Origin of the sequence: Haloarcula salina, from assembly GCF_010119195.1 — an archaeon.
Lineage (GTDB): Archaea > Halobacteriota > Halobacteria > Halobacteriales > Haloarculaceae > Haloarcula > Haloarcula salina.
Genome location: NZ_WRXL01000006.1, coordinates 113,836 through 167,759, shown reverse-complemented (window position 1 = coordinate 167,759; position 53,924 = coordinate 113,836). Strand labels below are relative to the sequence as shown.

The window sequence follows — 53,924 nt, the reverse complement described above, 5'->3', positions numbered from 1 at the left end:
GGAGCGCGAGGAGACGTTCGTCGTCGAAACCGACGGCCAGCGCCCGATCACCGAGGGCGAGCACGTCTACGTCGAAATCCCCGACGAAGACGTGCACCTGTTCGACGCCGAGACCGGCGAGACCATCCACCAGCGCCAGCTGGACGAGCAGGCCGAGGTCGCCCTCGAAGAGCGGCTCCACGCCGTCAACAGCGAGTAACCCACCGCGTCTCCCGCGCCCGTCGCGCGGTCGCGTTTGGCCGGTTCCGGGTCTGTCAGTCGGTCTCCCGCCGCCGTTCTCGAGCCGTGTGTGCGGAACGCTAATCGCGTTGTATTGCCCCAGTGAGTGCTTAGGCGGCCGTTTTCGCCCGCTCCCGGCCCGCCCCATCGAAGCAAATTTATAGCACGCTAGTGACAGTCATCGTGTGTCCGAAACAGAGCTATCCCACTACGACACGCGCAGCGCCATCTGCGAGTACGGCCGCAGCCTGCTCGACGACGACCTGACGACGGGGACCGGCGGGAACCTGAGCGCGCGACTCGACGAGGAGCACGTCGCGATCAGTCCCTCCGGCGTCCCGTACGAGGACATCACGCCCGCGGACGTGCCCGTGGTCCGCACCGACGGCACGGTCGTCGAGGGCGACGTCGAGCCGTCGACCGAGCTACCGATGCACCTCGCAGTGTACGAGAACCGGCCCGACGTGGGCGGCGTCGTCCACACGCACTCGCCGTACGCGACGACGTTCGCGTCGCTCGGCGAGGCAATCCCGGCCTCGCACTACCTCCTCTCCTTTACCGGCTCGGAGGTCCCGGTCGCCGAGTACGAGACCCACGCGACCCAGGAACTCGGCGAGGCCGCGGTCGACGCCCTCGGCGGCGAGTACAACGCGACGCTGCTCCGGAACCACGGCGTCCTCACCGCCGACGAGGACCTCGACAGCGCCTACACGGTCGCGCTGATGGTGGAGTACTGCGCGCGCATCCACTACCAGGCCCGCGCCATCGGCGAGCCGGAGATCCTCCCGGACGACGAGATCGACCGTCTGAGCGAGAAGCTCGACAGCTATGGCCAGTGAGCGGCCCGCGCGAGTGACACTATGAACCACGTCGCCATCGACATCGGCGCGAGCGGCGGCACCGTCTACCGAGGCGAGGTGACGGCCGACGACTTCGCCGTCGAGGAGGTCCACCGCTTCGACAACCGCCCGGTCGAGCGGGACGGACGCTACGTCTGGGACCTCGACGCGCTCCGGGAAGGGATGGTCGCCGGCATCGAGGCGGCCGACGACGGGGCCGCCCTCGACACGGTCGGCGTCGACACGTGGGGACTCGACTTCGGCCTCCTGTCCGACGGCGAGGTGCTCCGGGACCCCATCTCGTACCGCGACCCCGACTCGACGGCGACGCGCGAGGCGGTGTTCGACGCCGTCGGGAAGCGCCGCCTGTTCGAGATGTCGGGCATCACGAACTGGAACACGCCGAACACGCTCTGGCAGCTCCACACCCTCGCCAGCGAGGAGCCCGAAGTGCTGGAGCGGGCCGACGCCCTGCTGATGATGCCCCAGTTGCTCTCGCACCTGCTCGGGGCGCGGGCGGCCGGGGAAGTGACCATCGCCTCGTCGACGCAGATGGTCGACCCCGAGCGCCGGGCGTGGGCGACGGACCTCCTCGACGACCTCGACCTGCCGACGGACCTGCTCCCGGACCTCGCCGAACCGGGGCAGTATCTCGGCCCGGTCGCCGACGACGTGGCCGCGTCGCTGTCGTCGACGCCCGAAATCGTCACGCCGGCGAGCCACGACACCGCGTCGGCGGTCGCCGGCCTCCCGCTCGACGCCGACAGCGCCTTTCTCAACACCGGGTCGTGGTTCATCCTCGGCGTCGAGCGCGACGACCCAGTCCTCTCGGACGCCGCCTTCGAACAGGCGTTCTCCAACGAACTGGGTGCCGAGGAGACCGTCCGGTTCCTGCGGAACATCAACGGCTTCTTCCTGTTCGAGGAGTGCCGCGAGGCCTGGCGCGAGGCCGGCGAGCCGGTGGACTACGGGACGCTGCTCTCGGCCGCGCGCGAGGCCGAGCCGCGGGCCGCGCTCGTCGACACCGACGCCGAGGACTTCGGCATCGACGAGCCGATGCCCGACCAGATCCGGGCGTACTGCCGGCGCACCGACCAGCCGGTCCCCGAGGACCGTGGCGCGGTCGTCCGCTGCCTGCTCGACAGCCTCGCCGCGAAGGTCGCGCTCGCCCTCGACGGCCTCTCGGCGGTCGTCGACGAGCCGCCGGAGAACATCGTCCTCGGCGGCGGCGGCGTCCGGAACGAACTGTTCTGTCAACTGCTCGCCGACGCGACCGGTCGGCCGGTCTCGACCGGGCCGGTGGAGGCGACGGCCGTCGGCAACGTGCTCACGCAGGCCGTCGCCGCGGGGACGCTCCCCGACCTGGCGGCGGGCCGGCGGCTGGTCGAATCGGCCTTCGAGACGACGACCTACGAGCCGCGCGCGACCGCCGAGTGGCGGCGGGCAAAAGAGCGACTGTCCGCGCTGTCGGAGTGACGTTCCGGGGCGACCGTCTCACCGCGAGGTGTAACCGCCGTCCATCACGACGGTCGACCCGGTCATGTACGAGGACGCGTCGGACGCGAGGTAGACGACGAGTTCCTTCAGTTCCTCCGGGCGGCCGAGCCGCCCCATCGGCGTGTTCTCCAGCCACGTCTCCTCCATTTCGGGGTTCTCCGCCAGCACCTCGTCGACGAGGTCGGTCCGCATGTAGCCCGGCGCGATGGCGTTGACCCGGACGCCGCGGTCGCCCCACTCCACGGCGAGCGACTGGGTCAGCATCCTGACGCCCGCCTTCGTCGTGTTGTAACTGGCCTGTTTCTGCGGGACGTTCACGTCGAAGCCCGACATCGAGGAGATGTTGACTATTCGGCCCTCGCCGCGCTCTAACATCTGCTGGCCGACGTGCTTGGCACAGAGGAAGACCCCGTCTAAGTTGACCGAGACCACGCGCCGCCAGGACTCGACATCCGTCTCCTCGGCCGCCGAGTTCTCGACGATGCCCGCGTTGTTGACGAGCACGTCGACGGGGCCGAGGCGGTCGGTCACCGCGTCGACCATCCCCTCGACCGAGGACTCGTCGGTCACGTCGACTTCCGTCGCGATGACCTCCGTCTCGCCGTCGAGTTCCTCGGCCGCCCGCTCTGCCTTCTCGAGGTTCACGTCGGCGATGGCCACGTCCGCCCCAACCTCCGTGAGGGCGGTCGCCATCTGCTTGCCGAGGCCCTGTGCCGCTCCGGTGACGATAGCCGTCTCTCCGTCGAGGGAGAAACTCTCCAGTACACTCATGCGTACGTTCGGTTCTGGGGTGGCCTCGGTGTTAAATCTACGCCTCGGCGGGTCGTGTTCCGTGTAGCGAATACGGGCTCGAACAGCCAGAAATTCCGTTCCGAGACACCGCCCCCTTCGACGCCCCGTCATTACAAGTGCGCGCTCCCAGATACACCTAGCCATGAAAATCGTCGACTTCGAACTGTTCGCCGTGCCCCCGCGGTGGCTGCTCCTGAAACTGGAGACCGACGAGGGGGTCGTCGGGTGGGGCGAGCCCATCATCCAGGGGCGACTGGAGACCGTCCGGGCGGCCGTCACCGAGCTCGTCGAGGGGTACCTGCTCGGGTCGGACCCGCTCCGGACGGAGTACCACTGGCGGAAGCTCTATCAGAGCGGCTACTTCCGGGGCGGCCCGGCGCTCATGAGCGCGCTCGCGGGCATCGACCACGCGCTCTGGGACATCAAGGGCAGACACTACGGCGCGCCGGTCCACGAACTGCTCGGGGGCCACGTCCGCGACCGACTGCTCGTCTACCAGTGGCTCGGCGGCGAGAACCCCGAGGACATCGCCGCCTCCGCGAGACAGGACTACGACCGCGGCTACCGGGCGTTCAAGCTCAATTTCGTCCGGGAGTTTCGCCCCATCGAGACGACCGCGGCCGTCGACCGCGCCGTCGAGCGGGTGGCGGCGGTCCGCGACGCCGTGGACGACGACGCCTTCGTCGGGGTCGACTTCCACGGCCGCGTCTCGAAGCCGATGGCCGCCGAACTCGTCCGGCGGCTCGAACCGCTGGACCTGATGTTCGTCGACCAGCCGCTGCTCCCGGAGCACGCCGACTCCTTTGCGGGCATCGCCGACCGGACGACCGTCCCCATCGCCACCGGCGAGCGCTTTTACTCCCGCTACGATTTCAAGCGGCTGTTCACCGACGAAGCGGTGTCGGTCATCCAGCCCGACGTGACCCACGTCGGCGGCATCAGTGAGATGCGCAAGGTCGTCTCGATGGCCGAGGCCTTCGACGTGGCCGTCGTCCCGCACTGCCCGCTGGGACCCGTGGCGTTCGCCGCGAGCCTGCAGGTGGGCTTTTGCTCGCAGAACGTCGTCATGCAGGAACAGGACCTCGACCTGCACGACCCGGGGTCGAGCCAGCGGCTCAAACTGCTCGAAGACCCGGCGACGTTCACCTTCGACGACGGCTACGTCGAGCGGCCGACCGGGTCCGGGCTGGGCATCGAAGTCGACGAGGAGTACGTCCGCGAGCAGGCCCAGGCGCAGGTCAACTGGTACAACCCCGTCTGGCACCACGAGGACGGGAGCGTCGCCGAGTGGTGAGCGGCCGGCCGCGACGAGCGCGGCCCCTTCTCCCGTATATTTTTGGTGGTCCGACGCGTGGTCTCGGGTATGCGAACCGCTGTGTTAGTCGAACCGACCGAGTTCGAACTGGAGGATCGTCCCAGACCGACGCCCGGGCCCGACGACGTGCTCGTCGCGGTCCGTGACGTGGGCATCTGCGGCTCGGACGTGCACTACTACGAACACGGACGTATCGGCGACTACGTCGTCGAGGACCCGCTCGTTCTCGGCCACGAGAGCGCCGGCGAGGTGGTCGCGATCGGCGAGAACGTCACCGGTCTCGCGCCCGGCGACCGCGTCGCGCTCGAACCCGGCGTCCCCTGTCGTCGCTGTGCCCACTGCAAGCGCGGCGACTACCACCTCTGTGAAGACGTTCGGTTCATGGCGACGCCGCCCCACGACGGCGCGTTCACCGAGTACGTCTCTTGGCCGGCCGACTTCGCCTATCGCCTGCCCGACTCGGTCTCGACCGCCGAGGGGGCGCTCTGCGAACCGCTCTCGGTCGGCATCCACGCCTGCCGTCGGGGGAACGTCGGCACGGGCGACACCGTCCTCGTCACCGGCGCGGGCCCCATCGGCCTGATGGTCCTCGAAGCCGCCCGCGCGGCCGGCGCGACGGACGTGATCGTCACCGACGTGGTCGCGGAGAAACTCGACTTCGCCGCCGAACGCGGCGCTGACCTGACTGTCGACGTCACCGAGACCGACCTCGAAGCGGCCGTCGGGGAGTACACCGACGGCGTCGGCGCGGACGTGGTCGTCGAGGCCTCCGGCGCGGAGCCGTCGATCCGATCGACAATCGACGCGGTCCGCCGGGGCGGCACCGTCGTGCTGGTCGGCCTCGCCAGCGAGGCCGAGGTCCCGTTCGACGTGCTGGAGGTCATCGACAACGAGATCGACGTGCACGGCTCGTTCCGGTACAAGAACACCTACGACGCGGCCGTCGACCTGCTCGCCGACGACGAGGTGGACGTCGAGGGGATCGTCGACTTCGAGTCGTCGCTCGAAGACATCGACGACGCCTTCCGGCGGGCGATGGAACCGACCGTCGTCAAGGGGATGATCTCGCTCGATGACTGAGCGCCGTATATTCACTGAAATCTGACTATTTGGAAAAAAGATAATTTATTTGTTAGTAAATCGCTCTGTGACGGAACTTCGACACATATTGGCCGTATCTATGGGAATATGTGCCTCAAATCCCGGACGACGAATTTCTGTTGAACGTTTCATCGATCCGACTGCAACTAGCAAAGCAACGATATGGTGTCTGAAACGCGCTTTCACACACGTGGGAACTACCCGGTCTCGAATATATATTCGAAATTCAGATATTATAAATATATGATGTGTGTTTAATTCACCTCTCTCTCTCGCCGTGCGCTATCACTCGTCTCTCACGGACTATCGTCGGTATTCCGGCCCCGTGGGAACGTCACCGGCCCGTTTTACTTGGGGGACACTTCCCTCCGGATATGCCACGAGTGGTCGCGAGCGACGATCCGATGATCGACACCGAGAGACTGCGGGCGGCGCTCGACGCCGAGGTCGTCGCCGCGGAGACGGACGGCGAAGCCGACCTCCGGGCGGCGGCCGCGGGCGCGCAGGGCCTCGTCGTCGACGTGAACACGCCGGTCACGGCCGCGGTCCTCGACGCGCTCGACGACCTCCAAATCGTCGCCAGGGCGGGCGTCGGCGTCGACAACGTCGACGTGCGGGCGGCGGCGGACAACGGGGTCGTCGTCACGAACGTCCCCGACTACTGCACCGACGAGGTGGCGACCCACACGGTGACGCTGCTGCTCGACTGCGTCCGCGCCGTCGCCGCCTACGACCGCGACGTCCGCGACGGCGGGTGGGGCTGGGAGCGGACCCGAGCGGTCCGCCGCGTCAGGGGGCGAACCCTGGGCCTCGTCTCCTTCGGCCCGCTCGCCCGCCGGACGCGCGAACTGGTGCGCGGGTTCGACCTCGAGGTAATCGCATACGACCCGTACGTCGACGCCGACGAGATGGCCGCCGCGGACGTGGAGAAGGTCGCGCTGGACGACCTCTACGAGCGGGCCGACTACGTCTCCCTGCACGCGCCGCTGACCGACGACACCCGGGGCATGGTCGACGCCGACGCGCTCGCGGCGATGCGCGACCACGCCGTCCTCGTCAACACCGGACGCGGCGGCCTCGTCGACGAGGCGGCGCTCCGGGCGGCCCTGGCGGACGGGACCATCGCCGCCGCCGGCCTCGACGTGCTGACCGAGGAACCGCCGGCCGCCGACCACCCGTTGCTCGGCCTCGACAACTGCGTCGTCACTCCCCACGCCGCGTGGTACTCCGAGGAGGCCCGCGCGGACCTGAACGACGCCGTCGCGGCGAACGTCCGCGCCGCCCTCGCCGGCGAGACGCCGCCGGATCGCATCGACCCGGACACCGACTGGCTGTGAGCGTGCAGGTGCGCTGACACTCGTCGAATCCGCCATTGCGGCGAGGGATACCGTCGCACGGTCGCTCTCGGTTCGGTTCCGAGTCCGACCGTTGCTGTCCGACCGTTGTCGTATCAATCGTACTAGCTTATCTCGTTCGGCGGCGTCAGTGAGAGCATGAGATCACGGATGCTCACGGTGCTGGTCGTGTCGCTGCTCGTCGTCGCCGGCTGTCTCGGCGGGGGCGGACCGGCGACGGACGGAGAGAGCGCCGACGGGTCGTCTGCGGGAGACGGTAACTCGGCGGGCGACGGCGGCGTCGCCGACGGCGACGAGTTCGACGTGGGCGAGACGGAGCGACTCCTGCGCGAGGCGGGCAGCTTCACCGCGACGTGGTCGTACTCGACCACCGAGAGCGGCGAGACGGCCACGATCACCGACACGTACCGGGTCGACCTCCGCGAGAACCGCTCGCTGGAGACGTTCGCCATGACCGGGGCGGAGTCACAGACGGACTTCGAGACGTTCGTCGCCGACGGGTCGGCCTACACGCGGTACGCGACGGACGGCGAGGCGTTCTACCAGATCAGGCCCCAGGACGACACCGCGTTCCAGTCCGCCGTCGACCGCGGCGCGATCAGCTACGAGACCGTCGACGACGCCCGCTTCGTCGGGACCGAGACGTTCGACGGCGTCACCGTGGACCGCTACGAGTACTCGGACCTCGGCGCCTGGCGGCAGTTCGGGGCCGGCACCATCGGGTCGAGCGACAACGTGACGGTGACGGACTTCACCGTCGCGGTGCTGGTCGACGAGGACGGCCTGGCGCGCCAGACGGCGTGGACGCTGACCGGCGAGACCGACGAGGGCGAGACGGTCTCGGTCGAGTGGCGCTACGAGGTGACCGACGTGGGCGCGACGAGCGTCCCCGACCCGGACTGGCTGGAGGAGGCTCGCGCTCAGGGGTCCGGCACGGGCTCGTGAGCGGCGTCGGCCGACGGTAGCACCGTCAGCAGCGCGTGAACTCCCGGCGCTCGTCGCCGAGCGCTCGCCGGCCGGCGAGCGCCGTCGCGAGGTCGGTCGCCAGGTTCGCGAGGTAGGCCCGGACGCCGGGCTCACACGTCCCGAACTGCCTGGCCTGACGGTAGTCACAGCACAGCGCGACGGGCAACAGCGGGGCCGCGAACAGGCCGGAGAGGGCCACGCCCAACTGGAACGGGTGGCCGGCGGGAACGGCGATCCACGCGCCGATCACGACCGCCCAGAACACGAGGCCGTAGACCACCGTGTGTCGCCAGTTGTGTGTCGGGAGTCGACCGCCGCGCTCGCGCGAGCGGGTGTCCTCGGCGTCGGCCGACGCGTCTCCCGGCGGCGCTCCGGCGTCGAGTGAGCAGGGGCAGGACATATTCCATAGATGGCCGTCTCCCAGTATGACCGCTCGGTTGGCATGCGCCGAACGAACCGTATGGCTAAAGCGGCTGGCCTCCCTCTGGGAGCCTATGCGGGAGTTCATCTTCACCATCGACTACGAACGGGGCGTCGACCCCGTGATGGACGTGTTCATCGACCATCCGTCGGCGCACTCGCGGACCATCGCGTGCAACGTCACCGAGGACGGGATGTGGCGACTGGAGCGGGTCGCCGGCCCCGAGACGGCGCTCGAACGGCTCGACGAGGTGTACGACGACCCGGTCCAGTGCACGGAGTGCATCGGGACCCGCGACTGCAAGACCGACTGGACGTACGAGGTCATCGGCTCCGAGCCCGGCGTGCGGACGGTGTACAGTTACCGCTCGGAGGCCGGCGACTGCCACTCCATCCCGCGGCTGGCCATCGAGCACGTCGGTCCGGGCGTCCTCTGTGAGACCGAGCGCCGCCAGAGCCGCTGTGAGTGGCGGCTCCTGCTGTGCGACGACGCCGGCGTCGACGGCCTGTTCGAGGCGATGGAGGCCGAACTCCGGCCCGGGCTCACCGTCGAGTTCCGCCAGCTCGGCTCGCCGTCGTACTGGGTGGACGAGGCCGTGACGCTCGCGGAACTGCCGCCCGAGCAACAGGCCGCCGTCGAGGCCGCCGTCGAACACGGCTACTACCGGACGCCCCGCGACATCTCGCTCACCGACCTCGCCGAGCGCCTCGACGTGTCCCGGTCGACGCTCCAGTACCGCCTCCAGCGGGCCGAGGCGTGGATCGTCCGCTCCTTCGTCACCCGTTCGATGGGGCCGGTCCAGGCCGACGAGGACGTCGCCGAAGGGGGTCGCCTCCGCATTGGCCGCTCCGGCGTGTAGCGTCCGCGCTCCCGCTCTCTCGGCGTCGCTTCTCCCGCGCCTCGAAACCACTGGTCCAGTCGAACGACACTGCTCGACGGGACCGACGCGTCTCGACTCGCGACGGCGAAACCACGGGACTTCGGCCTACCGAACCGCCACGCCCAACTCGAATAAACTGACACGCAGTTCACGGTTCGGCATATGCCAACCGAGTAATGATGCCCGATGCACCCCATTATATCGGTACGAGCGCGAGCGACGGTCCCGGCGCTCGCACCCACACACAATGACGACACGCAGCATCTACTCACCCGACGAACGCGGCGACAGCGTGGACGAACAGGCCGAGCGCGAGGCGAGCACCAGCCACGCCTGCCCCGACTGCGGCGGCACGCTCGCGACCGACGAGAGCCGCGGCGAGACCGTCTGTGAGTCCTGCGGACTCGTCGTCGACGAGGGCGAGATCGACCACGGGCCGGAGTGGCGCGCCTTCGACAGCCAGGAGCGCGACGCCAAGCGGCGCGTCGGCGCGCCGACGACCGAACTGAAACACGACAAGGGCCTCTCGACCAACATCGGCTGGCAGGACAAGGACGCCTACGGCAACTCCCTGTCGACGCGCCAGCGCGAGAAGATGCAGCGCCTCCGGACGTGGGACGAGCGCTTCCGCACGCGCGACCACGCCGAGCGCAACCTCAAGCAGGCCCTCGGCGAGATCGACCGGATGGGCAGCGCCCTCGGCGTCCCCGAGAGCGCCCGCGAGACGGCCAGCGTCATCTACCGCCGCGCGCTGGACGAGGGCCTGCTGCCGGGCCGCTCCATCGAGGGGATGGCGACGGCGTCGCTGTACGCCGCCATCCGGCAGGCGAACCTCCCGCAGACGCTCGACGACATGGCCGTCGTCAGCCGCGTCGACGAGATGGAGTTCACCCGCGCCTACCGCTACATCAACCGAGAACTCGCGCTGCAGGTCGGGCCGCCGGACCCCGCGACCTACGTCAGCAAGTTCGTCTCCGAACTCGACGCCGACGACGAACTGGAGCGCAAGGCCCGCACCCTCATCGAGGCCGGCAAGGAGGCCAACGTCCACAGCGGCAAGAGCCCCGTCGGCCTCGCCGCCGCGGCCATCTACGCCGCCGGCCTGCTGCTCGGCGAGGAGATGACCCAGGAGACGGTCAGCGAGGCGACCGACATCAGCACCGTCACCATCCGCGAGCGCTACCGCGAACTGCTCGAAGCCGAGGCGGACCTCGACGACGGCGCGGTCGACGCCGCGGCCTGCTCCGAGTCCGGCGCGAGCGCCTGATCGGCGCTTCGAGCCGCGTCATCTCGTTCTCGTTGTTACTCCTGCGCCCGAACTCGTTCTACTCCCGCGCCCCCTCGAAGCCGTCGAGCCACCCGCTGACCGCGTTCTGGAGCGCGCCCGTCGTGCTCCCCACGTGGAGTATCTGGTAGCCGTTTTCGGCCTTCTCGTTCACGTCGTCCATCCCGAAGCCCAGTCCGCCGACGGTGACGCCCGCCGCCACCGCCGCCGAGCGGACCGTCTCGACGGCTTCCCGGACTTCGGGATGGTCGATCTCGCCCGGGTGACCGAGCGATACGGAGAGGTCGAACGGCCCCAGGAACACGAAGCCCAGTTCCGGCACGTCCAGTATCGCGTCGATGTTCTCGACGGCGGCCGCCGTCTCGATGGTCGTCCCGACGAGCGTCTCCCGGTCCGACGCCTCGACGTAGTTCTCGCCCAGGCCCCAGCGTCGCGCTCTCGGCGCGGCCAGTCCCCGGTCGCCGGCCGCGCCGTCGTACCGGAACCGCGCGGACTTGACCGCCTCGCGCACCTCCGCGGCGGACTCGACCCGCGGCAGAAAGAGGTTCCTGACCCCCAGGTCGAGCGCCTTGCGGACCAGCGTCGGCGACGAGTCCGGGAGCCTGACCAGCAGTTCGGTCCCCGTGCCGTCGGCCGCGCGCAGGAGGTTCTCGACGGTGGCGGCGTCCCACGGGTCCGGCCCGCCGTGCTCGAAGTCGAGCCACACGAAGTCGACGCCGAGGTCGCCGTAGAACTCCACCAGCGTCGGACTGTACGTGTTGTCGAGGACGCCCAGCGCGACGCCCCCGTCCTCGATCTGTGCGCGGAGCCCGTTCGTCGGGAGTGGTCGGGCCATACCGGCCCGTGGGCCGTGGTGGCAATAAGCGTGGTGCGGGGGCGTCGCGGTCCCCCGGTAGCGCCCGGTTCCGTCGCGCTACTGCCCCGGGAGCGGGCAGAGGCTCGCGGTCAGCACCGCCACATCGTCTGTGTGGTTGTGCGCCCCGTGGACCTGCCCGCGCTCGTTCAGGACCACTCCCGGCGCGGTGATCGCCTCTTCGTCGTCGTCTCGCCGGACCGTCACCTCGCCGCGGAGGACGTGGAACACGTTCGTCGCGTCGCCGTGTTCGTGCGGGTCGATCCGGGCGTCCGGCCCGAGCGCGAACGCCTTCACGAGCACGTCGTCGGTCACCGCCAGTTCGCCGTCGAGGACCTCGCCCGCCGCCGGATCGGCGTCGAACGCGGAGAGTCGGTCGAGCGTCATACCGGCACGTCGGCCGCCCGTCTCTTATACGATTGGTCGATAGCTCGCTGGTGTCTCGAACTGGACACGCGGGGAAATCGTCGCCTGAAACTGCCAGAAAGCCCCCGCCCGCTCGCGGTCGCTGAGCGACATCTCCGCGCTCGCGTCGCTCGCTTGGAGAGGGGTCGCTCAGGCGACTCCACCGGCGCGAGCGAGCGGCCCCTTTCAGTCCCACCCGCGTCGGTTGGCTGGATGGCGACACCATGCGGCGTCTTGGCGGTTCAGAAACGGTCCGACGCGAGCCGTCGGACCCGGCTCACTCGTCCGTTCGCCGGAACGCCAGGCTGTACATCTCCCCAGCACGCTCCGAGCCGATGTCGTCGACGAGGTCGTCGGCCATCGCTTCCAGCGGGTCGCCCAGAGCGGACGGAAGCGCCGCCGCGCGGTCGCGGACCTCGTTCGCGTGGGCTTTCAGATGCGCTTCGGTCCAGGGCACCGGGTCCAGGAGCGTCTCGCGGCGCTCGAACGCCCACCCGTGGCCGGCGAAGACGCCGGCGAGGAGATCGGCCGGGTAGAAGGTGAGCAGCGGCCGGCCGTCGACGAGCCGTGCAGCCGCGTTTTCGAGCGCGAACAGCCGCGAGACTGCGGCCTCCTCCGGCGGCGGCGCGTAGTCGTCGACGACGAGGTGCGCGTCCGGGCGGGCGACTCGCGACAGCTCCGCCGCGACGCGGTCGAGCGCCGGCGGGTCGAGGACGTTACAGAGACCGTGAGCGGTCACCACGTCGACGCTGTCGGTCGCGAGCGGCGTCGCCCGGAGGTCGGCCTCGACGACGACGAGCCGGTCCGGGTGCGTGCGTCCGAGGCGCTCGCGGACCGCCGCGGCGTGCTCGGGGTCGTTCGTCACGGCGTAGACGCGGCTCGCGCCGGCGTCCAGCAGGCCGGCCGTCGCGTTGCCGACGCCGGCCCCGGCTTCGAGGCAGACGCGGCCCCGGACGGGTCGGTCGGCCAGCGCCGTCCTGACGGTCCGCGGAACGTCGACGCCCACCTCAGTGGTGGAGCTGTTCGGGGACGGGGCTGTCCTCGTGGCGCAGCTCCTCGATCAGCGCGCGCTGGCGGGCCTCGTCCATCCCCTCGTAGCGGCTGGCCGCGTCGAGCACCATCGCGACGAGCTTCGGGTCGCCGGGATTGACGACGGTGTCGAGGCCGCGCGAGGCGGCGAAGTCGAAGCGCTCGCGGATCTCGTCGGGCGAATCGACCGGCTCGTACCAGTTCGCGTACGGGCGGTCCGCCTCCGGCAGCTCGTCGGTCGACGGCCACGGCCCCTTCGCGAAGGCCTTGATGCCGAGCGTGCCGATGCCCTCCGCCTCGCAGCGCTCCAGGACGGCCTCGTAGTCGTGTTCCGCGTCGTCCTTGCCGGCGACGACGGGGTTGTACGGGAACATCACCGTCTCCAGGTCGTCGATGCGGTCGATGGCGTCGAGGATGAGGTCGGGGTCGCCGTGGCTGGTGAGGCCGATGTGGTCGATCTTCCCCTCGGCTTTCGCCTCGCGGTAGACCTCCAGCGCGCCGCCGTCGCCGGTGATCGTGTCCAGTTCCTCCTCGTACTCCAGCCCGTGGAACTGGTGGAGGTCGATGCTGTCGACGCCGAGGCGATCGAGCGAGCGCTCCAGTTTGCGCTTTGCCCCCTCGTAATCGCGCTCCTGCGTCTTGCAGCCGAGGAAGATGTCGTCGCGATGCTGTCGGAGCTTCGGCCCCAGCTTCAGCTCCGCGTCGCCGTAGGTCGGGGCCACGTCGAAGTGGTTGACCCCGTGATCGAGCACCAGTTCGACCATCTGGTTCGCGCCCTCCTGTTCGAGCCAGTTGAGCGCGATCGCGCCGAAGGTCATCACCGCGCTCTCCTGCCCGGTGTCGCCGAGTGGTCGAGTCTCCATACCGGGTCATGGGACCCGACCCCAATAACGCTTGGTCGCTCGTCGCCGCGAGAGCGTTCACGCTGCCTGAACAGCCGGGTTTCGTGCCGATAACTGACCGATTGGCTGACACAATACTGGTGCATGTGAACACCCGACGTGGCTTTATGAGACGGCGGGCCCAAGGTGCGGTCGTGACATGTTCGGTAGAGACCAATTGTTCTCGGCGATGACGGCGTCGTACGTCGTCGCGGTCACCCTCGCGCTGGTCACCGCAGCGATCTTCGCGCCGGTCGTGTGGAGCGCCGTCCCCGCCGGCGGCGACGACACGCCGAGCGTCGCCGTCGTCACCCTCCGGGGCGGGACGACCGACGCCACCGTCAACGCCGTTGCGCAGGACCTCCGCGAGGTACGGGCCAACGAGTCCGTCGAAGCGGTCGTCCTCAGAATCGACAGCCCCGGCGGCCCGGTCACCTCCAGCGAGGAGTTCTACCTCGCGGTGAACCGGACCGCGAGCGAGATGCCAGTCGTCGCCTACGTGGAGGGGACGGCGGCCTCCGGCGGGTACTACGGCATCGTTCCCGCCGACGAGATCGTCGTCAAGCCGAGTTCGAACGTCGGGAGCATCGGCGTCATCGTCCAGGCCCCGCTCAGCGCCATCGAGCAGGCCGAACAGCAGGGCCAGACGTTCGTCCGCTCCGGGCCGGACAAGGCGCTGGTGACGAAAGACGGCATCCGCGAGGACATCGAGCTCCTCCAGCGGTCGTTCGTCGGCACGGTCATGCGCCACCGCGGGGCCAATCTGACCCTCTCGCGGGAGGAGGTCGCCAACGGCAACACCTACCTCGGGCCGCGGGCGGTCGAGAACGGGTTCGCCGACACGATGGGTGACAGCGGGCTGGCGATCGAGCGGGCCGCCGCGCGCGCCGACGGCATCCAGGGCGAGCGGTACGACGTCTACTACAAGGGCGCTGGAAGTGCGAACTTCAACGTCATCGTCGTTCCGAGCGGGGCCGAGACAGTTCGGGGCGCGGACAACGTCACCTACGTCGTCCGCCCCGAGTCGGAGGGGACGACCTTCCGCGAGCCGGTCAAATATTACGCCGTGTGGGGCGTTCCCGCTGACGCCGGCAACGGGACGGTGGTCCGCGATGACTGAGGGCCGGATCGTCAAGCCGCTCAGCGTGTTCATCGTGGTCCTCGTCGTCATCCTCGGCGGGACCGTCGTGCTCGCCCTCGCCGCCCCGGGCGCATCGGGTCCGCCCGACGGCCAGCAGGTCGACGGCCAGTCCCCGTCGCAGTTCCGGCCCGACGCGCTCAACAGCGCGGTCGACCCCGAGGACGGGAGCATCGCCGTCGACACGGCCGACAGCGGCAAGCGCATCCTCGTCGAGACGAGCCACAGCAATCAGTACGAGCGGGCCGACCTGGAGCCGGTCGTCGAGGCGATGTTCGAGGCCGGCCACACCGTCGAGTTCGGGACCGGCGGGGCGTTCGCCGCGAACCTCTCGCAGTACGACGGCGTCCTCGTGATCCAGCCGCTCGCGCGCTACACCCCCGACGAACGCGAGGCTCTGCGGGAGTACACCGACGAGGGCGGCCGCGTGGTGGTCCTCGCCGAGCCCACCCAGACGAGCCTCTCGACCGGCTTTCTCACCTCCTCGACCACCACCGTGGCGTTCGGAGCGAACAACGCCACCGCGCAGTACGGCGTCCGCATGGGGGCCGAACAGCTCTACAACGTCGACGACGAGGCCAACGACAACAACTTCAAGAGCATCTACGCGACCCCCGATGGCGACGGACCGCTGACCGACGGCGTCGAGCGCGTCACGTTCGACAGCGCGGGCTACGCCGTCGTGGCCAGGGACGCCGAGACGGAGACGGCGATCTCCGCCGTCGAGGGAACTCGGACGCTCGAAACCCGCAGGACCGGCACGTATCCGGTCGTCGTTCGCAACGACAACGTCGTGTTCGTCGCCGACGCCTCGTTCGTCGCGCCCTCCGAGGTGTACGACGCCGACAACGAGGTGTTCGTCTCGAACCTCCTCGCCTTCCTCGCGGGCGGCGAGGCCACCGGCGGCGGCGCGACGCCGGGCGGGAACGCCGAGACCGGTGCGGAGACGCCGGCCACCGACTCGGACGGGACCGAACCGACGCCGCTCACGCCGACCCCGGAACCGACGGCGACGCCGGTGCCGACGCCTGGGGCTGACACCTGACGGCGTCGGCTCGCCGCCCCGCCCTCACCGCTCGGCGAGGCTGACCGTCGCCTCGCTGTAGAGGCCGCGTTCGGCGGCGTCGGGCACGCTCAGCCCCGCGCCGATAGCGTACTCGCCGGCCGGCGCGCGCTCCCACTCGTCCTCGCTGACGCGGAACAGCCCGTCCCAGCGCCGCCGGAACCGCTTTCGCTCGCCGCGGTCGAACCGGATGGCGCTCGCCTCGTTCGGCACGCTGTCGACGTGGGACGCCTCCGGGAGGCCGTCGACGTACCACGTCCACGGCCGCAGCGAGTCCGTCGGAATCGTGACCGGCACCGGGAGCGCGTTCTTCATCGTCACGACGAAGTGAATCTCGGCCCGCGTGGACGCCTCGTTCGGGACCTCGATAGCGACCGAGACGGCGCGGTAGCGGAGCCACCGCGGGAGCAGGCGGTCGCTCCACGCGGCGGCGTCGAGCGACCGAGCGGCTTCCGGCGAGTCGCCGCCGTGGCCGCCTTCGCTCGGCGGTCGCGCATCCGGGTCGTCCCCCGAACCGTAGCTGCGACGCATTGTCGGGACTGCGAGTCGGGGCGGGAAAAGCGTTGGCCGCGGGACCGGTACCGTTCGATGGCAGTGCGTGTCAGTCGGTCTGGCGCGCCTGTACCAGCGTCGCGACGCCCGAGGCGACGAGGAGGAGCGAGCCGCCGACGGCGGCCAGATTGACGGGGCGGTTCTGGATGTCGGGACCGAGCAGGGCCTGGAAGGCACCGGTACTCGCCAGCAGCGCGAGTCCGAGGAGACCGAGGAGGGCCGTTCCGAGCCCCCATTTGAAGCGGGAATCCATGCGCGACGAACTCGGTGACCCGGACGTGTAAAATCGACTATCGCCGTGGTGCGGATTCGATAGTGAGCGGGGCGGACGGACCCACATCGAACAGCTATCTCTCTGCTTTGGCGAGAACTTTCGAGTAGAGCTCGTCAGAAAGCCAGAATCCGGCCTCGCGCAGAGCGTCGAGCTCTCGCTCTAGTTCCACGTCACCGGCGTTTGCCCCTCGGAGCAGGATACCAACGACTCCGGTTACGGTCAGGTCGTGTCTGCGAGCCACCTTTCGACCGTCTTTTTCGTCCAGGAGAAGGAGGTCGGCGTCATGATCGATGGCGTGACAGATCGCGGCCGTTTCACCGCGGTCTAGCTCGTGGAATATTTCGGTAAAGAGGCTCGACTGCTCTACCTCGACGACCGTGATGAACCCATCGTCGCGCAGTTCGCGAAGCGCATCCAGACCCGCCTCTCCCGCAGCGAGTTCGTCCCAGACTTGCCTCGGAATCGAAATCCCGGAAAACTGCGCTTCGAGGAGCCCGAGTTGGTCGATGAGTGCGAGATTTAGAAGCGGTGACGTGTCCGAAACGACGAGCTCGTCATTCGGCATAGTCGAGGTCTTCGGCGAGTTCGACTTCGGTGTAGTGGCGCGGGATTTCTCGCTCTCCGAGGAGCGCCTGGAACTCGCGCGTCGACAGCTCTGCTAACGCACGTGCCTTCCCGAACGAGAGGACATCGCGTGCGTACAGCGACACGGCTAACTCCTCTTTCATCGTCTGTGACCGCTCTCCGTCGGGTACCTGCAACGCCTCGTACACCTCCTCGTCGATTTCGATCGTCGCCATGCGTGACTGTTGGATAACCCGATTATTGAGTGTTTGGCCCTGCCGCTCGACCGCACCGAGAGGCAGTGTGTCCCGCGCTTGAATGGCTTCTGTCGCAGTGGATGGGCTTCGAGGGGAACTCGCCTGCACTGTCTGGAGCCGGCGAAAATTCTATCAGGCTCGTTCCGGCGCGTCGGGGTAGTCCTCGCCGTAGAGCAGGCAGGCGATTCGGTGGCCGTCGCCGACCGCGTACAGCGGCGGGTCGGTCCGCTCGCAGGGCGACTCGAACGCGTCGTCGATGGCCGCTCGGGCGGCGTCGAAGTCCCCGTCGTGGAGGCGGTCGATCGACTCCGAGAGGGCCGATTCGGCCTCGTCGTCGCTGACCGGCGACGGCAGGTCGAACTCCTCGCGCACGCGCTCGCCGAGGGCGGACCGCGACAGGTGTGCCGGCCCGGCGGCCCCGCCGTCCGACTCCGCGACGGCGGTCACGGACTCCAGTGCGTCGGCGTCGCGGAGCCGCTGTTTCAGGTCCAGCAGCGAGCGCCACTCCGACTGCGACAGCGACGACCCTTCGGGCTGGATGACCTTCGGACAGCGGGTGTGGAACCGACAGCCGTCGGGCGGGTCGAGCGGCGACGGCACCTCGCCAGAGAGGAAGATGCGGTCGCCCTCCCAGCCCGGGTCCGGCTCCGGGATGGCCGACAGCAGCGCCTCGGCGTAGGGGTGGTGTGGCGGCCCGAACACGTCCCCGGTCGCGCCCATCTCGGCGAACTCCCCGAGGTACAGGACGCCCACGCGGTCGGCGATGTGCTCGACGACGCTCAGGTCGTGGGCGATGACGATATAGGAGAGGCCGAACTCGTCCTGGAGGTCTTCGAGGAGATTGAGAATCTGCGCCTGGACGCTCACGTCGAGCGCCGAGACGGGTTCGTCGCAGACGATGACCTCCGGGTCGACGGCGAGCGCGCGGGCGATGCCGATGCGCTGGCGCTGCCCGCCGGAGAACTCGTGGGGGTAGCGGTGGGCGTGGCGCTGGCTGAGTCCGACCGTCTCCAGCAGGTCGTCGATGCGGCGGGTGCGGGCCTCGCCGGCGGCGATCCCGTGGATGTCCAGGGGCTCGCCCACGATGTCGCCGACCGTGAGCCGCGGATTGAGGCTGGAGAAGGGGTCCTGGAAGATGTACTGGATGTCCTTTCGAAGCGATCGCAGGCGGTCGTCGGAGGCCGCGGTCAGGTCCTCGCCCCGGTAGCGGACGGTCCCGGCCGTCGGTTCGATGAGCCGCAACAGCGCCTGGGCGAGCGTGGTCTTGCCACAGCCGGACTCGCCGACGATGCCCAGCGTCTCGCCGGGGTACAGTTCGAGGTCGACGCCGTCGACGGCCTTCACCTCCTGACTCCGGCCGAGCAGGGTGTCGACGACGCCTCCACCGGACTCGTAGTACTTCGTGAGCCCCTCGACTTCGAGGATCGGCTCGCGCGTGTCACTCATCCGCTTTCCCCTCCGAATCGGCGTCCGGGTCCGCCCCGCGGTCGACTCCACCACCGTCGGGCTCCGGCGGCTCGGACTCCGCAGTCGCCGCACCGGCGTCGCGGCCCCGCACTTCGACCTCGTAGTCGAGTTCGCCGTCCAGATCGCCGGTGTAGGCCAGACAGGCGGCCGAGCGCTCGTCGGGGCCGGCGCGCTCGCCCGTCGCCGGGTCGACGAGTTGGGGGCGCGTGCGCGTACACGCCTCCTCGGCGAACGGACACCGGGGGTGGAAGCTACACCCCGACGGGACCTCGACGAGGTCCGGCATCGTCCCCGGAATCGTCTGGAGGCGGTCCTGCCGGTCGCCGATGCGGGGGATGGCGCTCATCAGCCCGACGGTGTAGGGGTGTTTCGGGTCGTAGTACAGTTCCTCGACGGAGGCCCGCTCGACGGCGCGGCCGGCGTACATCACCAGCACCCGGTCGCAGACCTCCGCGATGACGCCGAGGTCGTGGGTGATGAGCTGTATCGCCGTGTCGTACTCGGCGGCGAGGCGGTCGAGGCGATCCAGAATCTTCGCCTCGATGGTCACGTCGAGCGCCGTCGTCGGCTCGTCGGCGATGAGCAGGTCCGGGTCGCAGGACAGCGCCATCGCGATGACGGCGCGCTGTTGCATCCCGCCGGAGAACTCGTGGGGGTAGTCGTCGTAGCGCGCCTCCGGTTCGGGGATGCCCACGTCGTCGAGGAGTCGGACGGTCCGCTCGCGGGCCGCCGCGTCGCCGTAGTCGAGGTGGTGACGGATCGTCTCGGCGATCTGCTCGCCGACGGTGTAGACGGGGTTCAACGCGGTCTGGGCGTCCTGAAAGATCATCGCGATCTCGTTGCCGCGCACGTCCCGGACCGCCGACTCGGACATCGACAGCAGGTCCTCGCCCTTGAATCGGATCTCGCCGCTCTCGATGCGGCCCGAGCGCTCGACGAGGCGCAGCAGCGAGAGCGCGGTGACGCTCTTGCCCGCGCCGCTCTCGCCGACGACGCCGAACTTCTCGCCGCGGTCGATGCGAAAGGAGAGGTCCTCGACGGCGGTGACGACGCCCTCCTCCGTGTAGTAGTTCACCGTGAGGTCGTCGACTTCGAGCAGGGCCATCAGACCTCGCCCCCGCGGGCCACGTCCTCGCCTTCCTGGGCGTCGAGCGCGTCGTTGATGCCGTCGCCGATGAGGTTCATCGACATGACGAACAGGAAGATCGCGCCGCCCGGGAAGACGGTGACCCACCAGGGAATCGTCCCGCCGGGGCCCTGGACGATGGTCTCGCGCGTCTGGTCGAGCATCGTCCCCCACTCGGCGGACCCCGGCGGGAGGCCGAGGCCGAGAAAGCCCAGCGCGGCGACGCCGATGACGACCGTCCCGATGGAGAGCGAGGCCTGCACGATGAGCGGCGCGACGGCGTTGGGGACGACGTGCCGGAAGATGACGCGGCGGTCCCGCGCGCCGAGCGCCTTCGCCGCCGTCACGTACTCGTTCTCTTTGACTTTCAGGATCTCCCCGCGTATCAGCCGGGCGTAGCCGGCCCAGCCGATGGCGGTGAACGCGAGCACCAGCTCCCAGTAGCCCTTGCCCAGGACGGCGACGATGATGAGCGCGAGCAGGAGGCCCGGGAACGCGAAGATGAGGTCGAGCACGCGCATCATCACCTCGTCGACCCAGCCGCCGTAGTAGCCCGCGACGGCGCCGTACACCAGCCCGATGGCGGCGGTGACGAAGACGACGATGAAGCCGATCGAGAGGCTGAAGCGCCCGCCGTACAGCACGCGGGAGAACACGTCCCGCGCCGAGCCGTCGGTGCCGAACGGGTGGGCCAGCGACGGGGCCTCGTAGGCGCTCACGTCGAGCCCCTGGACGTAGAGGATGGCGTCCGGCCGGTAGGGAGCGAGCGCGAACGGCTGGACGGTGACGCCGGCGACGGTGATCGGCCGGGCGAACACCGCCAGCAGCGCCATCGCCGCGACGACGTACAGGCCGAGCATGGCGCTGCGGTTCTGGCGGAACTCCCGCCAGCCGCGCTCCCAGCGCCCCTCGGTCTCTCCCGCTCGATTCTCGGTCCAGTCCGACAGCGGCTCGCGGCGCTCGACGGCGTCGGCGTCGAACCCCGTGATCCGGATGCGGCCTCGTTCAGAGCTCATAGATCAGTCGTTCCTCATGGATCAGTCGTACCTGATTCGCGGGTCCAGTACCGCGTAGACGATGTCCGCAAGCAGATTCGCGAGGATGATGGTCACGCCGGTAAAGAGCGTGATGGCCATGATGAGGTCCACCTCCCGGCCGATGATCGCCTGGACGAACGCACGGCCGAGGCCGGGCCAGGCGAACACCTGCTCGACGACGACGGCCCCCGCGAAGATGCCCGCAGTCAGGAACGCGGCGATGGTCGTCACAGAGATGAGCGAGTTCCGGAGGACGTGTTTCAGCACGACCGTCCGCTCGGGGAGCCCCTTCGCCCGCGCCGCGGTGACGTACTCCTTGTTCAGTTCCTCGGCCATCGACGAGCGCATCACGCGCATCAGCGTCGCCGAGGAGGCCGTCCCGATGGTGACGCCGGGGAGGATCAGATACCACAGCATCGCCGGCGACAGTAGCGGCTTGTCCGGGGCCAGCACGGGCCAGAGGTCGAGCCAGAGCGCGAACACGAGGATGAGCATGAGGCCGAGCCAGAAGTTCGGCAGCGAGATGCCCGAGAGGGCGAACACCCGCGAGAGGTCGTCGCCCAGCGTGTCCTTGTTCACCGCCGCGTAGATGCCGGTCGGGATGGCGATGAGCAGGGCGATGGCCCACCCGAACAGGCCGAGCGCGACGGTCTCGGGTAGGCGTGCCATGATGTAGGGGCCGACGGGCTGGTCGACGGCGATGACGGTCCCGAAGTCGCCCCGCAGGAGGTTGCTCATCCACGTGAGGTACTGCTGCCAGACGGGGCCGTCGAGGCCGTATCTGGCGCGGATCGCCGCCTCCTCGGCCGCCGATATCTGGGGATTCAGGGCGACGAGCTGGTCGATCGGGTCGCCCGGTGTCAGGTGGACCAGCGCGAACGTGAACACCGAGACGCCGAACAGGATCGGAATCGTCGAGGCCACCCGGATCGCGACGAAGCGTCTGAGGCTCATCGGATCACCTGCGGTCGAGATAGGCGACCTGTTCGTCTGTCGGTGCGTGGAGTCCGTACGGAAGGATCTCGGAGGCGAACGTGTACGTGTTGTGGCCCACGTACTCCGTCGACAGCGACGAGACGTTCGTCCCGAAGACGGTGTAGCTGTTCGGGGCCTGCTCGATCAGTCCCCGCCAGATCTCGTCGTACCGCTGGCCGCGGAACGCGGGGTCCTCGACCGCCTCGACGGAGTACCGAGCCTCGGTGGCGATCTCGTCCAGCTCGGGCGTGTCGACCCGCTGGAAGTTGCAGCACTGGCCGAAGTTGTCGATGGAGTTGACGGCGTCGTAGAAGCTCCCGGGATTGAACGTCCCCGAGAGCCCGATGAGGACGATCTTGCCCTGCTGGTAGTACTCGGGACCGAGGATGCGCTGGACGAGCGTGGTGAACTCGAACGTCTCGACGCCGATCTCGAAGAACTCCGTGTTGCTCAGCACCTGCGCGACGAGTTCGGCCTCGCGGACGCGGTCGCTGGAGGTGTTCGTCTCGATGGTCGCCTCGATCGGCGTCTCGACTCCCAGGTCGTCGACGGCCTCCCGAAGCAGGCTCGTCGCGGCCTCCGTGTCTTGTTCGGTCTGCGGGCGCAGCTCCTCCACCAGCGCGTCGTAGTCCGCGCTGCCCTCGTCGGCGGCCATCTCCGGGAGCGGGACGTACGCGGGGTTCCGATAGCCGTTGTAGATGTTCTCGGCGATCGCCGCTCGCGGAAGCAGTTGGTTGACCCCGCGGCGGACGCGCTCGTCGTCCCACGGCGAGACGGTCACCGGGTACTGCAGGAAGTTGTACGCGCCGGCGTCGGTCACGCTGAGGCGGAAGTCCTCGGCGCTGCGGTACTCGCCGTACGTGTCGCTCGCCAGCCCGTACGTGAGGTCGATCTCGCCGTTGTTGAGCGCCGCCGCCCGGGTCGCGTTGTCCGTGACGATGGAGACGACGACCTCGTCGACGACCGGACTCGTCGGGAATCCGTCGGCCCCGTCCCACCACTCCAGCGCGTCGAGGCCGAGGTCGTCGAGCCAGTAGTCGTCGAAGGAACTGAACTGAGCGCGCTCGCCCGTCTCGTAGGACTCGAACGTGAAGGGGCCGGTCCCGATGGGCGTGCGGTCGTTGCGCGGGTCCGCGCCCGTGTCGGGGTACTCCTCGATGTGCTCCATCGGGTACACCGTCGTGGGCAGTTGGTTGTCGGCCTCGGCGTCGGGCACCTGGCCGTAGATGTCGACCGTGTAGTCGTCGACGGCTTCGGCGTAGAGGAACGAGTCGAAGGTCTGGGCCGAGATGGAGGAGTTCTCGACCACCTCGTAGGAGCGAGCGACGTGTTCGGCGGTCATCTCCTCGCCGTTGTGGAAGGTGACGCCCTCGTGGAGTTCGGCCCGGTAGCGCATCCCGTACGTGCCGTCGGCGACGGCGTCTGGGGCCTCCTCGACGGTGAGTACTTGGCCACCGTCCGGGTCGCGAATGATGATCTGCTCGTCGGCGACGAGGGTGCCGTTCTCGTCCGTCTCCGCGGACTTCATGTAGGGCTCGTAGGCGCTCCGGTCGATGTCCTGGACCTCCATGCGCTCCCACGTCCTCGCCAGCCACGGGTAGACGGTCCCCGCGGCGTCCTGCGTGATGATGCTCTCGTAGACGAGGCCGTGGGCGTTGCCGGCCGGCGCGCTGGTGCTGTAGGAGGGGTCGAACGAGTCGATGCCGGCACCGAGACCGAACCTGACCGTCCCGCCGGTCTGGATCTCGTCGACGTCGACTTCGACGCGCTCGCGTACCGGGTCGAGGTCCCCAGTCCCGCTGTCCGCGCCGCCCCCGTCGCTTCCTGTGTTACATCCCGCGAGTGCGGCCAGGCCGGCCGCGCCCGCGCTCTGGAGGACGCGCCGTCGAGAGACTGTGCTCGGTTCGGTGGGGGCAGCGTTACGGGACATTCACGTATTCCTCGAAACTCTTGTCTTATGTTGTCTTGCCACACACTTATAACACATCACGCCGGCACTTTCGACGGTCGAAAGTGCCAGACGGCGGACGGTTACGTGGGCGATCTGCTATCTGGACTCGGCCCTTCGGGCCCATTATTTCTTCCGTTCCGACGACCGGCTCGCAGACCAAACTGCAGGGCGGTCATCGAGTCGGGGTCGTCGCGCCGCCGTGCCCGAAACCTCAGATTTCGTATCGCGGTATCTGATTTATCAGGCGCATGCCCCGGGCTTCGCCAGGCGCTCTGAGACCGACTCAGAGCCGCCACAGCGCTCGAAACCGGTGTCTCGACAGTTGCGGCACGCAGCGTCGTGCCGTCGCTCTCGGGCGGTCGTCAGTGCGGCCCGCGCAGCCGTCTCAGTCGAGGAACTCGCGAACCGACTCGAACGACTCGCTCGCCAGAACGTCGGCGAGCGCGTCGTGGTCCACGTCACCAACCTGCTGGGGGTACTTGCGCGCGAAGTAGCTCACGATGTTGTCCACGTCACGCGTCAACAGTTCTCGGGCGTTTTCGTGGTCGGTCGGGACCGCCTGGGGCCAGTCGAACACGACGACGCCGTCGCTGGTGACGAAGACGTTGTACTCGCTCATGTCCGCGTGGACGTACCCTTCATGGTAGGCGGTCTGCATCTCGTCGAGGACGAGGTCGAGAACGGGCAGGACCTGTTCGGGTTCGAGTTTCGTCCGCGACAGTTCGACGCCGTCGACCTTCTCCATCACGATAGCGTGGCGGTTCGCATCGATCGGCTGGGGCACGGACACGTCAGGATACAGCGTTTCGAGCGCGTCGTACTCCCGTTCGGCGGCCTTCCGCGCGGTGTAGAGCCACGAGACGTGCTCCCGGTCGGCGGTGTACTCCCGCTCTTTCATCACCTCGCGGAAGTTGGTGTACCCCTCGCGGTGGTACTTCAGCGCGACGGGCTTGTACGACTGGGCCTCGTACACGTCGCTTTCCTTCCCGACGCCCAGGGGCGCGCCGACGCCCTGGATGGTGTCGCGCTCGGCGAACGTATGCAACGCGAGCGTGTCGTACCCTTCGAAGGTGAGTTTGAACCCCTCGTACTGGATGGTCTTGCGCTCTACCAGTCCGCGGTCGGCACAGCGGTCGAGGCGGTAGTCGACGTTCTCCGCTGTCAGACGAGAGAAATCGGTGAGCTTCTCGCGGGCGACGTACTCCGAGAACCGCATCCCCTGTTCGACGCCCGACAGCAGGTGGAAGTCCTCGGGTTCCAGCTCTGCCATCACCGAAGCCACGTTCTGGACCATTAGGGACCTCTATTCGGCCGACCGGTAAAAGGCCGACGCGTTCGGCGACCGGGAGTTATAAATTAATATCCGCTATATCGAATGTGCCCCCACGTGTCCAGTGCAGACCGTTGCGCTCGGCGCGCAGGGCCTTTCACTCGCCGGAACGAGGCGTCAGTCAGGCGTGGAAGCGGCGGGAACCGCGCGGTCGGCGACAAATGGCCTGATGGAACAGGCTGGGCCGTAGCCGATCGCGACGCCCTCCCGCCGGTCGTCTCTCGTTCGACTCGTCGTCGGGTAAGACCCGTATTCCGATTCCGTAACCCGATCGTTCCATGGCCGGCGAGCGGCCGTCTCTCGTCACCAATTCGGGAGTACGTGACTCAAACTTCGATTTACCGAACTCCGATCTGCGACCGATGAACTTCGGTGTCGGCGTACCGACACGCGGCGCTGTTGTGCGAACCAGTAACGGAACAGGGCCGTGGGCGCGTCATCGGCCGTATCAATAATGCGCTTATCGTTCCCGTCTAGAAGATGTTACTTTCTAAACTACTCTCTACTTTTCATCACTCACGATGTACCGATTCGGCGTGAGCAGAAGAAACCAGGACCTCCTGGACGACCTGTCATCCGCGCTCGCCCTCCGACAGCGCGACAGACGGTTCATGGTCCCCGTCTTGTTCGCCGTGATAACTGAGCTGTACTTCTTCTGGGCGATCACACTCCACACCGAACGGCCGCCGATGACGTCCGACGCGGCTATCTTCGAGCACATCGGGTGGTACATCACACACGGCGGTCGCCTGTACGTCGATGCGTGGGAACCGAAACTGCCGCTGTCCTACGAGACGACGGGCGTACTGGCCGTCCTCTCCGGCGGCGACATGCACCGATTCCACCTCCTGAGCGTCTTGCTGATGATCGTCGCGGTGTGTGCCATCGTCGGCCTCGTCGCGATTCACGTCCACGACCTCACCGGGAACGACGTCGCGGCCGCCATCGCGGGCCTGTCCCTGTTCCTGTTGCCGGGCTTCGCCGTCCGGCCGGCCTACGGCTACAAGGCGAAGTACATGGTCGTTCTCTGTGGGTTACTCGCCGTGTACCTGTACACGCGTGAGTATCCCGCGCTCGGCGGCGCGGCAGCCGCGGCGAGCGTGGGCTACTGGCAGGCCGGAGCCGTCTTCCCGCTCATCCTCCTCGGCTTGGCGGTTCAGCAACGGAACCGACGGGCGCTCGTCCGCGTCGTCGTCGGCGGGCTGGCGTTCACCGTCGCGATGGTCCTGCCCGTGTTCGTGCTCTGGGGATCGGCGTCGCAGATGGTGGTTCAGGCCGTCCTCGTGCCGTTGGCGACCGGTGAACACACTCCCTTCCTCGCCCGACTCGTCGCGGGCGTCGTTCACTTCAAGTGGGCGAGCCCGTTCGTCCTCGTCGGCGGGTACGGGCTCGCTCGCCTCACCTGGAAGCAGGTGACCGGTGGCGACGCCGTCGGCCGCTCGACGTGGTGGGTCCCGGTCGGCGCCGCCTGGTTCGCGTTCCTGATCTTCTTCGTGGACTTCGAGACCGGCGGCTACACCGACCTCATCCCGGGGCTCGCGTTCGTCGCCATCGGCGTCGGGATCGTCGCGGCACGGCTCCGCGAACGGCGGTTCCAGTGGTCGCTCGGCGGCGCGCTCGCGGCCGTGCTCGTCGTCAACGTCGCGCTGCTCGGGAGCGTCGGGCTCGTCTTCTCACCCGTCGAGACGCCGGGTCCCGCGCCCATGTCTGATCTCGAAACGGACGACTACACGCAGGAACACGCCGCCCTCGAAACGAGGCCCGACGTCCGCTACGTCTACTGGAACAAGGTCCGCCCCTCGACGTGTCACTACCGGCTGTCACTGATGGAACTCCGGTGGCTCGACCGGATCGGCTCGACGCCCGGCGATCGCTGTGTCGACCTCGCGACAGCGAGGAGTACGCTCGCGAGGGGGTGAGGCCGACGCTATCGTAGCCATAGAAATTCACTGCACATCCGATCGTCCGACAGCAGTGCGATCGGCGTGTACCTCGTTTCGACTGGTACTCTAGGACTCCGACGACCCGAACTCCGTGAGGGAGGTCTGGTCCGCGGTGGCATCGCTCGTCTCGGCCTCGCCGGTGATCACGTAGGGGACGATGACCCGGAAGAACTGCGCGATCAGGACCAGCAGGATCGGGCCGAGGAAGATGCCGTAGAAGCCGAAGGCGATGGGACCGAGGATGTACGCGAACATCAGGAGTCCGACGTGCGTCCGGTTCCCGCTGACGTAGGGCCGCACGAGGAAGTCGGGGATCGTGTCCACGACCACCAGCGTCACCACGAGGAACACGGCGACGTAGGCCAGCGCGGACGGCTCTCCCGCCGCGATCGCGGAGACGGCGAGGATCCCGGCTACGGGGAGGTAGACGACTTTCATCCCGACGACGGGAATGAGGCTCCCGATCCCCGTTAGTGCGCCCACTAGCGGCGCGAACGGGACCTGGACCGACCCCGGCGCGAACACGTTGTACAGCGAGAACACGAAGATGCCGATGATGCCCGTCACCAGCGCGTTCAGGATGTTTCCGAAGAGGATCGACGAGAGCTCGTCGTCCACGGACGACGCGTACTCGCCCAGGACGCCCGAGCCGTCGAAGGTGTCGAGGAACCAGCCGACGAGCCGCGGGCCGTCCGTGAGCAGATAGTACGTCCCGGCCAGCATGATGAAGCCGTGGAGGAGGATCGTCGCCAGGACGCTCACCGAGTCGACGAGCGTCGACGACACCCGCCCCAGCCAGGACTGGACGGTCGGGTTCCTGAGCAGGGCGATCAGTTCGCCCGGCCCCATCGTCAGCAGGTCGTCCGCGCCGAGGGCCGCGAGCGGCGCCGGGAGCGACCCCGGTTCGAGGTCCTGGAGCGAGGAGAGGTACGCGGCACCGAGTCCTCCGGATCCGAAGAACGTCTGGAGTTCGGGGACGAGGAGGACGAGGGTGTAGCCGAGCAGGGCGATGAAGGGCAACAGGAAGAAGAAGATCGTCGCGGCCGCGTGCACCTGCCGTCGGTACGGGAGCGCGTGTTCCCGAATGGAATCCGGGAAGGGAAGCGCCGCGAGCCGTCGGTAGATGGGACGACTCGCGTAGTAGAGGAAGATCGTGAACACGAGCGTCGGAATGAACTGGGACAGCACCAGTCCGACCGCGACGAGGAGGCCAGTGCCCGCGAGCGCCAGGAGGACACGCCGTCGGAGGGCGGCACTGAGTTGCATATGTCCCCGATACAACCTTTCGAGGTGAAATAAAACCACCGGTCAGTTCGATGCATTTTTCGAGTGACGGCGGCGTATCTCCCGGTCGACTACAGCCCTTCGAAGGCGGTGATCGCCTCGCGCCAGTCGTCGGGGATCGGTCGCGCGGCCCCTTCCGCGCGGTCGTACGCGACGATGGTCGTCTCGCCGGTCGCGGCGACCGCCCCGTCGCTGCGGACCTCGTACTCCATCGGGAAGCTCTTTCCCCCGAGCCGCGGCACGCGGACCGCGACGGTGACCGAATCGCGCAGTCGGACGGGCCGCTCGAAGTCGAGTTCGAGGTTCGCGATGACGATGCCGGTCCCGGACTCGTCGTCGGCGAGCAGGGTCTCGCCGTCGGTGACGACGTCCCGGAGGTAGTCGATGCGCGCCTCTTCGATATAGGTCGCGTAGACCGCGTTGTTGACGTGGCCGTAGGTGTCGACGTCGGCGTAGCGGACCGCGACCTCGGTGGTGTACTCGAAGCTCATGCCAGTAGCTCCGCGTGTTTCTGCCTGAGCTTCTCGATCTTCGGCGGGATGGTCAGCTGGCAGTAGCCCTGATTGGGGTTCTTCTCGAAGTAGTCCTGGTGGTACTCCTCGGCCCGGTAGAACGCCTCCAGGGGCTCGACTTCGGTGACGATGTCGCTGTCGTAGCCCGGCTGAACCTCCTCGATGAACGCCTCGACCGCCTCGCGCTGGGCCTCGTCGTGGTAGAAGACGGCCGAGCGGTACTGCGTGCCCACGTCGTTGCCCTGGCGGTCCTTCGTCGTGGGGTTGTGCGTCGTGAAGTGGACCGCGAGCAGGTCCTCGTAGCTGACCGCCTCGGGGTCGTAGGTGACCTGCACGCACTCGGCGTGGCCGGTCTCCTCGCGGCAGACCGCCTCGTAGCTGGGATCGGCCACGTGGCCGCCGGCGTAGCCCGAGACCACGTCGGTCACGCCCTCGACCTGCTCGAACACCGATTCGGTACACCAGAAACAGCCGCCCGCGAACGTGGCTTGCTCGGTCATCACTCCCAGTACGCGGCCGACGCACAAAACTCACGTGACGCCGTCACCGGTCCACGTCGCCCATGATCGGATCGAGGCTGCCGAGCGTCGCGACGAGGTCGGCGACGTACTCGCCGCGGGCCATCTCGGGCAGCGTCTGGACGTGCGAAAACGAGGGGCCGCGGATCTTGAAGCGGGCGGGCGTTTCCGTGCCGTCCGAGCGGATGTAGATGCCGAGTTCGCCCTTGGCGGACTCGACGGCGCGGTAGATCTCTGTGTCAGGGTCGGGTCGAACCGTCCGGGGGACGTTCGCCTGGATCTCGCGGTCGCTCTCGGGCCAGTCCTCGAGGAGATCGACGCACTGGGCGATGATCTTCGCGGACTCCTCGACCTCGCGCAGGCGGACCAGCAGGCGCGAGAAGTTGTCACCGTCCGACTCGGTGACGACGCTCCAGTCGAGTTCGTCGTAGTAGCCGTAGGGGTCGTCTCGGCGGAGGTCGTAGTCGATACCCGAGCCCCGCGCGACCGGCCCGGTACAGCCGTAGGCCTTCGCGGTCTCCGCCGGCAGGTGGCCGGTGTCGACCGTCCGCAACTGGATGATCTCGTTGCCGGTGAGCAGGTCGTGGTACTCCGCGAGCTTCCGGGGCAGGTCGTCGACGAACGACCGGATCTCCTCGAAGAACGCCTCGCGCGGTTCGGGGAGGTCCCACGCCACGCCGCCCAGGCGGAGGTAATTGAACATCAGGCGCTGGCCGGTGAGGTCTTCGAGAATATCCTGGACCAGTTCGCGGTCGCGGACGCCCCACTGGAACACCGGCGTGAACTCGCCGATCACGTCCAGCCCGTACGTGGCGACCGCGAGCATGTGCGAGAGAATCCGCGACAGTTCGCCGCACATCGTCCGGATGACCTGCGCGTACTCCGGCACGTCGATGCCGACGAGGTCCTCGGCCGCGCGGGCGTAGGCCCACTCGTTCAGCAGGCCGGCCCCGCTCCAGTCCCAGCGGTCGGGGTAGGGCATGATCTGGTGGCGGTAGGTCTTGGACTGGCACATCTGCTCCTCGCAGCGGTGGATGTAGCCGATGTCGGGGTCGACGGCCGCGACCTGCTCGCCGTCGAGCTCGACGCTCAGGTGGAGGACGCCGTGGGTCGACGGGTGATGGGGACCGACGTTGACGTGCATCGTCTCGGGGCCCTCGCGGGTGTCTTCGAGCAGGCGCTGGTGTTCCCGGAAGGGGACGATCTGGGGCTGGTCCTGGTTGTACGCCTCGCGGAGCGGGTGGCCCTGCCAGGTCTCCGGCAGCAGCAGGCGACGCAGATCCGGATGGCCGTCGTACTCGACGCCCAGCAAGTCGAAGGCCTCGCGCTCGTGCCACTCGGCCGTCCGATAGACCGGCGCGGCCGACTCGCTCTCGGGGGCGTCGCGGGGCGTCGGGACGACGACGGAGAGTTCGCGGGTCGGGTCGTCGTAGCTCCGGAGGTGGTAGATCGTCTCGAAGCGGTCGGCGTACTCCTGGGCGGTGACGCAGGCGCAGTGGTCCAGCCCGGCCTCGCTTCGCAGCGTCGAGAGCACGTCCTGCACCTCGTCCGCGCGGACGACCACCGCCGGGGCGTTCTCGTGGTCTTCGGTCGTCAGCACGTGGTCGGCGATCGGCTCGACGAGCGGATGCGACTGTTCGGTGAGGGGAGCGGTCTGTGCCATCCGTTGGTCGACGGTTCGTCCCACGCCGCCCTCGGAGTGGCCCCTCACCGGCGAGGCACCTTTATATGAGGTCGCCGAACGGCCGCCGTGAAGTACGTCACGCTCTCGCTGCGGATGGCCCCGGAGGTCCGCCACCCGATGCACCAGTTCGTCGTCGAGCGCGACGGCTACGAGGCGAGCTACCTCCTCCGGGGCAACGAGATGGGCACCGAGGTCCAGACGCTGCTGTTTCACGTCGACGGCTTCCCGCCGGACCCGTACAGAGCGGCGCTGGAACGGGCCGACACCGTCCGGGAGTACGCCATCTCGACGTGTCCCGACGAGACGTTCTACCTCTACGTCCAGGACACCCCCTCGGAGACGGACCACGACCTGATCCGTGCGGTGACACAGACGGGCCTGGTCGTCGTCTCGCCCGTCGCGTACCGGGCCGACGGCTCCGTCGGATTCACGCTCGTCGGTCCCGGCGACGCGGTCCAGCGGGCCGTCGAGGCCGTCCCCGACGGCATCTCCGTCGACGTTCGGGAGGTCGGCGAGTACGACAGCCGCCGCCTCGACACCGGGTCGACGCTCACCGACCGGCAGTTCGAGGCGGTCGCCGCGGCCGTCGACTGCGGCTACTACGCGAGCCCCAGAGCCGGGAGCGTCGCCGACGTGGCCGACCGACTGGGCTGTGCGCCCGGGACCGCCGCCGAACACCTCCGGAAGGCCGAAGCGCGCGTGATGCGGGACATGCTCGGCCAGTACGACTCGCCGGGCGCCGGCCCCGACTGACCTCGAATCCCGAAAATCGACCGGAAAACGGACGAGAAGCGCGTTTTGTGGCGCTCTGCTATCGGCCCGGGGCCTGAACGTTTGTGGATTTGATATAGCGAATACTAGTTTATCGCGCGATCTCTGCCAGCCCCTCCTGTGCTGTATTTTATACGAAACTAAGCGCATTCTCTCCTCAAACCCCAGAATATGGACTTCTCACATGGGCGAGGGCGCCTGACTGGCGTCGGCCCGCAACTCCTATCGCGCGCCCGTCCCAACGGCCGGTATGGCACTTGCCGACCTGGAGTGGCGCGTCGTCGGCGAGGAGACTCGCTCCGGGCCGATGACGATGGCGCTCGAATCGGTCGCCGCGGAGACGGTGGCCGACGGCGGCCCGGCGACCGTTCGGGTGTACACCTGGCCGGACACGCTCTCGCTTGGCTACGGGCAGGACCCCGAGACGATCGACTGGGGGTACTGCGAGCGCGAGGGCATCGGCGTCACGCGCCGACCGACCGGCGGCGGCGCGATCTACCACGACCGCGTCGCGGACGTCTCCTACGGCATCGTCGCCCCCGCCGACGCGGTCCCGGGGGACCTCATGGCGTGTTACGAGCAGTTCTGTCGGCCCGTCCTGGAGGCGTTCGACCGCGTGGGGGTCGACGCCGCATTCGCCGACGACGAGCGCGAGGCGGTCCACCGGCCGGCCTGTTACCTCCGACAACTGCATCCGGCCCACGACATCGTCGGCCCGGACGGGCGGAAACTGAGCGGGAACGCCCAGTACCGACAGAAAGACGCCGTGATACAGCACGGCTCGCTCTCGGTGTCGCTGCGACCGGAGCGCCACTGCGGCTGTTTCACCGCGAAACCGGACCCCGACGCCTTCGGCGACCGCGTGGGCGCCATCGACGAGTACGTCGATATCGAGCGCTCGGCCGTCGTCGAGACGCTCCGGTCGACGCTGGCCGAGTGGGTCGACGCCGACGAGGGCGGGTGGACCGACGACGAACTCGCTCGCGCACGCGAGCTCGCGAAGGAGCAGTTCGGAACCCGCGAGTGGGTTCGAAGGGCCCCCTGAGTGGCGAGACCGGCGATCTCAGGGGCGCGACACATTTTTGTCACCGTCGTGAGGAGTACCGGTATGGTCCCTCCACCAACCGATAGCGGCGAGACGAATTCGTCGGCGGCGTCGACGCGGAGCGTCTCCGACCTCTCGGAGCGAGAGCTGTACGGCCTCGTCCGGGTCGCAGCCGAAGACGCGGTGCTCGGCGCGATCGGCACGCTCCTGCTCGCCGGCCTCGGCCTGATCCTGTTTCTCGGCGGGCTCTCCGGACTCCTCCAGATTTCCTCGCCGTCGCCGGTCGCCGTGGCCATCGCCATCGCGTTCGTCGTCGGCGGCGCGTACCTGTTCGCCTCGTCGCTGGGCGCGATTCCGTCGGTTCGCGACCTGCTGTAGAGTTCGGAACCTCTTTTGTCGGTCACCCCCTCACCGGTGTGCATGGTACGAGTCGGCGCACACACCTCTATCGCCGGCGGCGTCTACAACGCCGTCGAGGAGCAAGTCGAGTACAGCGGCAACTGCGGACAGATCTTCTCGCACTCGCCGCAGGTCTGGCAGGACCCCAACATCGACGACGACGAGGCCGAGCAGTTCCGCGACCTCACGGTCGACCACGGCGTCGGCCCGTGGGTCATCCACTCGTCGTATCTGGTGAACCTCTGTACGCCCAAAGACGACCTCCGCGAGAAGTCCGTCGACTCCATGCAGAAGGAGGTCGACGCCGCGGCCAAACTGGGCATCGAGTACGTCAACGTCCACCTCGGAGCGCACACCGGGGCAGGCGTCGACGGCGGCCTCGACAACGCCGCCAGCGCGCTGGACGAACTCGACGTGCCTGACGGCGTCACCGTCCTGATCGAGTCCGACGCCGGCAGCGGGACGAAACTCGGCGGCGACTTCGAGCACCTTGCCACCGTCCGCGAGCGCACCGACCAGGACATCGAGTTCTGCCTCGATACCGCCCACATGTTCGCCGCGGGCTACGACCTCTCGACGCCCGAAGCGGTCGCGGAGACGCTGGCGGAATTCGACGACGTGGTCGGCTTCGAGGACCTCGCCTGCGTCCACCTGAACGACTCGAAACACGACTGTGGCACGAACAAGGACGAGCACGCCCACGTCGGCGAGGGGCTCATCGGCGAGGACGGGATGCGCGCGTTCGTCAACCACGACGCCGTGGTCCTCGTGCCCCTGGTCCTCGAAACGCCGACCGAGGACGGCAAGAGCTTCGCCTGGAACATCGAGCGCGTCAGGGAACTCCGCGAGGAGTAGCGCTCGCGGCGCGTCGAACGGATCGTTTGAATCTGGTTCGAATCACTTCCTTCGAAGGGATCTGTACCGAATAGCCGACGCGACGACGGACCGCGACGCTTTTGGGCGCGAGTCGACTCTACGCGGACGTGCGCAGGTTCTCCGCCGACTACCTCGAATCCACCCGCCGCGGGATGTGGGCCGACTCCCGAGCGGCGCTCGCGGACCTGCACCTGGACGCCTGCGACCGCGTCCTCGACGTGGGCTGTGGGACGGGCGAACTGACGCGCGTCCTCCGCGAGGAAGTCGACGGCACCGTCGTCGGCCTCGACGCGGACGCGGACTTGCTGTCGTCGGTCGGCGGGCCGGTCGTCCGCGGCGACGCGACGCGGCTCCCGTTCGCCGACGACGCCTTCGACCTCGTGGTGTGTCAGGCGCTGCTCATCAATCTCCCCGACCCCGAGTCCGCGGTCCGGGAGTTCGCCCGCGTCGCGACCGACCGGGTGGCCGCCATCGAGCCGAACAACGCCGCCGTCACCGTCGAGTCGACCGTCGACGCGGAGCCGACGCTGGCTCGCCGCGCCAGACGGTTCTTCCTCGACGGCGTCCGGACCGACGTGACGCTCGGGCGCGATGCCGCGGCCGTGTTCCGCGACGCGGGGCTCTCGGTCGTCTCGACGACCCGGTACGACCAGGAGCGGCGCGTCGAACCGCCCTACGGCGACGCCGCCGTGCGGGCGGCCCGACGGAAGGCCACGGCGTCCGGGCTGGAGGACGACCGGGAGACGATGCTCAACGGCGAGGCGACGCCGGCCGAGTACGACACGCTCCGCGAGCGCTGGCGATCGATGGGCCGCGACGTCGTGGACCAGATGCGGGACGGCGAGTACGAGCGCCGCGAGACGGTCCCCTTTTTCGTCACCGTCGGGACGGTCTGAGACGACGCCGTCCATTGTGACTGCCGGCCGGGTTTCGCCGTCATCGGTCGCCGGCCGACGCCGCGAGGACCCGGTCCGCGAGTCTGAAACAGAGCCCGTCCAGCACACCGACGAGCAGACCGATCGCGCCGCCGATAAGGCTCGCGACGGCGACGCCGACCAGGAGGAACAGCGCGACGCCCGCGACTGCCGAGAGCGTCGCCGTCCCGAGGGCGAGCCCCTCCGCGAGCGCGGGGACGGCGAGGACGGCGACGAGTCCGAGCAGGAAGGCGACGCCCGCCATCGCGCCCGCGGCGAAGCCGTGCAGAGCGAGCGTCCACAGCGAGGCCGACAGCTCGACTCGCGAGTCGACCCACCAGACGGCGAGGACGAACAGCGCCCACACTACGCAGAAGACGGCCGCGCCGACGAGCGTGTTCAGCCCGCCGAGCAGGTCGGAAAGCGCCCCGCTCGCGTGGCCCGCGAGCACGGCGACCAGGACGAACAGGCCGACGTCGAAGGTGGCGAGCGCCCACGTCGAGAGCGAGAGGCGTCCGCCGAGGACAGCGGTGACGGCAGGTGACTCCGCGGGCGTCTCCGGCGGAGGCGACGACTGTCTGCCCTCCGATTCACCCATGCGCCAGCACCTCCGCGAGCACCACGAGCGCGAGGAGCAGTCCAGTTGTCGCGCCATATGCCTTCGAGAGCACTGTCCGGTGTGGGTCGCTAGACGGGCTGTCGCGGCCCTCGTCGTCCGGGCCGCCGTCGCTCTCTCGGCCTTCGTCGGCCACCGGCCGGGCCGCCTCGCGTGCGCGCACGACGACCATCGTTCGGACGGCCGAGCCACAGACGAGAACCACGACCAGGGTCAGTTTCACCAGCAGCGTCCGGCCCCAGTCGGTCGTCGGCCCGGGCGGCCCGAGCGCGCCGAGGTTGCCGACGCCGGTGAGGACGAGCGCGCCGATGCCGGTCCAGAACAGCCACTCGAAGCGGTCGGCGGCCGCGAGATCGGTGATTGCACCGGACCGATAGCCGTACCACGCGGCGGCCGACCCGCCGACGAGCACCGTCACCGTAAGGACGTGGAGGGTCCGCATCGCGAGGGATGTCAGGGCACCCATGGTCGAAGTACTCGCCGCGGTCCCAAAGAACGGAGGGTCCGCGCTAGGCGTCGATGGTCACGACGCCCTCGTCCGCCGCGACGGTGTACCGCGTGGAGGGATCGACGGTCAGGCTGACCAGTCCGCTCTCCAGGGTGTCGGGGCGCTCGAACCGGGCCACCGTCGCGCGAGCGGTGTAGTCCGCGGTGTAGACGCAGGGACTGGTGTGACAGCCGAAGGCGTGGATTCCGGTGTCGGTCGCCTCGATACGTTTCAGGTGGGGCAGTATCGACCCCGACCCCCAGCCGGTCTGGACGAGGAGGGCGGCGTGGCTCTCGAAGTCCGTCTCCGAGACGAACGCGCGGATCTCGTCCCACTCGTCGCCGATGCGGTCCACGTCGTCGGGCGCGGTCAGGAGCGTCGCGTAGAGCTGATCGCCGGTCGGTCCGTCGTCGCCGGGCGAGAGCTGTAGCCCCTCGTCGCGGAACACGGTGCCCCGCGTCGGCCGCTGTTCGAACGTCAGCGACGGCTCCGCCGGCATGTTCGCACAGAGGTACAGCGGGTCGTAGTCCTCGTCCTGTCCGTCTCCAGAGCACTCGGGCTCCTCGATCTCGTAGGGTGGCGTATCGACCCGATCGACGCCCGCCGGGAGGCCGCCCGGCGTTGCGGTCGGCGTGCCGTCATCCGTGTCGGACGGCGTGCCGTCGTCGGTTCCAGTCTGGGTCGTCGGGTGTGTCGGCGTCGTCGCGCCGCCGTCGCTCCCGCCGGAGCCGTCGCCGCCGTCTCCAGGGGCCAGACAGCCGCCGAGGGCGGTCGCCGCGAGGCCGCCGACCAGCCCCAGCGTCTCGCGTCTCGTTCGATTCATACGAGACGCTCCGCTCGGCACGGGTGTATCCCTTCTGTACGCTCAAAACCGCGTTGTAGCTGGGAGGCGTCTCGACGCTGTCGTCCGCCACGGCCGGTAGGCCCTTGTCCGGGGAACGTTTAGCGGGACGCGAGCCCCTCGGTCGCCATGATCCCACCGCTCGTCCGCCGCTGTCCCGACTGCGGTCACCTCGGCTGGAGCCGCCGGTTCACCGTCGTCGAGGACGGCGCTCCGCGTCGCGTGGAGTGCCCCGCCTGCGGCCACCAGTTCTCCGTCGCGGACTCGCCGTGGCTCCAGTGACGGCGTCGAAGTCCGCTACTGCACTTGTCCGCTCCGGTCAGACCACGTCGCCGCGGACCGTCGCGCCCTCCTGTCGCTCGCGGTAGGCCTTCACGGCCTCGGCGGCCTCGCTCGCCTCGTCGTCGTCCAGCCCGAGCATCGAGAGCGACTGGGCGAGCGTCGGGAAGACGAACTCGTTGTCCCGGAGCTTTCGGAAGGCGTCGGCCGAGCGCTCGCCGTCGATCCACAGGCAGGCCCCGCGGGGGTCGAGAATCTGCTCGTAGTCGCTTCGCATCTTCGCCCCCTTGAGGCGCTGGGTGACGTTGTCCTCGAAGGAGGCGTTACACACCTCCAGGTGGACCGGCTCGTCGTCGCCCAGGAGGTGTGCGGCCAGGCACTTCTCGGGAGCGGCGTGGCCGCTCGCGTTCGCCCGGATGTGCTCGGGGTGCTCGTCGGCCCACGCGGCCCGGACCGTCTTGCCGACGCCGTCGACGCCGTGGCTGCGCTGGAACTCATCGGCGCGCTCCGGGGCGTCCTTGAACAGGATGTCCTTCGTGACGTACACGTCCAGGCGCTCGACCGGGTCGAGGCCCAGCGCCACGTCGCCGTAGACCCACACCTCGCGGACCGGGACCGGCATCGTCTCGTCCTCGACGGCGTCGACGATCTCCTCGACCCGCTCGACTGCCTCCGGACGGTCCAGACTCATTGCCATCTCTACCGGGTCGGCGGGGAAAACGCTGACTCTCCGTGCCCACCACGTCGAGGTTCGCACACGCCGGTCGCGGTGTTCACCTCCTGACGTGGTCGGCCGCGATTTTGCTCCCTTTGACACAGGCGACGGTTCCCAGTCCGGGCCACGTGGTGTCGCCGGCGAGGTAGAACCCCTCGACGCCCACGTCCTGTGGCACAGCCCCCTGGTTCGCGTTCGCCCGCGTCTGTTTGTACCCCCCGACCGCCCCGCGGGGTCTGTTCGTGAACTGTTCGTATGTGACGGGCGTGGCGACCTCGGAGACGACCGGGTCGGTTCCGAGTTCGGGATAGACGGTCCGGCCGCCCGCGAGCAGTCGCTCGCGGGCGGCTTCCTTCTTCACCTCGTATGCCGCCTTGTCGAGGTCACGCCACGGTTCGACCGCACAGTGCGTGGACAGCATGACCGCCCGGTTCCCGGCCGGTGCGCTCACGTCGTCACCCGACGCGGAGACGGAGACGAACATGTTGTTCCCGTTGCCGAGCGGCTCGTCGTAGTCTTCCAGAATCTGATGATGCGTCCGCTCGCGACCCTCGACCTCAGCCGCCGGGACGCCGAGAAACAGCACGAGCGCGCTTCCCTCGTGGTCCCGCAGCATCGAACAGTGTTCGTCGAGCCTGTCGCCGACGACCGTCGGCGCGAGGTCTCTGGTGACGGGAACCGGGACGGTGCTGACGACCTGTTCGGCGTGGACCGGCCCAGCCGCCGAGTCCACACGAAAGCCGCCGTCGGTGCCGGTCACCGCGGTGACGGTGCGGCCCGTCTCGACCCGGCCGCCGATGGCCGCGTACTGGTCGACGAACGAGTCCCAGAAGCCGTACATTCCGCCGGTCGCTCGACCCAGTCCCGTTCGACGGATCGTCATCCCGAGGACGGCGTTCAACAGCGGCGCTTCTTCGAGCGAGGCGTGGACCGTATCCTCGACGAGCATCGAGACCATTGCCCGGAGCGGTCGGTCGTCGTACACGTCGTGGGCGCGCATCGCGTCGGCCATCGTCCAGCGGAGATATCTGACCAGCGGGAGGTCACGAAGGCCGACTGCGCGGGCGTTCCGAACGAGGTCGCCGACAGTCTGTATCGGCATCTTGACGTCCGTTCTGGTGAGCCGCCAGAGCCGCGCCGAGAGGTCGTCGATGAAGTCGTAGAACGCGATATGTCGCTGGTCGTCGCCGAGTTTCGTCCGCCGCTCGGCGTCCCAGTCGGCCTGGTCGCGGTACAGCGTCACCGTCAGATCCGGCAGCCAGACGTCGTAGGCGTCCTGTATCGTAATTTCCGGCGGCTCGAAACCGACGGCCGACAACAGTTGGCCGCCGACGCCTTCTGGCACGAAATCGACGAGCGTCGTCGCACCGACGTCGAACCGGAACCCCGCTCGCTCGTAGTAGCCCGCACAGCCGCCGACGCTGTGGTGCTGTTCGAGGACGACCGTCGAGTAGCCGTCCGCCTGCAACCGCGCGGCCGTGCTCATACCCGCGACACCGCCGCCGATGACGGCTACGTCTGCGGACTCAGTTCCCATGGATGCTCGGCCACGGGACTGTTCCGTCCCCGTCCGACGCGATGCCGCTCTCGACGCGAGTGACTGTTTTTGGCCGTTCCAAAACCATTGCGCCAGCTACAAGTCGGGCGGCCTAAACGTTGCCCCCGCAGAAGCCGAAACCTGATTTACCAGCGACGAGTCGCAAGCGATATGTCCGACCGCCAGACGCAGTTTCGCGACCTCGCTCCGTGGGCCGCCGACACCTCGCCGCTGTACGCCCACCTCTGCCGGGAGGCCGCCGAAGACGCCGCGGTCCTCGACCTCGCGAGCGCGGTCCCCGAGGGCCGGCAGGCCCCGCACGTGCTGCTCGCCGCCGTCCACGATCTCCTCGCCCGCGACCCCGGTCATCGACTGGCCGAGTACTACCCGAGCATCGTCGCGGACCCGCGAGCGCCTGACGACGAGTGTTTTCCCGCCTTCCGCGAGTTCTGTCTCGACCGGGCCGACGACCTCCGCCCGCTCCTGCGGACGCGCCGCACGCAGACAAACGCGGTCCGCCGGAGCGCGGTGCTGTACCCCGCCGTCGCGACGGTCGCCGAGGCGACCGACGGGCCGCTCGCGCTGGTCGAACTCGGTCCGAGCGCGGGGCTGAATCTCCTGTTCGACCGCTACCGCTACGACTACGACGGCCGCGTCGTCGGCGACCGCGACTCGCCGGTCACCATCGAGTGTCACGTCCGGGACGGCGACCCGCCGCTGCCCGAGACGCCGCCCGCGATTCGCTCCCGCGTCGGTATCGACCGCAATCCGCTGGACGTGACGGACGACGACGACCGCGACTGGCTCCGGGCGCTCGTCTGGCCCGAACACGAGGCGCGCCGGGCCGTCCTCGACGGGGCGCTCGCCGTCGCCCGCCGGGACCCGCCCCGGCTCGTCGAGGGCGACATGGTCGAGGACCTGCCCGCCGTTCTCGACGAGATACCCGACGATGTCCCGGTCTGCGTGTTCAACACGCTCGTGCTCTACCAGGTCCCCGAGTCGGTGAGCGCGGCGCTGACGGACCTGCTCGAAGCGCGGATGACCGACCGGTCGCTGCACTGGCTCACGGGTGAGCGGGTGCTGACCGGCGGCGAGTCGGTCCGCCTCAACTGGAACCGCTGGGACGACGGGCGCGTCCGGACGACGCATCTCGTCGACTACCAGCCCCACGCCGAGTGGCTGACCTGGCGGACCTGACGGCGACCGAGAGGAGCGGGCAGTCGCTGGCCGACTCGTCGCCGCGCTGCTCGCCGACCGCTCGCCGCTGGAAACGCCCGGCCGTGTGCCGTGCGTTCACACGGGCTTTTCACGCCACCGCCGGAAGCACGCCCATGCAGATCCGCGTCTTCGACGACGGGGCCGACCGCGACTGCCTGCTCGTCCTCGGATGGGGGAACCGCTGTCGCCACGAGAACGTCCGGTGGCTCGTCGACCGACTCGCCCGCGAGTACCGCGTCCACGCCGTCGAACTGCCGACGCACATCACCGACTTCGAGCGCGAGTGGCTCGCGCCGGTCGAATCCTACGCCGCCGACCTCGACGCGTTCGACCTGCTCGCCCACAGCGCCGGCGGACTGACGACGGCGCACCTCGACGCCGAGGGCCTCGGCAGCCGCGTGTACCTGAGCCCGTGGTGGGACAGCGACCTCCCGATACCGCGACCGGTCCTCGAAGCCGTCGCGTCGCTGCCGATCTCGTGGCCGTTCATCCCCGTCGGTACGCTGACGCGAGACGCGCTCGGCGACCTCGCCACCGAGCGGCAGGTCGCGGAGGCCCCGTCGGCGTTCTCGCCCGCGTTCGTTCGAGCGATCATGCGCGCCCAGCGGTCGCTCCCGCCGGCCCGCGAGGAGGCCGTCGCCTTTTGCTCGCTCACCGACGCCGTCGTCGATCCGCGGGCCGTCGGCGCGCGGCTCCCGGCCGACCGCATCCGCCTCTACGACGGCGGACACGAACTGTTCTCCTCGACCGGTCGCGAGGAGACCGTCGAGGCGGTCGTCGACGCCTTGCGCCACGGGCCGAGCGCGCTCTGAAGCGGGTCGCTACCGGCGCGTCCGACGCTGACTGACAGCGTCGCATCCGACGTGCCGGCTGACGGCCCCGAGGCGAAACCCTCTCACCGCTGCGGGAACGAGTCCCCGGTAAGATGGAGTGCGACAAGTGCGGCGAGAACGCGGTGCTACACGCGGCCTACTCCGGGCTCTACCTCTGTGAGTCTCACCTCTGCCGGACGGTGACGAAACGGGTCCGTCGGCGAATCCGCGAAGACGGGCTGGTGTCCGACGACGCCACCGTCGAGGACCCCGAGACGTGGGTCATCGGGCTCTCGGGGGGCAAGGACAGCGTCGTCCTCACGCAGATCCTCCACGACACCTTCGCCGAGGACCCTCGCATCGAACTCGTCGCGCTTTCTATCCACGAAGGCATCGAGGGCTACCGCGACGCCAGCCTCGACGCCTGCGAGGAACTGACCGACGACCTGGGCATCCGTCACGAGGTCGTCTCCTACGCCGAGGAGTTCGGCGTCGAGATGGACGACGTGGTCGAAGACGACCCGGAGGGCATGGCCGCCTGCGCGTACTGCGGCGTGTTCCGCCGGGACCTCCTCTCGCGCTACGCCGAGGAACTCGACGCGGACAAGCTGCTGACCGGCCACAACTTAGACGACGAGGCCGAGACGGCGCTGATGAACGTCCTCGAGGGCGACGTGGAACAGATCGCCAAGCACTTCGAGGCGTCGCTCGGCCCGTTCGACTCGGCCGCCGACGCGCCGACCGAGCGCACGCGAGAGTCACAGGACCACCACGTCCCGCGGGCCAAGCCGCTCCGGGACATCCCCGAGAAAGAGGTCGCGCTGTACGCTCGCTTCCAGGACTTGCCGGCGCACATCACCGAGTGCCCCCACGCCGAGGAGGCCTATCGCGGCGAGATCCAGGAGCTCATGCTCGGCCTGGAGGAGAACCATCCCGGGACGCGCCACTCGATCATGGCGGGCTACGAGAAGCTCGCCGCGCTGGCCGCCGACACCTACGGCGGCGAGAACGGCGACAGGGACTACGGCGAGTGCGAGAACTGCGGCGCGCCGACGGCCCGTGACCTCTGTCGGAAGTGCAATCTGCTGGACGCGCTCGAAGCGGTCTGATGCTCGCTGCGGTTCGTCTGACATGCGTGTCTGTTCACTGCGCCGAACCGCATCGCTGTTCGGTGTTGAAAACGAAGGAAGGGCCGCCGAGTTACTCGTTCGTCCGGATGACGTCGAGGCCGTTGTTCTTCTCGTGCTGGTCCTGTCCGCCGTCGGTCTCGCCGTAGCCGGTGTTGCGGCCGCCGCTTCGACCGCCGTTCGCGGCCGGGCTGTCGAAGCTTTCGACGTTGTCGGAGGCGTCGAAGGAGGTGTCGTCGTCGACCTCCTGGATCGCCTGCCGGGACTTGTTGGCCTGCTTCTGGGTCGTCGGACCCAGCACCTGCGCGGACTGGACGCCGGTCATGATGGCCATGACGCGAACCTTGCCCTTGTAGTTCTCCTGGATGCGCGCGCCCCAGATGACGTTGGCGTTGGCCTCCAGGCGCTCGGTGATGTTCTGGGCGATGCCCTCGGCCTCCTTCAGCGTGAGGTCCGGGCCGCCGGTGATGTGCACCAGCCCGCCGCTCGCGCCGCGGTAGTCCACGTCCAGCAGCGGGTGGTTCATCGCGTCCTTGACGACCTCCTCGGTCTTGTTCTTGTCCTGGGTCTCACCCACGAGCATCACCGCGACGCCGCCCTGGTTCATGATGGAGGTCATGTCGGCGTAGTCGAGATTGATGAGGCTCGGCTGGGTGATGGTCTCGGAGATGCCCTTGACGGTCTCGGCGATGATCTGGTCCATTACCGAGAACGCCTTGCCGATCGGGAGGTTCGGGACGTAATCGAGCAGGCGGTTGTTGTCGAGGACGATGATGGAGTCCGCTTCGTTGCGGAGCTTCTCTAAGCCTTCCTCGGCCTTGACCGTCCGCGCTCGCTCGACGTTGAACGGCGTCGACACCATGCCGACGACGATCGCGCCCTGCTCCTTGGCGATCTTCGAGACGACCGGGGCCGCGCCGGTCCCGGTCCCGCCGCCCATCCCGGCGGTGACGAACACGAGGTCCGCGTCGCCGAGGACTTCCTTGATCGTCCCCTGTGCCATCTCCGTGGCCCGCTCGCCCATCGACGGGTCACCGCCGGCCCCGAGGCCGTTGGTGAGGGACTTGCCGACCAGAATCTTCGTGTCGGCTTCGATCATCTTGAGGTGCTGCTTGTCCGTGTTGATGGCCACGGTGTCGGCGCCCTCGACGCCGATGTTGTACAGGCGGTTGACCGTGTTGTTCCCGGCACCGCCACAGCCGACGATGACGATTCGCGGGTCGCCGAACCCGTCGACGTTCTCGTCGGACAGCTGCTTCTGTTCCTGCTCGTCGCGTTCGAGGGCCTCGTTGACGATGTCCTGCATCGTTACACCTTGGCCCAGGACCGCTTTTGCTTCTCGGAGGCACGCTCGGAGCCTTCCTCGGCGAGCATCTCCCGGACGGCCGCGCGAATCGCCTCGCTACGGTTCGGGTACTCGCCCGTCTCGACCATTTGTTCGACCTCTTCGATCTGCTGCTTCGGAATCCGTAGTGTCACACGCTCCATGTTTGGTAGTTCCCCTTGGGTAAGACGGTGCGACCGGGCCGCGTTTACGGCCCGCCCGTCCGTTTACACGTCGGAACCGCAGTACGAGGGCGTCATCCCCTCGCTCTCTCCGTTGTGTAAGACGACCGTCTTACGCAAGATGTACCACTGACCCTGATGTATTAAAACTTACGGGCAGTGTCATACACTGCGTCGTTTACGGCCCTACAGTGCTTCTGGCGGGCGTAAACGTCGTTTCAGGCTTGATCGAGCACGTCGGCAGCGGGCGTCCGTCTCCCACAGCTCGGGCAGAAGCCCCAGTCCGACCGGAGCTCGTCGCCGCAATCACAGAACACGCGCCGGGACGACTTCTCTCCGCAATTCGGGCAGTACACGTGGTCTGTGCCCACGTTTCCGCCACATTGCGCGCACGTCTTACGCGGCTCCTCGCCGGTTCCGGCACGCCGGTCTCCCTCTGTCTTACGCCCGGTCGCGCCTGCTGTCTGACCGTCGGCGTACGACCGCTCGTCGTCGCCGTCGGCGTCGGTGTCAGACACGTGCTGTCGGGCGGTTTCGTCCGACAGACCGTCCCGTGTCGTACCGTCCAGCGAGATGTTTACGTTGACGTCCTGAGGTTGGCGGGGCCGCGTCGGCACCCGCTCCTCCAGTCGCTCGGAGATGATGCTGTCGACGCGTTCCGTGATGAGCTCGTCGATCGTCTCGGGGTCCGCGACCGACGCCGCGTCGGACGACTGCGTCTCCGACTCTCCGAGGTACTCTCGGAGCGCCTCGCGCATGACCTCGCTCTTCGAGGCGTCGAACGCCTCTAGCTGCTCGATGAGGTCGTCGTCCGCACGGAACGTGATCTTACTCATCCGACTCACTATGCACATTATCAGCAGGGTATTTCAATCTTCCCGCGATGTCTGACACGAGTCGAACGTCTGACACGAGTCGGATGTCCTTAGCGGAGACAGTCGACGGTATCGACCGGGTTCAGGAGAGCGACACACCGATCGAACGACGGCAGTGGGTTCGGATGTGCAGTGACCCTAGAGCGACGATGACCCTGTTCCCGGCGAGTCGTGTGACCGACCGACGAAGCTCTCGCGAATAACAACCCTTAAGTCCGGACGGCGGGGTATTTTCGGGTGCAGACCGCCCTTAGCTCAGACTGGTAGAGCAGTCGACTGTAGATCGACTTGTCCCCCGTTCAAATCGGGGAGGGCGGACTTGGTTTTCAGCCGAACCGTGGCTGATAGCGTCCGCCACGTTTGCGTGGTGTAGAACCTCTCTCGCTGGTTTCGGTTTCCCGCGAGCGACGGCAAAATCCGGAGTGGAACTTGGTTCCAGTTGGGGGTCGCCGCGGTCTCGGGAGCGGTAGTCCGGGGGGTCGCGAGTACGGCAGCTGCAAATTCAAGATCGGAGGCGGCACGGAGATCGAGAACTCGTTCGTCGGCCCGGATCGAGATGGCTTCGACGCATCGATCACTGCAGTGAAAGGGGGGGCTGCATCGGAAAGGAGTCCGTGCCTTCACGTCACTGATCTCGCTTTCCGATCCGACTGGGAGTACTGGCGTCCACGCGTTGAGTTCTGAATCGCTACGCTTGTGCGAGGGGCTTTCTTCACGTTCGATGATATTTCCGCACAGGAAATAGCGTTTCTTGTAATTCGGATACTCACACGAGAACCCGATGTGTCACGTCGCCATCGCGTCGGCTCAGAACCGCTCGCTCATCGCCGCCAGGCCGGCGTCCACGTCGACGGCCGCGCCCTGCTCCGTGAGCGCGTCGCCCAGCGCCGCCAGCAGGTAGCTGACGTTCTTGCGGCGGGCGGAGTGGCCCATGCACCCGATGCGCCAGATGTCGCCCGAGAGCGCGCCGAGGCCGCTCGCGATCTCCAGGTCGTACTCGTCGAGCAGGTACTGGATGACCGCGCCGTCGTCGACACCGCCGGGGACGCGGACGGTGTTCAGGCTCGGGAGCCAGAACTCCTCGGGGGCGTTCATCTCCAGGCCCATGCCCTCGACGCCGGCCTTCAGCGCGCTCGCGACGCGCCGGTGGCGGTCCCAGCGGGACTCGATGCCTTCCTCGGCGACGAGGCGGAGCGCCTCGCGCAGCGCGTACACGTTCGTGATGGGGGCGGTGTGGTGGTAGGCTCGCTCCTCGCCCCAGTAGCCTTCGAGCAGGGAGATGTCGAGGTACCACGATCGGGGGTCCTCCTCGCGCGAGAGGACCTTGTCCATCGCGTCGTCGTTGAGGGTCAGCGGGCTCGCGCCGGGCGGACACGAGAGGCACTTCTGCGGGCCGGCGTAGGCCACGTCGACGCCCCACTCGTCGACGCGGAGCTCGACGCCGCCGATCGAGGTCACGGTGTCGGCGATCACCAGCGCGTCGTTCTCGTGGGCGATGTCGGTGAGTTCGGAGACCGACGGCTGGAGGACGCCGGTGCTGGTCTCGGCGTGGACGAAGCCGAACACGTCGGGGCTGTGCTCGTCGAAGGCGTCGGCCACCGCCGCGGGGTCGAGCGGCCGGCCCCACGGCGCGTCGACGGTGACGACTTCGCCACCGGCGCGCCGGGCCATGTCGGCCATCCGGTCGCCGAAGTAGCCGTTCGACGGGACGAGCATCGTATCGCCCGGTTCGACGACGTTCCCGACGGCGGCCTCCATCGCCGCCGACCCGGTCCCGGAGACGGGAATCGTCCACTGGTTGTCGGTCCGGAACGTGTACCGAAGCAGTTCCTGGACCTCGTTCATGATGTCGATGAACGAGGGGTCGAGGTGGCCCACCAGCGGCGTGCTCATGGCCTTGAGCACGCGCGGGTGCACGTCGCTCGGCCCGGGCCCCATCAGCGTTCGCTCGGGCGGTGTCAGTTCTTCGACGGTCGGTGGTCCGTCCATGGCTGGTGATTCCTCACGGACAGTCATTAAGTCCCGCGATGGCTGACACGGTTCGGTGCCGACGACGCTGATGACCTCGTCAGTCTTCATGGCCGATTGACACCAACGGAAACCGCAAGACTGCGGAGCCGCGGGCTGTGTGAACGATCTCGCCTATTTTTATCCTCGTGTGACGAAGCTACGCGTGGTCGTCGATGGGGTTGTTCAACAGAGTACGTACGGACTCCCATACAGGGGAGGATTCGAGGCGCCGGTACACCTGTCTGGCGTGCCAGGCGTCGTTTGACCTGCAGTACCACTCGTGTCCGGAGTGTGGGGCGTACGACGTCCGCCGGACGAAGTGGGTCGAATAGCCCCGGCGACCGAACGGCACGTCCGAACGACTGCCGGCTATCGGGCACTCCGCCCTTTCATCGTTCACGGGTTTCCCTGTGGGATACCGTAGCCCCCAAGTGAGTCCCAGTGATACGGACGTGCGTGAACCGAAGACAGCTTGGCTCGACGGGATTCGACGTGACGGAGGTCGGCCTGGGCACCTGGAACATCGGCGGTGACTGGGGCGACGTCTCCGAGGAGGCGGGACGCGAGGCGGTGCGGACCGCGCTGGACGCCGGCATCGACTTCCTCGACACTGCCGACGTGTACGGCGACGGCTTCAGCGAGCAGCGCATCGCCGAGGTGCTCGACGAGCGCGAGGTACGCGACGAGGTGACGGTCGCGACGAAGGCCGGCCGCCGGCTGGACCCGCACACGGCCGAGCGGTACGACTACGAGAACCTCTCGCAGTTCGTCGACCGCTCCCGCGAGTACCTCGGGACCGACACGCTGGAACTGGTGCAACTGCACTGCCCGCCGACCGACGCCTACTACCAGCCGGAGACGTTCGAGGCGATGGAGCGGCTGAAAGACGAGGGGAAGCTTGCCCACTACGGCGTCAGCGTCGAGCGCGTCGAGGAGGCGCTGAAGGCCATCGAGTACCCCGGCGTCGAGACGGTCCAGGTCATCTTCAACATGTTCCGCCAGCGCCCGGCCGAACTGTTTTTCGAAGAGGCCAAGCGCCGCGACATCGGCGTCATCGTCCGCGTCCCGCTGGCATCGGGCCTGCTGACCGGGAAGCTCTCGCGAGAGACGGAGTTCCCCGAGAACGACCACCGGAACTTCAACATCGAGGGCGAGGCCTTCGACCGCGGCGAGACGTTCGCGGGCCTCCCGGTCGACGCCGGCTTCGACGCGGTCGACGACCTGCGCGAGCACGTCCCCGAGCGGATGACGATGGCCCAGATGGCGCTGCGCTGGATCCTCGACCACGAGGCCGTCTCGACGGTGATCCCCGGATCGACCGACCCCGACCACGTGCAGGACAACGCGGCGGTCAGCGAGCTGGACCCGCTGTCGAACCAGGTCCACGGCGCGGTCCGCGACAGCTACGAGCAGCACGTCTTCGACGCGGTCCACCACCGCTGGTAGGAGACACACCGCTCTACTTATATCGTCCTTCGTATGTGTTTTAGTGACGATCAACAGACAGATGAAGGACCGTATTCATCGGTCAATCTCCACTACCTGTATCGCCTGAGTCTGCCGTTTCACATACGAAATCTGACTGTAAACGCGAATCGAAACATACGAAAGCAGATAGTTTCCGACACCGTTCGTATCAGGAATCGATTACGCGTCTGACGGCTAGTCCAGTTCCGACCGCTCCCCGCGCCAGCGGAGGCCGCGCTGGCGGTAGCCGTCGAACTCGCCCCGGTCGATCTCGGCCTGGATCTCGTCGCGCGTCGTCTCGTCGATGCGGACGAGGTGACACAGCGGGTGGCCGGGCTGGGCGACGGGGTTCTCCAGCACGCCGACGAGGATTCCCGTGAACGGTGCCTCGACCACCTTCTCGCTGTGCTTGAAGTGGTCCGTGATCGTACAGATGGTCTCGCCCTCGCGGACGAGCGGGTACGGCCCCCACCGCATCTCGACGAGGCCGCCAGTGTCCGCCCGGAGCCAGGTCTTGTCGCCCTGGTCGGCGGGGACCACCCGGAACCAGCCCGGCCAACCGACAGTCGCCGTCGGGTCGACGCCGAACTCGGCGAAGACGCTCGCGACGCCGTCGAGGGCACGCTCGATGAGCGTCGGCTGGAAGCGGTGGGCCTTCCCCATCTCGACGGTGACCGCGGGGATACCGTTCTCGGTGGCCGTCCGTCGGAGCGATCCCACGTCGCCCGGCCCGGAGATGACGACGTTCGCGCCGAACGCTCGCGCGAGGCGGTCGACCCGCTCGTTGGTCGTGTCCGCGCGCGTGTGGAACATCGTGGTCCGGTTCCGCGTCGAGGTGTGGAAGTCGAGCAGGAGGTCGCACTTCTCGACGAACGTCCGGTAGATGCGGTCGGCCATCCGCTCTGCGGTGTTGCTCCGGGGCTTGCCGGGGAACGCCCGGTTGAGGTCCTGGTCGTAGATGGGGATGTCCCGCGTCTGTGCGAGGTAGCCGGGGACGTTCAGGACGTGACAGCAGACGACCGTCCCGTGGATGTCGTCCGGGTCGTAGCGGTCGGCCACCTCCTGGATCACCTTGACGCCGTTGAGTTCGTCGCCGTGGAGCGCCGCGGTCAGGCCGACGGTCGGGCCGTCGTGCTCGCCGTTGAGGACCGTCACCGGAATCTCGATGGGGTCGCCGAGGTACGTCTCGCCGACTTCGTATCTGAGGTGTCGGACCTCGCCCGGCGCGACTTCGCCGTCGTAGCGAAACGGGTTCGTCATACGGTCTGTCAGGCGACAGGGGGACAAATAGTGTGGGCTCGCCCTCCGAAGACGCCGCCTTCCAGGCCGACCGACTTGCCAGCGCAGGCCGGTGTTCTTTTCGCTCCAGGTGTAGACTCACTATCATGAACGCCCCTCCGACACGGACGTCGCACCGCGGCAGTGAACCGAAACACGGGGACTGCGTCACGGGCCGATGAGCGCGCTCGCGACCGGGCGTGAGATCGTCCGAACGGTCCGCGAGGAGAACGTCCCCTTCATGGCCGCGAGCATCGCGTACTACGCCTTCGCCTCCATCGTCCCGCTGCTCGTCGTCGCGCTGGCCGTGCTCTCGGCGGTCGGCGCGACCGCGACGCTCCTCGACGCTCTGCGATCGGTCGTCTCGGCGAGCACGCAGGCGGTGCTGGAGCGACTGATCGAGAACGCGCGCGGCCACGGGACCGCCGGGGTACTCGGCCTGCTGTTCGTGGTCTGGAGCGGGAGCAAGGTGTTCCGCGGGCTCTCGATCGCCTTCACCCAGGTGTACGACGCCGTCGCGTCTATCTCGCTGCCCGCACAGCTCGCTCGCAGCCTGCTCGTCATGGGGGTGCTCCTCGGCGCGGTCGCGCTCCTCTCGGCGACCAGTATCGCGCTCACGTATCTCCAGTTCGACGTCCCGTATCCGCGGCTGGTCGGTACCGCCACGGCGCTGGTCGTCTTGGCGGTCGGATTCCTCCCCGTCTACTACGTCCTCCCACCGGTCGACACCTCCCTCCGGCACGTCCTACCCGGCACGGTCCTCGCCGCCGTCGGATGGGTCGTCATCCAGATCGGCTTCGTCTACTACACCGGCACCGCCGGTGAGTACGCGGCCTACGGGCTCATCGGGGCGATTCTCCTGTTCATCACCGCGCTGTACCTGGCCGCCAACGTCCTGCTGCTCGGCGTGGTCGTCAACGCCACGCTAGACTGGTAATTCGGACGGCTCGGACGCGATTCGCGGCGTTGCACTGGCAAGCACCATCTACCTCTATCCGTGGCTCCTGTCCATAGCTGTAAGATGAGTGACTCACCATCGCTGCAGTCCCGGTCACCCGGGCGACTGCAGTCGAGCGTAGAAGAAGCGATCAAACGACCCGTCAAAGAGGCCGTCAGGGAGGCGCTCGCGGAGGGGGTTCAGCAGGAGAGCGACGAGCGTGACCGGGATGATGCCTCGGCCGAGTCCCGTCAGATCGACGTGGACCCGGAGGACCTCGACGCCGATACGGATACCGCCGACGCGGACGCCGCCGACGAGGCGGCCGACCAGTCTCAGTCGAGTTCCGGCGCCGCGAGTCGGCTCCGGTCACGCCGAGCCCTGTCGGTCGGCGTCGTCGCACTGCTGGCGTACCTTCGCCGTCGCCGCCGGTCCTCCTCTTCCTCGTCAGAGGAGTGATGCCCGTCGCGGGTCAGTCGATGCCATCGAAGCCGACGAACAGCGCGTCCTCGACGAGCGCGTCGGTCGCGCGCCGGAGCCGCTCGGACGCCGCCTGATGAGAGATATCGAGGTCGTCCGCGAGCGCTTCCAGGCTCACGCCACGGGGGACCTCGAAGTAACCGCGCTTCGAGGCCTCCGAGAGAATCTCGTACTGCGCCGTCGTCAGGCCGTAGCGACCCGCGGGCTCCTCGTCCAGCTCGCGGATCGAGGCCACGTCGAAGTCGAGGCCGTGGCTCTCACAGAAGTCGTGGGTCTTCGAGAACAGCGACCGGCGAGGGTAGAGAACGCGCAACTTCCAGCGGTCGCCCTGTCCAACCGCGTCGAGGATGGTCGCCTCCGAGTTGGTGATCATCTGAACGAGGAGATCGATGTGTGCGATCCACTCCATTCTGAACAGCCACTCGTCGTCGAAGTCGCCGAGGAGTTCGACGTTATCGACGGTGGGGTCCTCCTCCAGCGTCGCTTCCACTTCCTCGCGTGTACTGCCGCGGACCCACAGCATCGGCATGAGTGCGTCGCCGCCGCTCGTGACGATCCGCTCGATCTCGAACTGTAACTCTGGGAGCTGTTCGAGCGAGTACGCGAGCGCGAGGTCGCTCGCCGGAACCGAACCGGAAACGATGGTGGGCATCAATGGTTGTCGTGCGAATGGTATACGCTTATGTTTTTCTGTTGACCTGTACACCGTACCCGCGTGCTGTGGACGGCTCCGGTCCGGTTTGGGTCGGAACCGTCGAACGGCGCTCTCCGCCTGACCGCCGCGTCGCTACTGCCTATGCAAGCAGCGGGGTGATGGGCGAGACGCCGCTACGGTTGAGTGCGATGTCAACTGCTCAGATCACCGACGACGACGTCGGGAAGACGGTCGTCGCCGAAGACGGCACAGAGATTGGAATCGTTAGCGGGTACCGATACGGGACCGCGTACGTCGACCCAGACCCGGGTCTGACGACGAAACTCAAGACGAAACTCGGCTGGGAAGACACCGACGACGACGACGGCTATCCGCTCCAGCAAGAGGCCGTCGACACGGTCACCGACGACGAGATCCGACTGCACTCGAACCTGTAGTGCCAGTCCGTCTCCGTCGGGAGACGAGCCGACGGCTTCGCGGTCACATTCTTCGAACGCTGGTTCGGTAGAACAGTCTCCTCACCGCGCCGAAGGGCCGAGTTCGCGCCGGCCCGTTCGCCGTGGTTCGTTACTTGACCATCGATTCGCAGGCCTCCGCACACTCGCGAAGGACGTCGGCACAGGTGCGGCAGTGGTCGTACTCGTGGTTCTCACACTCCTCGGCGCAGTCCTGACAGACCGTCGCACAGAGACCGGCCAGGGCCTCCCGGTGGTCCGACCCGCGCGCGAGGAACTTGGCGTGCAGCGCCGCGATGTCGCTCACGTCGCGACACAGTCTGACGCAGTCGGTCATCCCGTCGATGCGCGTGCACTCGTCGGCGCACCACTCGCACACTTCCGTCGCTTGCTGGCACAGTTCCAGGCACTCGCGTTCGCGCTCGCTCAGGTGGTCCGCGTCGGCGAGGGGTTCGACTGATGACATTGCATCCTGGATACGCCGCTCGTACGTTCAAGGCCATAGCCTGCATGTGAAAGCCACAGACGCCGCCGGTCACGCCGCCGACCCGAGGCGCGACTGCGGGTGGCCTATGCAGGCCGCGGCACTATGCGCCAGTGCCCCGACGTGTCGCTATGTCCACTGACGACACGGACGACACCGACGCGGGAGACGAGCACGCGACCGACGGCGACCACGAAACCGATCACGACGACGCGGTCGACATCCCCGTCGGCGATGGCCCACGCACCTCGTCGGACGAAGGTCCCGACGAGTCAGCGATATCAGACCTTGAAGACGCGTTCGACGCCGAAATCCGCGGCGAGTTACCGCCGACGGTCGACCGCGCCGCGGTCCGACGGATGGCCGCCGTCGCCACCCTCCTCGACGAGAGCGTCGAAATTCCAGGCACCGACTACCGCGTCGGAATCGATCCGCTGCTGGGCGTGGTGCCCGGGGCAGGTGACGCCGTCGCGGCCGGCGTCTCGCTGTACATCGTCCTCGAATCGGCGCGGCTAGGCGTCTCCTACGGCACGCTGCTCGCGATGCTCGCGAACGTCTCCGTCGACGCCGTCGGTGGGTCCGTCCCCGTACTCGGCGCGCTGTTCGACGCTGTCTGGAAGGCGAACA

General features: G+C 68.0%; 58 protein-coding genes and 1 tRNA gene (2 of these 59 only partly in view). 27 read left to right on the top strand and 32 right to left on the bottom strand.

Translation table 11 applies throughout. The features are described from left to right. The 3 genes from GM656_RS15945 to GM656_RS15935 all read left to right on the top strand — a co-directional run. Positions 1-199, top strand: the 3' end of a protein-coding gene (locus GM656_RS15945; RefSeq protein ID WP_162414672.1) for an ABC transporter ATP-binding protein. Its footprint begins 968 nt before the window's first position; the window shows 199 of its 1,167 coding nt (coding positions 969-1,167); its start codon lies beyond the left edge, outside the window; the stop codon is at positions 197-199. Positions 200-404: 205 nt separating this feature from the next. Continuing rightward, positions 405-1,058 carry a class II aldolase/adducin family protein gene (locus tag GM656_RS15940; protein ID WP_162414671.1) on the top strand — a complete coding sequence of 218 codons (654 nt, stop codon included), beginning with the start codon at positions 405-407 and terminating at the stop codon, positions 1,056-1,058. Between the two features lie 21 nt (positions 1,059-1,079). Then, positions 1,080-2,534: a rhamnulokinase gene (locus GM656_RS15935; protein ID WP_162414670.1), complete on the top strand. Its 1,455-nt coding sequence runs from the start codon at positions 1,080-1,082 to the stop codon at positions 2,532-2,534. Between the two features lie 18 nt (positions 2,535-2,552). Here GM656_RS15935 and GM656_RS15930 read toward each other — a convergent pair whose 3' ends face one another. Then, positions 2,553-3,326: an SDR family NAD(P)-dependent oxidoreductase gene (locus GM656_RS15930; protein WP_162414669.1), complete on the bottom strand. Its 774-nt coding sequence runs from the start codon at positions 3,324-3,326 to the stop codon at positions 2,553-2,555. Between the two features lie 163 nt (positions 3,327-3,489). Here GM656_RS15930 and dgoD point away from each other — a divergent pair, with 163 nt between their 5' ends. The 4 genes from dgoD to GM656_RS15910 all read left to right on the top strand — a co-directional run bounded on the left by dgoD (position 3,490) and on the right by GM656_RS15910 (position 8,063). Continuing rightward, the gene (dgoD, locus tag GM656_RS15925) at positions 3,490-4,641 is read left to right on the top strand and encodes a galactonate dehydratase (RefSeq protein ID WP_162414668.1); all 1,152 of its coding nucleotides are present in this window, start codon (positions 3,490-3,492) and stop codon (positions 4,639-4,641) included. Positions 4,642-4,710: 69 nt separating this feature from the next. Continuing rightward, positions 4,711-5,742 carry an NAD(P)-dependent alcohol dehydrogenase gene (locus GM656_RS15920; protein ID WP_162414667.1) on the top strand — a complete coding sequence of 344 codons (1,032 nt, stop codon included), beginning with the start codon at positions 4,711-4,713 and terminating at the stop codon, positions 5,740-5,742. 395 nt (positions 5,743-6,137) lie between these two features. Next, on the top strand, positions 6,138-7,100 hold the full coding sequence (locus GM656_RS15915) for a C-terminal binding protein (RefSeq protein ID WP_162414666.1): 963 nt from the start codon (positions 6,138-6,140) through the stop codon (positions 7,098-7,100). Positions 7,101-7,256: 156 nt separating this feature from the next. Next, a complete protein-coding gene (locus GM656_RS15910; RefSeq protein WP_162414665.1) occupies positions 7,257-8,063 on the top strand; it encodes a DUF7537 family lipoprotein in 807 nt (268 codons plus the stop codon). 25 nt (positions 8,064-8,088) lie between these two features. Here the strand turns inward: GM656_RS15910 and GM656_RS15905 are convergent, their stop codons facing one another. Further along, a complete protein-coding gene (locus GM656_RS15905) occupies positions 8,089-8,484 on the bottom strand; it encodes a hypothetical protein (protein ID WP_162414664.1) in 396 nt (131 codons plus the stop codon). 94 nt (positions 8,485-8,578) lie between these two features. On the opposite strand from GM656_RS15905, the gene GM656_RS15900 reads away from it, so the two are divergent. After that, positions 8,579-9,364, top strand: a complete 786-nt coding sequence (locus GM656_RS15900; RefSeq protein ID WP_162414663.1) for a helix-turn-helix domain-containing protein — start codon at positions 8,579-8,581, stop codon at positions 9,362-9,364. Between the two features lie 268 nt (positions 9,365-9,632). Further along, positions 9,633-10,652 carry a transcription initiation factor IIB gene (locus tag GM656_RS15895; RefSeq protein WP_162414662.1) on the top strand — a complete coding sequence of 340 codons (1,020 nt, stop codon included), beginning with the start codon at positions 9,633-9,635 and terminating at the stop codon, positions 10,650-10,652. 58 nt (positions 10,653-10,710) lie between these two features. Here the strand turns inward: GM656_RS15895 and GM656_RS15890 are convergent, their stop codons facing one another. The 4 genes from GM656_RS15890 to GM656_RS15875 all read right to left on the bottom strand — a co-directional run bounded on the left by GM656_RS15890 (position 10,711) and on the right by GM656_RS15875 (position 13,820). Next, the gene (locus tag GM656_RS15890) at positions 10,711-11,505 is read right to left on the bottom strand and encodes an HpcH/HpaI aldolase family protein (protein WP_162414661.1); all 795 of its coding nucleotides are present in this window, start codon (positions 11,503-11,505) and stop codon (positions 10,711-10,713) included. Positions 11,506-11,583: 78 nt separating this feature from the next. After that, positions 11,584-11,910, bottom strand: coding sequence for a cupin domain-containing protein (locus GM656_RS15885; protein WP_162414660.1), 327 nt, complete (start codon positions 11,908-11,910; stop codon positions 11,584-11,586). A 295-nt stretch (positions 11,911-12,205) separates the two neighbouring features. Further along, positions 12,206-12,934, bottom strand: coding sequence for a class I SAM-dependent methyltransferase (locus tag GM656_RS15880; RefSeq protein ID WP_162414659.1), 729 nt, complete (start codon positions 12,932-12,934; stop codon positions 12,206-12,208). A 1-nt stretch (position 12,935) separates the two neighbouring features. After that, positions 12,936-13,820, bottom strand: coding sequence for an aldo/keto reductase (locus GM656_RS15875; RefSeq protein WP_162414658.1), 885 nt, complete (start codon positions 13,818-13,820; stop codon positions 12,936-12,938). Between the two features lie 178 nt (positions 13,821-13,998). On the opposite strand from GM656_RS15875, the gene GM656_RS15870 reads away from it, so the two are divergent. Together GM656_RS15870 and GM656_RS15865 are read left to right on the top strand one after the other, a co-directional pair. Further along, positions 13,999-14,958: a S49 family peptidase gene (locus GM656_RS15870; protein ID WP_174242997.1), complete on the top strand. Its 960-nt coding sequence runs from the start codon at positions 13,999-14,001 to the stop codon at positions 14,956-14,958. After that, on the top strand, positions 14,951-16,021 hold the full coding sequence (locus GM656_RS15865) for a DUF4350 domain-containing protein (RefSeq protein WP_162414657.1): 1,071 nt from the start codon (positions 14,951-14,953) through the stop codon (positions 16,019-16,021). Before GM656_RS15870 ends, GM656_RS15865 begins: the two co-directional genes overlap by 8 nt. Positions 16,022-16,045: 24 nt before the next feature. Here the strand turns inward: GM656_RS15865 and GM656_RS15860 are convergent, their stop codons facing one another. From GM656_RS15860 to GM656_RS15815, 10 genes are all read right to left on the bottom strand, one after another. After that, complete coding sequence (locus tag GM656_RS15860; protein WP_162414656.1) at positions 16,046-16,570, bottom strand: hypothetical protein; 525 nt, start codon at positions 16,568-16,570, stop codon at positions 16,046-16,048. Between the two features lie 70 nt (positions 16,571-16,640). Next, positions 16,641-16,844, bottom strand: coding sequence for a hypothetical protein (locus GM656_RS15855; protein WP_162414655.1), 204 nt, complete (start codon positions 16,842-16,844; stop codon positions 16,641-16,643). Between the two features lie 94 nt (positions 16,845-16,938). Continuing rightward, positions 16,939-17,430 carry a DUF3368 domain-containing protein gene (locus tag GM656_RS15850; RefSeq protein ID WP_162414654.1) on the bottom strand — a complete coding sequence of 164 codons (492 nt, stop codon included), beginning with the start codon at positions 17,428-17,430 and terminating at the stop codon, positions 16,939-16,941. Then, entirely contained in the window at positions 17,420-17,665 is a 246-nt protein-coding gene (locus GM656_RS15845) for a UPF0175 family protein (RefSeq protein ID WP_162414653.1), read from the bottom strand. Before GM656_RS15845 ends, GM656_RS15850 begins: the two co-directional genes overlap by 11 nt. A 153-nt stretch (positions 17,666-17,818) precedes the next feature. Then, positions 17,819-19,132 (bottom strand): ABC transporter ATP-binding protein, encoded by a 1,314-nt coding sequence (locus GM656_RS15840; protein ID WP_162414652.1) that lies wholly within the window; start codon positions 19,130-19,132, stop codon positions 17,819-17,821. Then, complete coding sequence (locus tag GM656_RS15835) at positions 19,125-20,258, bottom strand: ABC transporter ATP-binding protein (protein WP_162414651.1); 1,134 nt, start codon at positions 20,256-20,258, stop codon at positions 19,125-19,127. Before GM656_RS15835 ends, GM656_RS15840 begins: the two co-directional genes overlap by 8 nt. Continuing rightward, positions 20,258-21,295 carry an ABC transporter permease gene (locus GM656_RS15830; RefSeq protein WP_162414650.1) on the bottom strand — a complete coding sequence of 346 codons (1,038 nt, stop codon included), beginning with the start codon at positions 21,293-21,295 and terminating at the stop codon, positions 20,258-20,260. Before GM656_RS15830 ends, GM656_RS15835 begins: the two co-directional genes overlap by 1 nt. 21 nt (positions 21,296-21,316) lie before the next feature. Beyond that, positions 21,317-22,270, bottom strand: a complete 954-nt coding sequence (locus tag GM656_RS15825) for an ABC transporter permease (RefSeq protein WP_162414649.1) — start codon at positions 22,268-22,270, stop codon at positions 21,317-21,319. Positions 22,271-22,274: 4 nt separating this feature from the next. Continuing rightward, on the bottom strand, positions 22,275-24,221 hold the full coding sequence (locus tag GM656_RS15820) for an ABC transporter substrate-binding protein (protein ID WP_162414648.1): 1,947 nt from the start codon (positions 24,219-24,221) through the stop codon (positions 22,275-22,277). A gap of 406 nt (positions 24,222-24,627) precedes the next feature. Continuing rightward, positions 24,628-25,536, bottom strand: a complete 909-nt coding sequence (locus GM656_RS15815; protein WP_162414647.1) for a serine/threonine-protein kinase RIO2 — start codon at positions 25,534-25,536, stop codon at positions 24,628-24,630. A gap of 725 nt (positions 25,537-26,261) precedes the next feature. On the opposite strand from GM656_RS15815, the gene GM656_RS15810 reads away from it, so the two are divergent. Further along, positions 26,262-27,491 (top strand): DolP-mannose mannosyltransferase, encoded by a 1,230-nt coding sequence (locus GM656_RS15810; RefSeq protein ID WP_162414770.1) that lies wholly within the window; start codon positions 26,262-26,264, stop codon positions 27,489-27,491. Between the two features lie 90 nt (positions 27,492-27,581). On the opposite strand, the gene GM656_RS15805 is transcribed toward GM656_RS15810, so the two are convergent. From GM656_RS15805 to GM656_RS15790, 4 genes are all read right to left on the bottom strand, one after another. Beyond that, on the bottom strand, positions 27,582-28,781 hold the full coding sequence (locus GM656_RS15805) for an AI-2E family transporter (protein ID WP_162414646.1): 1,200 nt from the start codon (positions 28,779-28,781) through the stop codon (positions 27,582-27,584). Between the two features lie 89 nt (positions 28,782-28,870). Beyond that, positions 28,871-29,290, bottom strand: a complete 420-nt coding sequence (locus GM656_RS15800) for an acyl-CoA thioesterase (RefSeq protein WP_162414645.1) — start codon at positions 29,288-29,290, stop codon at positions 28,871-28,873. Beyond that, a complete protein-coding gene (gene msrA / locus GM656_RS15795) occupies positions 29,287-29,811 on the bottom strand; it encodes a peptide-methionine (S)-S-oxide reductase MsrA (protein ID WP_162414644.1) in 525 nt (174 codons plus the stop codon). Before msrA ends, GM656_RS15800 begins: the two co-directional genes overlap by 4 nt. Positions 29,812-29,854: 43 nt before the next feature. Then, a complete protein-coding gene (locus GM656_RS15790; RefSeq protein ID WP_162414769.1) occupies positions 29,855-31,492 on the bottom strand; it encodes an NADH-quinone oxidoreductase subunit D in 1,638 nt (545 codons plus the stop codon). Between the two features lie 87 nt (positions 31,493-31,579). On the opposite strand from GM656_RS15790, the gene GM656_RS15785 reads away from it, so the two are divergent. From GM656_RS15785 to GM656_RS15765, 5 genes are all read left to right on the top strand, one after another. After that, positions 31,580-32,266, top strand: a complete 687-nt coding sequence (locus GM656_RS15785; RefSeq protein ID WP_162414643.1) for a helix-turn-helix domain-containing protein — start codon at positions 31,580-31,582, stop codon at positions 32,264-32,266. 268 nt (positions 32,267-32,534) lie between these two features. Further along, on the top strand, positions 32,535-33,329 hold the full coding sequence (locus GM656_RS15780; protein ID WP_162414642.1) for a lipoate--protein ligase family protein: 795 nt from the start codon (positions 32,535-32,537) through the stop codon (positions 33,327-33,329). 63 nt (positions 33,330-33,392) lie between these two features. Then, entirely contained in the window at positions 33,393-33,707 is a 315-nt protein-coding gene (locus GM656_RS15775; protein ID WP_162414641.1) for a hypothetical protein, read from the top strand. Between the two features lie 42 nt (positions 33,708-33,749). Beyond that, positions 33,750-34,583 carry a deoxyribonuclease IV gene (locus tag GM656_RS15770; protein WP_162414640.1) on the top strand — a complete coding sequence of 278 codons (834 nt, stop codon included), beginning with the start codon at positions 33,750-33,752 and terminating at the stop codon, positions 34,581-34,583. Between the two features lie 173 nt (positions 34,584-34,756). Next, positions 34,757-35,500: a class I SAM-dependent methyltransferase gene (locus GM656_RS15765; protein WP_162414768.1), complete on the top strand. Its 744-nt coding sequence runs from the start codon at positions 34,757-34,759 to the stop codon at positions 35,498-35,500. A 40-nt stretch (positions 35,501-35,540) separates the two neighbouring features. Here the strand turns inward: GM656_RS15765 and GM656_RS15760 are convergent, their stop codons facing one another. From GM656_RS15760 to GM656_RS15750, 3 genes are read right to left on the bottom strand one after another with little or no spacing between them, the layout of a single operon-like run. Further along, positions 35,541-36,116 carry a hypothetical protein gene (locus GM656_RS15760; protein ID WP_162414639.1) on the bottom strand — a complete coding sequence of 192 codons (576 nt, stop codon included), beginning with the start codon at positions 36,114-36,116 and terminating at the stop codon, positions 35,541-35,543. Further along, positions 36,109-36,600: a CopD family protein gene (locus GM656_RS15755; RefSeq protein ID WP_174242996.1), complete on the bottom strand. Its 492-nt coding sequence runs from the start codon at positions 36,598-36,600 to the stop codon at positions 36,109-36,111. Before GM656_RS15755 ends, GM656_RS15760 begins: the two co-directional genes overlap by 8 nt. 43 nt (positions 36,601-36,643) lie before the next feature. After that, positions 36,644-37,444: a hypothetical protein gene (locus tag GM656_RS15750; protein ID WP_162414638.1), complete on the bottom strand. Its 801-nt coding sequence runs from the start codon at positions 37,442-37,444 to the stop codon at positions 36,644-36,646. Between the two features lie 147 nt (positions 37,445-37,591). On the opposite strand from GM656_RS15750, the gene GM656_RS19165 reads away from it, so the two are divergent. After that, on the top strand, positions 37,592-37,744 hold the full coding sequence (locus tag GM656_RS19165; RefSeq protein ID WP_174242995.1) for a hypothetical protein: 153 nt from the start codon (positions 37,592-37,594) through the stop codon (positions 37,742-37,744). A 37-nt stretch (positions 37,745-37,781) separates the two neighbouring features. Here GM656_RS19165 and GM656_RS15745 read toward each other — a convergent pair whose 3' ends face one another. Both GM656_RS15745 and GM656_RS15740 read right to left on the bottom strand, forming a co-directional pair. Beyond that, a complete protein-coding gene (locus GM656_RS15745) occupies positions 37,782-38,432 on the bottom strand; it encodes a DUF7095 family protein (protein WP_162414637.1) in 651 nt (216 codons plus the stop codon). An 82-nt stretch (positions 38,433-38,514) separates the two neighbouring features. Further along, positions 38,515-39,993: a phytoene desaturase family protein gene (locus GM656_RS15740; protein WP_162414636.1), complete on the bottom strand. Its 1,479-nt coding sequence runs from the start codon at positions 39,991-39,993 to the stop codon at positions 38,515-38,517. 171 nt (positions 39,994-40,164) lie between these two features. On the opposite strand from GM656_RS15740, the gene GM656_RS15735 reads away from it, so the two are divergent. The 3 genes from GM656_RS15735 to ncsA all read left to right on the top strand — a co-directional run bounded on the left by GM656_RS15735 (position 40,165) and on the right by ncsA (position 43,132). Next, complete coding sequence (locus tag GM656_RS15735; protein ID WP_162414635.1) at positions 40,165-41,190, top strand: DUF2332 domain-containing protein; 1,026 nt, start codon at positions 40,165-40,167, stop codon at positions 41,188-41,190. A gap of 134 nt (positions 41,191-41,324) precedes the next feature. Further along, positions 41,325-42,023, top strand: coding sequence for an alpha/beta fold hydrolase (locus tag GM656_RS15730; RefSeq protein WP_162414634.1), 699 nt, complete (start codon positions 41,325-41,327; stop codon positions 42,021-42,023). 113 nt (positions 42,024-42,136) lie between these two features. Next, positions 42,137-43,132 (top strand): tRNA 2-thiolation protein NcsA, encoded by a 996-nt coding sequence (gene ncsA, locus GM656_RS15725; protein WP_162414633.1) that lies wholly within the window; start codon positions 42,137-42,139, stop codon positions 43,130-43,132. 91 nt (positions 43,133-43,223) lie between these two features. Here the strand turns inward: ncsA and ftsZ are convergent, their stop codons facing one another. From ftsZ to GM656_RS15710, 3 genes are all read right to left on the bottom strand, one after another. After that, on the bottom strand, positions 43,224-44,456 hold the full coding sequence (gene ftsZ, locus GM656_RS15720; RefSeq protein ID WP_162414632.1) for a cell division protein FtsZ: 1,233 nt from the start codon (positions 44,454-44,456) through the stop codon (positions 43,224-43,226). A 2-nt stretch (positions 44,457-44,458) separates the two neighbouring features. Beyond that, the gene (locus GM656_RS15715; protein WP_162414631.1) at positions 44,459-44,638 is read right to left on the bottom strand and encodes a ribbon-helix-helix domain-containing protein; all 180 of its coding nucleotides are present in this window, start codon (positions 44,636-44,638) and stop codon (positions 44,459-44,461) included. A gap of 236 nt (positions 44,639-44,874) precedes the next feature. Further along, positions 44,875-45,492: a CopG family transcriptional regulator gene (locus GM656_RS15710; protein ID WP_162414630.1), complete on the bottom strand. Its 618-nt coding sequence runs from the start codon at positions 45,490-45,492 to the stop codon at positions 44,875-44,877. A gap of 283 nt (positions 45,493-45,775) precedes the next feature. Between GM656_RS15710 and GM656_RS15705 the strand changes: the two genes are divergently transcribed. Further along, positions 45,776-45,849: transfer RNA gene (locus GM656_RS15705), tRNA-Tyr, on the top strand. A gap of 489 nt (positions 45,850-46,338) precedes the next feature. On the opposite strand, the gene GM656_RS15700 is transcribed toward GM656_RS15705, so the two are convergent. Next, positions 46,339-47,520: a pyridoxal-phosphate-dependent aminotransferase family protein gene (locus GM656_RS15700; protein WP_162414629.1), complete on the bottom strand. Its 1,182-nt coding sequence runs from the start codon at positions 47,518-47,520 to the stop codon at positions 46,339-46,341. A 477-nt stretch (positions 47,521-47,997) separates the two neighbouring features. Here GM656_RS15700 and GM656_RS15695 point away from each other — a divergent pair, with 477 nt between their 5' ends. Next, positions 47,998-48,987: an aldo/keto reductase gene (locus GM656_RS15695; protein WP_162414628.1), complete on the top strand. Its 990-nt coding sequence runs from the start codon at positions 47,998-48,000 to the stop codon at positions 48,985-48,987. A 216-nt stretch (positions 48,988-49,203) separates the two neighbouring features. On the opposite strand, the gene GM656_RS15690 is transcribed toward GM656_RS15695, so the two are convergent. Then, on the bottom strand, positions 49,204-50,268 hold the full coding sequence (locus tag GM656_RS15690; RefSeq protein WP_162414627.1) for a succinylglutamate desuccinylase/aspartoacylase family protein: 1,065 nt from the start codon (positions 50,266-50,268) through the stop codon (positions 49,204-49,206). 196 nt (positions 50,269-50,464) lie between these two features. On the opposite strand from GM656_RS15690, the gene GM656_RS15685 reads away from it, so the two are divergent. Both GM656_RS15685 and GM656_RS15680 read left to right on the top strand, forming a co-directional pair. Continuing rightward, on the top strand, positions 50,465-51,223 hold the full coding sequence (locus tag GM656_RS15685) for a YihY/virulence factor BrkB family protein (RefSeq protein ID WP_162414626.1): 759 nt from the start codon (positions 50,465-50,467) through the stop codon (positions 51,221-51,223). An 84-nt stretch (positions 51,224-51,307) separates the two neighbouring features. Beyond that, positions 51,308-51,682, top strand: coding sequence for a hypothetical protein (locus tag GM656_RS15680; RefSeq protein WP_162414625.1), 375 nt, complete (start codon positions 51,308-51,310; stop codon positions 51,680-51,682). Between the two features lie 13 nt (positions 51,683-51,695). Here the strand turns inward: GM656_RS15680 and GM656_RS15675 are convergent, their stop codons facing one another. Next, positions 51,696-52,355, bottom strand: a complete 660-nt coding sequence (locus GM656_RS15675) for a helix-turn-helix domain-containing protein (RefSeq protein WP_162414624.1) — start codon at positions 52,353-52,355, stop codon at positions 51,696-51,698. A gap of 2 nt (positions 52,356-52,357) precedes the next feature. On the opposite strand from GM656_RS15675, the gene GM656_RS19590 reads away from it, so the two are divergent. Next, positions 52,358-52,795 (top strand): hypothetical protein, encoded by a 438-nt coding sequence (locus tag GM656_RS19590; RefSeq protein ID WP_338401359.1) that lies wholly within the window; start codon positions 52,358-52,360, stop codon positions 52,793-52,795. A gap of 130 nt (positions 52,796-52,925) precedes the next feature. Here the strand turns inward: GM656_RS19590 and GM656_RS15665 are convergent, their stop codons facing one another. Further along, a complete protein-coding gene (locus GM656_RS15665) occupies positions 52,926-53,279 on the bottom strand; it encodes a four-helix bundle copper-binding protein (RefSeq protein ID WP_162414623.1) in 354 nt (117 codons plus the stop codon). Between the two features lie 296 nt (positions 53,280-53,575). Here GM656_RS15665 and GM656_RS19380 point away from each other — a divergent pair, with 296 nt between their 5' ends. Continuing rightward, positions 53,576-53,924: the 5' portion of a DUF4112 domain-containing protein gene (locus GM656_RS19380; protein ID WP_367397975.1), read on the top strand. The gene runs 53 nt beyond the window's last position; only the first 349 of its 402 coding nucleotides appear in the window; it begins with the start codon at positions 53,576-53,578; the stop codon falls past the right edge of the window.

What these genes read in the sequence shown, in the direction of transcription:
- GM656_RS15935 (WP_162414670.1), top strand. Translation starts at nt 1,080, where the DNA reads ATGAACCACGTCGCCATCGACATCGGCGCGAGCGGCGGCACCGTCTAC.
- GM656_RS15930 (WP_162414669.1), bottom strand. Translation starts at nt 3,326, where the DNA reads ATGAGTGTACTGGAGAGTTTCTCCCTCGACGGAGAGACGGCTATCGTC.
- dgoD (WP_162414668.1), top strand. Translation starts at nt 3,490, where the DNA reads ATGAAAATCGTCGACTTCGAACTGTTCGCCGTGCCCCCGCGGTGGCTG.
- GM656_RS15920 (WP_162414667.1), top strand. Translation starts at nt 4,711, where the DNA reads ATGCGAACCGCTGTGTTAGTCGAACCGACCGAGTTCGAACTGGAGGAT.
- GM656_RS15915 (WP_162414666.1), top strand. Translation starts at nt 6,138, where the DNA reads ATGCCACGAGTGGTCGCGAGCGACGATCCGATGATCGACACCGAGAGA.
- GM656_RS15910 (WP_162414665.1), top strand. Translation starts at nt 7,257, where the DNA reads ATGAGATCACGGATGCTCACGGTGCTGGTCGTGTCGCTGCTCGTCGTC.
- GM656_RS15905 (WP_162414664.1), bottom strand. Translation starts at nt 8,484, where the DNA reads ATGTCCTGCCCCTGCTCACTCGACGCCGGAGCGCCGCCGGGAGACGCG.
- GM656_RS15900 (WP_162414663.1), top strand. Translation starts at nt 8,579, where the DNA reads ATGCGGGAGTTCATCTTCACCATCGACTACGAACGGGGCGTCGACCCC.
- GM656_RS15895 (WP_162414662.1), top strand. Translation starts at nt 9,633, where the DNA reads ATGACGACACGCAGCATCTACTCACCCGACGAACGCGGCGACAGCGTG.
- GM656_RS15890 (WP_162414661.1), bottom strand. Translation starts at nt 11,505, where the DNA reads ATGGCCCGACCACTCCCGACGAACGGGCTCCGCGCACAGATCGAGGAC.
- GM656_RS15885 (WP_162414660.1), bottom strand. Translation starts at nt 11,910, where the DNA reads ATGACGCTCGACCGACTCTCCGCGTTCGACGCCGATCCGGCGGCGGGC.
- GM656_RS15875 (WP_162414658.1), bottom strand. Translation starts at nt 13,820, where the DNA reads ATGGAGACTCGACCACTCGGCGACACCGGGCAGGAGAGCGCGGTGATG.
- GM656_RS15870 (WP_174242997.1), top strand. Translation starts at nt 13,999, where the DNA reads ATGTTCGGTAGAGACCAATTGTTCTCGGCGATGACGGCGTCGTACGTC.
- GM656_RS15865 (WP_162414657.1), top strand. Translation starts at nt 14,951, where the DNA reads ATGACTGAGGGCCGGATCGTCAAGCCGCTCAGCGTGTTCATCGTGGTC.
- GM656_RS15860 (WP_162414656.1), bottom strand. Translation starts at nt 16,570, where the DNA reads ATGCGTCGCAGCTACGGTTCGGGGGACGACCCGGATGCGCGACCGCCG.
- GM656_RS15855 (WP_162414655.1), bottom strand. Translation starts at nt 16,844, where the DNA reads ATGGATTCCCGCTTCAAATGGGGGCTCGGAACGGCCCTCCTCGGTCTC.
- GM656_RS15850 (WP_162414654.1), bottom strand. Translation starts at nt 17,430, where the DNA reads ATGCCGAATGACGAGCTCGTCGTTTCGGACACGTCACCGCTTCTAAAT.
- GM656_RS15845 (WP_162414653.1), bottom strand. Translation starts at nt 17,665, where the DNA reads ATGGCGACGATCGAAATCGACGAGGAGGTGTACGAGGCGTTGCAGGTA.
- GM656_RS15840 (WP_162414652.1), bottom strand. Translation starts at nt 19,132, where the DNA reads ATGAGTGACACGCGCGAGCCGATCCTCGAAGTCGAGGGGCTCACGAAG.
- GM656_RS15835 (WP_162414651.1), bottom strand. Translation starts at nt 20,258, where the DNA reads ATGGCCCTGCTCGAAGTCGACGACCTCACGGTGAACTACTACACGGAG.
- GM656_RS15830 (WP_162414650.1), bottom strand. Translation starts at nt 21,295, where the DNA reads ATGAGCTCTGAACGAGGCCGCATCCGGATCACGGGGTTCGACGCCGAC.
- GM656_RS15825 (WP_162414649.1), bottom strand. Translation starts at nt 22,270, where the DNA reads ATGAGCCTCAGACGCTTCGTCGCGATCCGGGTGGCCTCGACGATTCCG.
- GM656_RS15820 (WP_162414648.1), bottom strand. Translation starts at nt 24,221, where the DNA reads ATGTCCCGTAACGCTGCCCCCACCGAACCGAGCACAGTCTCTCGACGG.
- GM656_RS15815 (WP_162414647.1), bottom strand. Translation starts at nt 25,536, where the DNA reads ATGGTCCAGAACGTGGCTTCGGTGATGGCAGAGCTGGAACCCGAGGAC.
- GM656_RS15810 (WP_162414770.1), top strand. Translation starts at nt 26,262, where the DNA reads ATGACGTCCGACGCGGCTATCTTCGAGCACATCGGGTGGTACATCACA.
- GM656_RS15805 (WP_162414646.1), bottom strand. Translation starts at nt 28,781, where the DNA reads ATGCAACTCAGTGCCGCCCTCCGACGGCGTGTCCTCCTGGCGCTCGCG.
- GM656_RS15800 (WP_162414645.1), bottom strand. Translation starts at nt 29,290, where the DNA reads ATGAGCTTCGAGTACACCACCGAGGTCGCGGTCCGCTACGCCGACGTC.
- msrA (WP_162414644.1), bottom strand. Translation starts at nt 29,811, where the DNA reads ATGACCGAGCAAGCCACGTTCGCGGGCGGCTGTTTCTGGTGTACCGAA.
- GM656_RS15790 (WP_162414769.1), bottom strand. Translation starts at nt 31,492, where the DNA reads ATGGCACAGACCGCTCCCCTCACCGAACAGTCGCATCCGCTCGTCGAG.
- GM656_RS15780 (WP_162414642.1), top strand. Translation starts at nt 32,535, where the DNA reads ATGGCACTTGCCGACCTGGAGTGGCGCGTCGTCGGCGAGGAGACTCGC.
- GM656_RS15775 (WP_162414641.1), top strand. Translation starts at nt 33,393, where the DNA reads ATGGTCCCTCCACCAACCGATAGCGGCGAGACGAATTCGTCGGCGGCG.
- GM656_RS15770 (WP_162414640.1), top strand. Translation starts at nt 33,750, where the DNA reads ATGGTACGAGTCGGCGCACACACCTCTATCGCCGGCGGCGTCTACAAC.
- GM656_RS15765 (WP_162414768.1), top strand. Translation starts at nt 34,757, where the DNA reads ATGTGGGCCGACTCCCGAGCGGCGCTCGCGGACCTGCACCTGGACGCC.
- GM656_RS15760 (WP_162414639.1), bottom strand. Translation starts at nt 36,116, where the DNA reads ATGGGTGAATCGGAGGGCAGACAGTCGTCGCCTCCGCCGGAGACGCCC.
- GM656_RS15755 (WP_174242996.1), bottom strand. Translation starts at nt 36,600, where the DNA reads ATGGGTGCCCTGACATCCCTCGCGATGCGGACCCTCCACGTCCTTACG.
- GM656_RS15750 (WP_162414638.1), bottom strand. Translation starts at nt 37,444, where the DNA reads ATGAATCGAACGAGACGCGAGACGCTGGGGCTGGTCGGCGGCCTCGCG.
- GM656_RS19165 (WP_174242995.1), top strand. Translation starts at nt 37,592, where the DNA reads ATGATCCCACCGCTCGTCCGCCGCTGTCCCGACTGCGGTCACCTCGGC.
- GM656_RS15745 (WP_162414637.1), bottom strand. Translation starts at nt 38,432, where the DNA reads ATGAGTCTGGACCGTCCGGAGGCAGTCGAGCGGGTCGAGGAGATCGTC.
- GM656_RS15740 (WP_162414636.1), bottom strand. Translation starts at nt 39,993, where the DNA reads ATGGGAACTGAGTCCGCAGACGTAGCCGTCATCGGCGGCGGTGTCGCG.
- GM656_RS15735 (WP_162414635.1), top strand. Translation starts at nt 40,165, where the DNA reads ATGTCCGACCGCCAGACGCAGTTTCGCGACCTCGCTCCGTGGGCCGCC.
- GM656_RS15730 (WP_162414634.1), top strand. Translation starts at nt 41,325, where the DNA reads ATGCAGATCCGCGTCTTCGACGACGGGGCCGACCGCGACTGCCTGCTC.
- ncsA (WP_162414633.1), top strand. Translation starts at nt 42,137, where the DNA reads ATGGAGTGCGACAAGTGCGGCGAGAACGCGGTGCTACACGCGGCCTAC.
- ftsZ (WP_162414632.1), bottom strand. Translation starts at nt 44,456, where the DNA reads ATGCAGGACATCGTCAACGAGGCCCTCGAACGCGACGAGCAGGAACAG.
- GM656_RS15715 (WP_162414631.1), bottom strand. Translation starts at nt 44,638, where the DNA reads ATGGAGCGTGTGACACTACGGATTCCGAAGCAGCAGATCGAAGAGGTC.
- GM656_RS15710 (WP_162414630.1), bottom strand. Translation starts at nt 45,492, where the DNA reads ATGAGTAAGATCACGTTCCGTGCGGACGACGACCTCATCGAGCAGCTA.
- GM656_RS15700 (WP_162414629.1), bottom strand. Translation starts at nt 47,520, where the DNA reads ATGGACGGACCACCGACCGTCGAAGAACTGACACCGCCCGAGCGAACG.
- GM656_RS15690 (WP_162414627.1), bottom strand. Translation starts at nt 50,268, where the DNA reads ATGACGAACCCGTTTCGCTACGACGGCGAAGTCGCGCCGGGCGAGGTC.
- GM656_RS15685 (WP_162414626.1), top strand. Translation starts at nt 50,465, where the DNA reads ATGAGCGCGCTCGCGACCGGGCGTGAGATCGTCCGAACGGTCCGCGAG.
- GM656_RS15680 (WP_162414625.1), top strand. Translation starts at nt 51,308, where the DNA reads ATGAGTGACTCACCATCGCTGCAGTCCCGGTCACCCGGGCGACTGCAG.
- GM656_RS15675 (WP_162414624.1), bottom strand. Translation starts at nt 52,355, where the DNA reads ATGCCCACCATCGTTTCCGGTTCGGTTCCGGCGAGCGACCTCGCGCTC.
- GM656_RS19590 (WP_338401359.1), top strand. Translation starts at nt 52,358, where the DNA reads ATGGTTGTCGTGCGAATGGTATACGCTTATGTTTTTCTGTTGACCTGT.
- GM656_RS15665 (WP_162414623.1), bottom strand. Translation starts at nt 53,279, where the DNA reads ATGTCATCAGTCGAACCCCTCGCCGACGCGGACCACCTGAGCGAGCGC.